The organism is Geodermatophilus sp. SYSU D00779, from assembly GCF_054050595.1.
In genome coordinates this window covers 1-56,982 of record NZ_JBJGZQ010000015.1, presented here as the reverse complement: position 1 = coordinate 56,982, position 56,982 = coordinate 1, and the positions used below count along the sequence as shown (strand labels likewise).

The following is a 56,982-nucleotide window of genomic DNA, read 5'->3' as shown; positions in this document are numbered from 1 at the left end:
AGCACCCCGGGCGCCGCACCGTCGACACCCACCACCCCCGGCGCCACGCCGTCCGTACCCACCACCCCGGGTGCCACGCCGGCCCCCGGCACGGTGCCGACGTCGAGCGCCCCCGCCGCGCCGAGCCCGAGCACGCAGGTCCAGATCCCGATCCCCGCGGGCTCCACGGTCTTCCTCGGCGGCGCCGGCGGCCCGACGGTCGAGCTGGCCGACCTCTCCGAGGAGCTGACCTCCGGTCAGCGCGTCGAGGTCACCCTCACCTTCCAGCGCGCCGGTGAGGTCACCGTCCCGGCCGTGGTCGCCACGCCCGATCGTGCGCTGCCCCGCGGGGAGCCCTTCGACTTCCACCACGAGGAGGGCGGCTCCGAGAGCCGCGACCAGGAGCAGGACACCGAGACCGAGTGACGTCACGGCGGGCACGCCGTCGTCCTCCCCGGGAACCGTCGTACCCGGCGGTTAGCGTCGGTCCGTGCCACCTGCCGGAGTGAAGTCCCGCCCTGCCCACCGCTGCACCGAGTGCGGCTACGCGTCCGCCAAGTGGGTCGGCCGGTGCCCCGAGTGCCAGGCCTGGGGCACCATCCAGGAGGTCGGCACCCCGGCGTCCCCGCTGCGCGCCGTGGCCGCCGGCCCGGTGACCGCACCGGCGGTGCCCATCGCCCAGGTGGAGCTCGCCGCCGCCCGTGCCGTGCCCACGGGCATCCAGGAGTTCGACCGCGTCCTCGGCGGCGGCCTCGTGCCCGGGGCGGTGCTGCTCGTCGCCGGCGAGCCCGGCGTGGGCAAGTCGACGCTGCTGCTCGAGGTCGCCCACCGCGTGGCCGCCACCAACGGCCCGGCCCTCGTCGTCTCCGGTGAGGAGTCCGCCGCCCAGGTACGGCTGCGGGCCGAGCGCATCGGCGCGCTGCACGACCAGCTCTACCTCGCCGCGGAGACCGAGCTGTCGGCCGTCCTCGCCCACGTCGAGGACGTCGCCCCCTCGCTGCTGGTCCTCGACAGCGTGCAGACCGTGCGCTCCCCCGCCGTCGAGGGCACCGACGGCGGCTCCACCCAGGTGCGGGCCGTGGCCAGCGCGCTGACCGCCGTCGCCAAGAGCCGCGGGATGACCACCATCCTGGTCGGCCACGTCACCAAGGACGGCGCCATCGCCGGGCCCCGCACCCTCGAGCACCTCGTCGACGTCGTCGTCTCCTTCGACGGCGAGCGCCACTCCACGCTGCGCCTGATCCGGGCGATGAAGAACCGCTTCGGCCCGGCCGACGAGATCGGCTGCTTCGAGATCGGTGACACCGGTGTGGTCGGCGTCCCCGACCCCTCCCACCTGTTCGTCTCGCGGCGCACCGCACCGGTGGCGGGCAGTTGCGTCACGGTCACCCTCGAGGGCAGCCGGCCGCTGCTGGCCGAGGTCCAGGCGCTGGTGGCCGCCAGCGGCGGAGGCGGCTCGCCCCGTCGGGCGGTCAGCGGGCTGGACTCGCAGCGGGTCGCCATGGTCAACGCGGTCGTCGAGCGGCGCGGCCGGGTCAAGCTCGCCGACGCCGACGTCTTCGCCGCCTCCGTCGGCGGGGTGCGCATCGCCGAGCCCGCGGCGGACCTCGCGCTGGCGCTGGCGATCGCGTCGGCGGCCAAGGACGTCCCGCTGCCGCGCGGCCTGGTCGCGGTCGGCGAGGTGGGGCTGTCCGGGGAGATCCGGCGGGTCGGCGGCACCGGCCGCCGGCTGGCCGAGGCAGCGCGCCAGGGCTACAAGGTGGCGCTCGTCCCCGAGGACGCCGGCAGTGCGCCCAAGGGCATGCGGCTGGTCGAGGTCCCCGACCTCGGCGCCGCCTTCGCCCGCCTCTTCTGAGGCCGGCCGGGGCCCGTGGTGGCCCCTCGCCGGTGAGCTGCCTCACCGGCGCCCGCCAGTACCGTGGGGGCCACGTAGAATCAGCCGCCACCACGTCGAACGTCAGGAGCGCTCGTGCCCCCCGCTGTGGACTCCGAGGTCGCGCTCCGCGAACTGCTCGGCCGCATCGCACCGGGCACGGCGCTCCGTGACGGCCTGGAGCGCATCCTCGCCGGCCGGACCGGCGCCCTGATCGTGCTCGGCTACGACCGCGTGGTGGAGTCCATCTGCACCGGCGGCTTCGCCCTCGACGTCGCCCTCTCCGCCACCCGGCTGCGCGAGCTGGCCAAGATGGACGGCGCGGTGATCGTCTCCTACGACGGCAGCCGCATCGTGCGGGCCGGCGTGCACCTGATGCCCGACCCGAGCGTCCCCACGGAGGAGTCGGGCACCCGGCACCGCACCGCCGAGCGGGTCGCCATCCAGACCGGCTTCCCGGTGATCTCGGTGAGCCAGTCGATGCACATCATCAGCGTCTACGTCGCCGGACGGCGGTACACGCTGGAGCACCCGACCACGATCCTGGCGCGGGCCAACCAGGCGCTGGCCGCGCTCGAGCGCTACAAGCTGCGCCTCGACGAGGTGGCCAGCACGCTGTCGGCGCTGGAGATCGAGGACCTCGTCACCGTCCGCGACGCGATGAGCGTCAGCCAGCGGCTGGAGATGGTGCGCCGGATCGCCGACGAGATCGAGGGCTTCGTCGTCGAGCTGGGCACCGACGGGCGGCTGCTCGCCCTGCAGCTCGACGAGATGCTCGCCGGGGTCGAGGAGGACCGCGCCCTGCTGGTGCGCGACTACCTGCCGTCCGGGCTGCGCCGTCCCAAGGGCATCGACGAGGTCCTGGCCGAGCTGCGCGCGCTGTCGGCCACCGAACTGCTCGACCTGTCCGCGGTGGCGCGCTGCTACGGCCTCCCGACCTCCGCCGACGCGCTCGACTCCCCCGTCAGCCCCCGCGGCTACCGCCTGCTGGCCCGCGTCCCGCGGCTGCCGTCCGGGATCATCGACCGCCTGGTCGACCACTTCGGCGGGCTGCAGAAGCTGCTCGCGGCCACCATCGAGGACCTGCTGGCCGTCGAGGGCGTCGGCGAGGCCCGTGCCCGGGGCATCCGCGAGGGGCTCTCCCGGCTGGCCGAGACCTCGATCCTCGACCGCTACAGCTGACAGGGAACCCCCTGCCCCCCACTGCTCGCGAGCTCGCGGCGGGACCCTGCAGGGCGCCGCGGCGAGTCCCCGGACGGGGCCGCCGGTGGGCCCTGCGGGGGCCGAGGACGGGGCCCGTCAGGTCAGCGTGAAGGGCACGTCCGCGCTGACCTCGGTGTCCAGCCGGCCGCGCAGCACGTACTGGCCCGGCGCGGGCGTCGTCCGCTCGGCCGTGCAGGACGGCTCACTGGTCAGGCCGCCCCAGGTGAGCGGGAAGGCCACCGACTCACCGGGCGCCAGGGTGCGGGTGTCGCTGCTGGTCTCCGGGAAGCAGTCGTTGCTGCCCCACACCCGGTTGCCGGCCGCGTCGAGCAGCAGGACCTCCTGCAGGCCGGCGTCGAGCACCCGCACGCACGGCACCGACGAGGCGTTGGTGACCACGAGCTCGAAGGTGGGTTTGCCGCCGACCGGCGCGCTGCCGGGGGCGCGGACCTCCAGCCCGATCGCGTCGTCGCTGCACGGGCCGCCCGGCGTCGGGCTCGCCGGCGCGGGCTCCGGCTCGGCGGCTGGTTCGGGGGCCGGCGTCGGCGTCTGCACGCTGGCCAGCGAGGGCACCACCTGCTCCAGGGCAGGCGGCTCGTCGGACGGGTCGGCCGCGTCGGTCGTCGCGGCTGCCGCGGACGTCGCCGTCCCGCCGTCGCCCCCGGTCAGCGCGGCGACGACCAGCCATCCCCCGCCGCCGAGCACCGCCAGCAGCAGGGCCAGGACCAGCAGCCGCCGCCGCCAGTAGACCGCCGCGGGCAGCGGGCCGACGGGGTGCAGCACGCCGGGAACGGTAGTGCGCCACGGCGCACCCACCTGCGGCGGCACGCCGACCCCCGGGGACGGCACACTGGGACCCCGTGGACAGCCCGGCCCGCGCCCTCCCCCCGTCGTCCGACCCGGTCGGCGACGTCCTCGTCGACTGGTTCGCCCGGGCCGCGCGCGACCTGCCGTGGCGCCGGCCGGACACCGACCCGTGGGCCGTGCTGGTCAGCGAGGTGATGCTGCAGCAGACACCGGTCGCCCGCGTCGAGCCGGTGTGGCGGGAGTGGATGGCCCGCTGGCCGACCCCGGCGGCGCTGGCCGCGGCGTCGCCCGCCGAGGTGATCCGCGCCTGGGGCAAGCTCGGCTACCCGCGGCGGGCGCTGCGGCTGCGCGAGACCGCCGTCGCCCTCACCGAGCGGCACGGCGGCGTCGTCCCCGCGGACGTGGCGGCCCTGGAGGCCCTGCCGGGCATCGGGACGTACACCGCCCGCGCCGTCGCCTGCTTCGGGCACGGGCAGCCGCAGCCGGTGGTCGACACCAACGTGCGGCGGGTGGTGGCCCGGCTGGTGCACGGCCGCGCGGAGGCGGCGCCGGCGCGGGCCGCCGACCTCACCGACGTCGCGGCGCTCGCCCCGGCCGACCCCGAGCGGGCGGTGCGCTTCTCGGTCGCGGTCATGGAGCTCGGGGCGCTGGTGTGCGTGGCCCGGACGCCGCGGTGCGCGGCCTGCCCGGTGCGGGGGGACTGCGCGTGGCGGCTGGCGGGCCACCCGGCGTCCGACGGTCCGCCCCGCAGGGTGCAGAGGTTCGCCGGCACGGACCGGCAGGTGCGCGGGCGGCTGCTGGACGTCCTGCGGGCCGCTGAGGGCCCTGTGGCGGCACCACAGCTGGACGCCGCGTGGGACGACGCCGCCCAGCGCTCCCGCTGCCTGGACTCGCTGCTCGCCGACGGGCTGGTCGAGCAGACCGCCGACGGCCGCTTCCGCCTCCCCGCCTGACCGCCACTCCCTGGCCGGTCACCGTCCCCCCGAGTCGGGACGGGCCACGGCCGGGTGAGCGGTTGCGGTCGCCGACACGGGCGGACCCGCCGGGATGGGCGACCACAACTGCTCAGTCGGGTGGGGCGGCGGTCGAGCGGCGATCGGGGACGGGACTCGTCGCCGTGTCGTCCGCCAGGGACGACGAAGGGGCCGCCCCCGCTCGCGATGAGCGGGGGCGGCCCCTTCGTACGGACTACCCGAGGATCACTCGGCCTGGGCGGCCGGGCCCTCCTCGTCGCCACCGGACAGCGCGACCGGCGGGGTGTCGGGGAGGTCGATCGGCTTGGCCTCGCCGCGGAACACGAACCGCTGGTCCGCGCCCTCGCCCTCGACGTCCACCACGATGATCTGACCGGCGGTCAGCTCGCCGTAGAGGATCTTCTCCGACAGCGCGTCCTCGATCTCGCGCTGGATCGTCCGGCGCAGCGGCCGGGCACCCAGCACCGGGTCGAACCCGCGGGCCGCCAGCAGCTTCTTGGCGTCCTGCGTGATCTCCAGCGACATGTCCTTGTTGGCCAGCTGGCTCTCCACGCGGGCGACCATGAGGTCGACGATCTGGATGATCTCGTCCTCGGTCAGCTGGTGGAACACGACGATGTCGTCGATGCGGTTGAGGAACTCCGGCCGGAAGTGCTGCTTGAGCTCCTCGTTGACCTTGTTCTTCATCCGCTCGTAGTTCGACTGGTTGTCGTTGCCGACCTGGAAGCCCAGCCCCACGGCCTTGGAGATGTCCCGCGTCCCGAGGTTGGTCGTGAGGATCAGGATCGTGTTCTTGAAGTCCACGATCCGGCCCTGGCCGTCGGTGAGCCGGCCGTCCTCCAGCACCTGCAGGAGCGTGTTGAACACGTCCGCGTGCGCCTTCTCGATCTCGTCGAAGAGGACCACCGAGAACGGCTTGCGCCGCACCTTCTCGGTCAGCTGGCCGCCCTCGTCGTAGCCGACGTAGCCGGGAGGGGCCCCGACGAGCCGCGACACGGTGAAGCGGTCGTGGAACTCGCCCATGTCGATCTGGATGAGGGCGTCGTCCTCACCGAACAGGAACTGGGCCAGCGCCTTGGCCAGCTCGGTCTTACCGACGCCCGAGGGGCCGGCGAAGATGAACGAGCCACCGGGGCGGCGCGGGTCCTTGAGGCCCGCCCGCGTGCGCCGGATCGCCTGGCTGACGCTCTTGATGGCCTCTTCCTGGCCGATGATCCGCTTGTGGAGCTCCTCCTCCATGCGCAGGAGGCGGGTGGTCTCCTCCTCGGTGAGCTTGAAGACGGGGATGCCGGTCCAGTTGGCCAGCACCTCGGCGATCTGCTCGTCGTCGACCTCGGCGACGACGTCCATGTCGCCGGCCTTCCACTGCTTCTCGCGCTCGGCCTTCTCGCCCAGGAGGGTCTTCTCCTTGTCGCGCAGCGACGCGGCCTTCTCGAAGTCCTGCGCGTCGATCGCGGACTCCTTCTCGCGGCGGATGGCCGCGATCCGGTCGTCGAACTCGCGCAGGTCCGGCGGGGCGGTCATCCGCTTGATCCGCATCCGGGCACCGGCCTCGTCGATCAGGTCGATCGCCTTGTCCGGCAGGAAGCGGTCGGAGATGTACCGGTCGGCCAGCGTGGCGGCGGCGACGAGCGCGCCGTCGGTGATGCTGATCCGGTGGTGCGCCTCGTACCGGTCGCGCAGCCCCTTGAGGATCTCGATCGTGTGGGTGAGCGTCGGCTCGCCCACCTGGATCGGCTGGAAGCGGCGCTCGAGCGCGGCGTCCTTCTCCAGGTGCTTGCGGTACTCGTCGAGCGTGGTGGCGCCGATGGTCTGCAGCTCACCGCGGGCCAGCATCGGCTTGAGGATGCTGGCGGCGTCGATCGCGCCCTCAGCGGCACCGGCCCCGACGAGGGTGTGGATCTCGTCGATGAACAGGATGATGTCGCCGCGGGTGCGGATCTCCTTGAGGACCTTCTTCAGCCGCTCCTCGAAGTCACCGCGGTAGCGGGAACCGGCGACGAGCGCGCCGAGGTCCAGGGTGTAGAGCTGCTTGTCCTTCAGGGTCTCGGGGACCTCGCCCTTGACGATCGCCTGGGCCAGGCCCTCCACGACGGCGGTCTTGCCGACGCCGGGCTCGCCGATGAGGACGGGGTTGTTCTTGGTCCGCCGCGACAGGACCTGCATGACCCGCTCGATCTCCTTGGCCCGCCCGATGACCGGGTCGAGCTTGGAGTCGCGCGCGGCCTGGGTCAGGTTGCGGCCGAACTGGTCGAGGACCAGCGAGGTCGACGGGGTGCCCTCGGCCGGGCCGCCGGCCGCGGCCGGCTCCTTGCCCTGGTAGCCCGAGAGCAGCTGGATGACCTGCTGGCGGACGCGGTTGAGGTCGGCGCCCAGCTTCACCAGGACCTGGGCGGCGACGCCCTCGCCCTCGCGGATCAGGCCGAGCAGGATGTGCTCGGTGCCGATGTAGTTGTGGCCGAGCTGCAGCGCCTCGCGCAGCGACAGCTCGAGCACCTTCTTGGCCCGCGGGGTGAAGGGGATGTGCCCGGACGGGGCCTGCTGGCCCTGGCCGATGATCTCCTCCACCTGCTGGCGGACACCCTCCAGCGAGATGCCCAGGGACTCGAGAGCCTTGGCGGCGACACCCTCACCCTCGTGGATCAGCCCCAGGAGGATGTGCTCGGTGCCGATGTAGTTGTGGTTGAGCATCCGGGCCTCTTCCTGGGCCAGGACGACCACGCGGCGGGCTCGGTCGGTGAACCGTTCGAACATCTGCTGCTTCTCCTCTGACCGGCTGGTCCGGCGCTGCCCTCCCCTGGTGAGGAGGAGCACCCGACGTCCGTCGGCGCGCGGTGCACCGGTCTTCCACTGTAGTCGCGGACTCCGACCCTCCGTCGGTACGCAGGCCCGCACGGAGGAGAGGAGCTGCCCGGTCCAACTGATGCTCCCGGACCGGTGTTCCGAACCGGTTACGCCCACAGCGGACGGCGCGTCGCGGGACCCCGCGCGAGGAGCTCCTGCTCAGCAGGTCAGCGCGAGGCAGACCCAGCAGAGCGGCCACTCCTCGTCGCCGTCGTCCGGCCACACCCACAGGGCCGGGTCGAGCAGCGTGACCGGAGCGAGGCAGAGGGCCCGGCCGGCGACCAGACCGGCGTCCCCGACCGCGTGCAGCCGGCTGGGCGACGTCTCGCCCCAGGGCGAGCGGGGAGCCGCCACGTCCACGCCGACGGTCCAGCGACCCTCGACCGGGACGGCCTCGGGACGACGCCCCGCGGCGGACCACGGCCCTTCGACGGTGCTCACTCGACCACCAGCCGGACGCCCTCGGCGGCCAGCGTGCCGGCGAGCCGGGCGAGCGCCTCGCGGGCGGCCTCGTCGGCGGTGGCCAGGGGCTCGAGGCGGACGGTGACCTGCTGGTGCCCCCGCCGCTGCAGGGCGACGATGCTGCCGCGGAGCAGGTCCACGGCGAGGACGTCGAGGTGTCCGCGCGTCCGGACGACGCCGTGGCGCTGGTCGAGGCTGGCGGTGAAGCTCGGGGCCTGGGGAGCGGCGTCCACCGGCCGCCGATCGGCGAGGGTCCCCGGGTCGCGCGGAACGGTTCTCTCGGCCGCGTCCTGGCTCATGCACCAACCGTCACGAATCAGTCCGGAACACCCCAGGGTCGAAAGTCCCTACCCCGGGCCGCCGGTGACGCTGGGTGCACGGACGACGGCGGCCCGGCACCCCCCTCGAGGGTGCCGGGCCGCCGCGGGTGTCACTCCTGCCCCGACCGCCAGCCTGGTGAGGAACTGGAACGGCCGCCCTTCAGGGGCCCGCGCCGAGCGTGCGAGGCGCGGGGGGAGGGTGGTCCTCCCTCAGTGCGCGGCCTCGTAGGCCTCGACGACGCTGGCCGGGATGCGCCCGCGGTCGCTGACCGCGTGGCCGTTCTTGCGGGCCCAGTCCCGGATGGCGCCGGCCTGCTCGCGGTCCATGCGGCCGCCGCCCCCGGTGGCGCGCGACCGGCCGCCCCCGGAGGCCCGGCCGCTGCCGCGCCCCACCTTGCGCGCGGCCTGCACGTAGCGGGAGAACGCGTTCCGCAACTCCTCCGCGTTCTTCTCCGACAGGTCGATCTCGTAGTTCGTGCCGTCGAGCGAGAAACTCACCGTCTCGTCCGCGGCGACGTTCTCGTCGAGGTCGTCGCTGAGGATGACCTGGACCTTGCGCGCCATTCGCCTTCTCCACTCCCACGCCGCTCCGCAGAACGGGGCCTTTCGTCCCCGGACCCGCAGCCCTTTTCTCTGTCGGACAGCACCATAGACCATTCACGGCGCGGTGAAACCCACCCCGCACAATGGAGTGAGGAGGTGCACTGCCCGGTTCAGGAGGAGAGCGGCCGCACCAACGGGAAGAGGATGGTCTCCCGGATGCCCAATCCGGTGAGCGTCATCATGAGTCGGTCCATCCCCATCCCCATGCCACCGGTCGGCGGCATCCCGTACTCGAGCGCCTCGAGGAAGTCCTCGTCGAAGGCCATCGCCTCGGGGTCCCCCTGGGCGGCGAGGCGGGACTGGGCGACGAGGCGCTCGCGCTGCGCCACCGGGTCGACCAGCTCGGAGTAGGCCGTCGCCCGCTCGACGCCGGCGATGTAGAGGTCCCACTTCTCGGCCAGGCCCGGCCGGGATCGGTGTGCGCGGGTCAGCGGCGAGGTGTCCACCGGGTAGTCCACGACGAAGGTGGGTTCCTGCAGCGTGTCCTGGACCAGGGCCTCGAACAGCTCCTCGACGACCTTCCCGGGCACCCACGCCGGGTCCACGCCGACGTCGTGCCGCTCGGCGAGGGCGCGCAGGGTCCCCATCGGCGTCTCGGGGGTGACCTCCTCGCCGACGGCCTCGGAGACCAGCGTGTGGAGCGGCACCTGCCGCCACTCCCCCGACAGGTCGATCTCGGTGCCGTCGTTGTGTCGCGCAACGTGGTCGCCGAACAACGCCTCGCAACATTCCTGTGTCAGTTCGCGGGTGAGCGTCGCCATCACCTGGTAGTCGGCATAGGCCTGGTACGCCTCGAGCATCGCGAACTCCGGCGAGTGGGTGCTGTCGGCACCCTCGTTGCGGAAGTTGCGGTTGATCTCGAAGACCCGTTCCAGCCCCCCGACGATGCACCGCTTGAGGAACAGCTCCGGCGCGATCCGCAGGTACAGGTCGAGGTCGAATGCGTTCATGTGAGTGCGGAACGGTCGTGCCGCAGCACCCCCGTGCACCGTCTGCAACATCGGCGTCTCGACCTCGAGATAACCGCGTGCGGCCAGTTCCCGACGCAGCGTCGACATCACCGTGGCCCGCTGCCGGACGGTGCGGCGGGCCTCGTCGCGGACGATGAGGTCGACGTACCGGCGGCGGACCCGCAGTTCCTCGCTCATCGGCTTGTGCGCCACCGGCAGCGGCCGCAGCGACTTGGCGGTCAGCTGCCAGGAGTCGGCGAACACCGAGAGCTCGCCGCGCCGCGACGTCCCGACCTCGCCCTCGACGAACACGTGGTCACCGAGGTCGACGTCGGCCTTCCACGCGGCCAGCGACTCCTCGCCGACCCGGTCGAGGGAGAGCATCGCCTGCAGTTCGGCGTCGCCCTCACGCAGCGTCGCGAAGCACAGCTTGCCGGTGTTGCGGACGAAGATCACCCGCCCGGTGACGCCGACCCGCTCGCCGGTCATCGTGTCCGGCTCGAGGTCGGGGTGCTTCTCGCGGACCTCCGCCAGGGTGGTCGTGCGGGCGACGGAGACCGGGTAGGGGTCGACGCCGGCCTCGCGCATCCGGTCCAGCTTCGCCCGGCGCACCCGGAGCTGTTCGGGGAGTTCGTCGTCGGGCGGCGGTACCTCGGTCACGGGTCGCCACCCTACGGGGCGGCCGATCTCCGGGTCGGTGGGTGACGGAGGCCGGCCTCGTGCCGCTCGAAGGCCAGCCGCAGCCCGTGCACGGTGAGGTCCGGTTCCCGCTCCCCGATCGAGCGGCAGCTGTCGGCCACCAACGGCGCCAGCCCGCCCGTGGCGACGACGACCGGCGGGGCGCCGAACTGTCCGACCAGCTCGGCGGCGATCCGGGCGACCAGTCCGTCGACCAGGCCGGCGAAGCCCAGCACCAGGCCCGACTGCAGCGCCGCGACGGTGTTCTTGCCGATCGCCTGCGGCGGCACGGTCAGCTCCACCGAGCGCAGCTGCGCCGCGCGGGAGGCGAGCGCCTCGAGGCTGACCTCGACGCCGGGGGCCAGCGCGCCGCCGAGGAACTGCCCGTCGGGGCCCACGGCGTCGACGTTGGTCGAGGTGCCGAAGTCGACGACGACGACCGGGCGCCCGCCCCCGTTGGGACGGCGTCCGTACAGCTCGTGCGCGGCCAGCGCGGTGACCACCCGGTCGGCGCCGACCTCGCGCGGGTTGTCCACGTGCAGCGGGACGCCGGTCCGCACGCCGGGCCCGATGAGGACGACGGGCACGTCGAGGGAGTCGAGCAGCGCGCGCAGCGCCGGCAGCAGCGCGGGCACCGTCGAGCAGGCCGACACCCCGGTGACCTCGGTGTCGCGCAGCAGCCCGCGCCAGAGCATCCGCAGCTCGTCGCTGGTGGCCCGCGGTGCCGTCGTCACCCGCCAGCAGCCGACCCGGCGCGGACCGTCGAAGGTGGCCAGGACGGTCTGGCTGTTGCCGACGTCGACGGTGAGCAGCACGGGTCAGCCCGCCCGCAGGTCGAGGGCGAGGTCGAGGATCGGCGCGGAGTGGGTGAGCGCCCCCACCGAGAGGTGGTCGACACCGGTCTCGGCGACCGCCCGGGCCACCTCGAGGGTCAGCCCGCCGGTGGCCTCGAGCTCGGCCCGCCCGCCGACCAGGGCGACGACCTCGCGCAGGACGTCGGGCGGCATGTTGTCGCAGAGCAGGAAGTCCGCGCCGGCCTCGACCGCCTCGACCGCCTGCGCGGGCACGTCGACCTCGACCTGCACCGCCACCCGTGGCGCCCGCTCGCGCACGGCCGCGACGGCGGCGGCCACCGAGCCCGCGGCGGCGACGTGGTTGTCCTTGACCATGGCGACGTCGTAGAGCCCCATGCGCTTGTTCGACCCGCCGCCGCAGCGGACGGCGTACTTCTCCAGCGGCCGCAGCCCGGGCGTGGTCTTGCGGGTGTCGAGGACGACGGCGCCGGTGCCCTCGACCGCGTCGACCCAGCGGCGGGTGAGGGTGGCGATGCCGCTGGCCCGGCCGGCGATGTTCAGCGCGCTGCGCTCGGCGGCCAGCAGGGCGCGCACCGGCCCGCGCACGGTCAGCAGCACGTCGCCCCGGGCCACCCGGTCGCCGTCGGTGGCGCCCGCGGTGAGCGTGGCGCCGGGGGCGAGCCGGGTGAACACGCGGGCGGCGACCGGCAGGCCGGCGACGACGCCGTCGGCGCGGGCCACGAGGTCCGCGGTGCCCAGCTGCCCGGCCGGCACGGTGGCGGCGCTGGTGACGTCGTGCGCGACGGCCAGGTCGGGCGCGCTGGGCAGTGGCGCGCCGCCGGTGAGGTCCTCGGCGAGGGTGCGCTCGACCAGCTCGGTCACCCACGCCTCGTCCAGCCCGGTGCCCTCCAGCGAGCGGGGGTCGGCGCTCACCACTCCTCCACCAGAGGTGTCCCCACCGGACGGTGGGTCACCTGCAGGGCGCCGTCCCCGTCCAGCCGCACGTCCAGGTGCACCCGCCAGTCCTCCTCGGTGTCGGGGTGGTCCTCGCGCCAGTGGCAGCCGCGGGTCTCCTCGCGCACGGCGGCAGCGGTCGCCAGCGCGCCGGCCACGGTGAGCAGGTCGGTGGCCTCCCAGCCGGCCACGCCGGGCGCGACGTCCGGGCCGAGCCCCGTGGCGAGCGCGGCCAGCCGGCCGGTCGCCTCGGTCAGCCCCGCGCCGCTGCGCAGTGCGCCGACCCGCGCCGACATCGTCTCGGTGACGTCCCGCCGGCCGTCGGGGTCGAGCAGCCCGGACGGCGCGGCCGCCACCGCCACGACGGGGGACGACGGCGGCACCCCCGCGGCGAGGTGCGCGCCGATGCGGGCGGCGAAGACCAGCCCCTCCAGCAGCGAGTTCGACGCCAGCCGGTTGGCCCCGTGCACGCCGGTGCAGGCCACCTCACCGCAGGCGTACAGCCCGGGCACCGTCGTCCGGCCGGCCAGGTCGGTGACCAGACCGCCCGAGGCGTAGTGCGCTGCCGGGGTGACCGGCACCAGGTCGGTGACCGGGTCGACGCCGGCCGCGCGGCAGCTGGCCACGATCGTCGGGAAGCGCCCCGCGAGGTCGGGCACCGCGCGCGCGTCGAGCCACACGTGGTCGACGCCGTCGCGCAGCTGCACCCGGGTGATGCCCTTGGCCACCACGTCGCGGGGTGCCAGCTCGGCCAGCGGGTGCACGCCGACCATGAACCGCTCCCCCGCCCCGTCGCGCAGCACCGCGCCCTCGCCCCGCAGCGCCTCGCTGACCAGCGGCTGCTGGCCGCGCGCGTCCGGGCCCAGGTAGAGGGCGGTGGGGTGGAACTGGACGAACTCCAGGTCGGTGGCGACCGCGCCGGCGCGCAGGCCGAGGGCGACGCCGTCCCCCGTGGAGACCGGCGGGTTGGTGGTGGCGGCGTAGACCTGTCCCATGCCGCCGGTGGCGAGCACGACCGCGCGGGCGCGCACCGCGCCGACGCCGTCGGCGCTGCCCTCCCCCAGCACGTGCAGGGTGACGCCCGCGGCGCGGCCGGTGGCGTCGGTGAGCAGGTCGAGCACCATCGCGTGCTCGACGAGGGTGACGCCGGGGTCGGCCCGGACGGCGTCCTGCAGCGCGCGCTGCACCTCCGAGCCGGTTGCGTCACCGCCGGCGTGCACGATCCGGTCCGCGGAGTGCCCGCCCTCGCGGGTGAGCAGCAGCCGCCCGTCGGGGTCGCGGTCGAAGGCCGCACCCCAGTCGATCAGCTGGCGCAGCCGCTCGGGGCCCTCGCGCACCAGCACGGAGACCGCGGCGGGCTCGCACAGCCCCACCCCGGCGACCTCGGTGTCGCGGGCGTGCGCCTCGGCGGTGTCGGCGGGGTCGAGCACGGCGGCGATGCCGCCCTGCGCCCAGCGGGTCGACCCGTCGTCCACCCGGACCTTGGTGACGACGGCGACCGACAGCCCGGCCGCCCGGGCGTGCAGCGCCACGCACAGCCCGGCGATGCCCGAGCCGACGACGCAGACGTCGGCGGCCAGCTCCCAGCCGGGCGCCGGCGCGGCGAGGCGCCGCGGGAGCCCGGTGACCCGCCCGGCCGCCAGGGTCGTCACCGGACCGGCACGCCCAGGTCGCCGTGCCCTTCCGGACCCCTCCCGGCTCCCGCCCCGAGCATGCGAGGGGCGGGGAGGAGGGGGTCCTCCTGCTCGTCCTGCCCTCCGCTCGTGAGCTCGCGAGGAGACCCGGGACGAGGCCGGGGACCAGTCGAGAGCGGGCTCCGCCGATGGTCCCGGGCGCCGGGGACCGGGGCCGACGGGTCGCCGCCGAGCTCGACGACGCGGTTGGCGCCGTCGACGTGCACGACCCTCGGGGTGTGGGACCCGGCCTCGGTCTCGTCCATCAGGCCGTAGCTGATCAGGATGACCAGGTCGCCGGGGTGCACCAGGTGCGCCGCGGCGCCGTTGATGCCGATGACGCCGCTGCCCCGCTCGCCGGGGATGACGTAGGTCTCCAGCCGCGCGCCGTTGGTGACGTCGACGATGGCGACCTGCTCGCCGGGGATGAGGTCGGCGGCGTCGAGGAGGTCCTCGTCGATCGTCACCGAGCCCACGTAGTGCAGGTCGGCCTGGGTGACCGTCGCGCGGTGGATCTTGGACTTGAGCATCGTGCGCATCATCGCGCGCCTCCCAGCGTCAGAGGGGTGTTGTCGATGAGCCGGGTGCTGCCGGCGCGGGCGGCGGCGAGCAGCCGGGCCGGGCCGGCGGGCGGCGGGGGGCCGAGGTCGGGATCGGTCAGCTCCAAGTAGTCCTGGAGCAGGCCGGGCGCCTCGGCGAGGACGGCGCGGGCGGCGCCCAGGGCGGCGTCGGCGCCCCGCGGACCGGCCGCGGCCCCCGCGCGCAGCGCCCGGGAGATCGTGGCGGCGGTGACCCGCTGCTCCGGCGAGAGGTAGCGGTTCCGGGAGGACAGCGCCATCCCGTCGTCCTCCCGGACGGTCGGCACGCCGACGACCTCGACGCCCAGTGCCAGCTCGCGGGCCATCGCCCGCACGAGCGTGAGCTGCTGGTAGTCCTTCTCGCCGAAGACGGCGAGGTCGGGCCGCACCAGCCCGAAGAGCTTGGCCACGACGGTCAGCACGCCGGTGAAGTGGCCGGGGCGGACGGCGCCCTCGAGGACGTCGCCCAGCGGGCCGGGGTGGACGGTCACGCCCACCGCGCCCGGCGGGTAGACCTCGTCGACCGACGGGTGGAAGACGGCGTCGGCGCCCTCCTCGGCCAGCGCGGCGAGGTCGGCGTCCCAGGTGCGCGGGTAGCGGTCGAAGTCCTCACCGGGGCCGAACTGGGTCGGGTTGACGAACACCGAGACGACGACGCTGCCGGCCCGCTCCCGGGCGGCGCGCACGAGGGTGCGGTGGCCCTCGTGCAGGGCGCCCATCGTGGGCACCAGCGCGACCGGGCCGGGCAGCCCGGCGACGAGCCCGCGCAGCTCGACGACGGTCTCCGCGACAGCGGGGGTGGTCACCGGGGACCCGCCGGTGGGAGGACCACGGTCAGCCCTCCGCTCGCACGCTAGCCAGGGGACCCGGACCGTGGCCATCGAGCAGTTCGACCAGCGGTACGCCCTCGTGCCGCCTGAGCCGGCCGGTCGCCAGCGCGCGCTCGGTGGTGCGCCGGGCCAGCGCGACGTACGCCGCCACCGAGTCCGGCGCCCGCTCGGCGAGGGTGTCCAGGTGCCGGCGCACGGTGCCGACGTCCCCGCGGCTGACCGGGCCGGTGAGCCCGCGGTCGCCGCGGCGCAGGCCGTTGTCGAGCGCGGCGGTGAGCAGCGGGGCGAGCACCCGGCCGGGCTCGGCGACGCCCGCGGTGCGCAGCAGGTCCGCGGCCTCGGCGACCAGCGTGACCAGGTGGTTGGCGCCGGTGACCAGCGCGGCGTGGTACAGCCCGCGGTCGGCCTCGGCGACGAAGAACGGCTCGCCGCCCATCTCCAGGACCAGCGTCTCGGCCACCGGCCGGTGCTCCGGGGCGCTGGTGACGCCGAAGGGCGCGCCGGCGAGGCGGTCGGCGTCCTCGGGGGCGCCGGTGAAGGTCATGGCCGGGTGCAGCGCCAGCGGCAGGACGCCGGCCCGTGCGGCCGGGGCGAGGACCGCCAGGCCGTGCGCGCCGGAGGTGTGGAAGGCCAGCTGGCCGGCCCGCCAGACGCCGGTCTCGGCCAGGCCGGAGACGAGACCGGCCAGGCTGTCGTCGGGGACGGCGAGCACCACGAGGTCGGCGGCGGCCACGACCTCGTCGGTGGGCAGCAGCGGCACGCCGGGCAGCAGCCGGGCGGCGCGCTCGGCGGAGGCGGTGGAGAGGCCGGCGGCGGCGACCACGTCGTGGCCGGCGGCGGTGAGGGCGGCGCCCAGGACGGCGCCGACGCGCCCGGCGCCGACGATGCCGACGCGGAGACGGGCGGGGGCGGCGTCCGCCGGGCTGAGACCGGCAGCGCGGAGCGTCCTGCGGGCAGCAGGCATCGGTGCACCTCTCGTTCCAGTCCCTCGCGGGTACCGGACTCGGTGGTCGCGGGCTCCTCCGGTGGAGCCCGTCGCGTGTTGCGGTCCTGCGGTGGTGCCGGCGCGGGAGCCCGCTGCGACCGGAGGTGTCACGCGGGTGTCACGCCGAAGGCGAGTGTGTGACCGGTTCGGGGCGGGTGCAACGCCTCCCCCCTGTGGCGTGGATCACCTCGCGGGCCACCTACGGTGTCCGGCGGCGACGCAGACGCACGGCGGGAGGATCCGGGTGGGCAGCCTCGAGGGACGGACGGCGCTGGTCACCGGCGGGAGCCGGGGCATCGGCCTGGCGATCGCGCAGAGCCTGGTGGCGCGCGGGGCGCGGGTCGTCGTGACCGGCCGCAAGCCGGACGCGCTGGCCGAGGCGGTGTCGGCACTGGGCGGCCCGGAGGTGGCGGTGGGCGTCGCCGGCAACGCGGGGGACGCCGAGCACCGGGCCGAGGCCGTGCGCACCGCCGTCGACACCTTGGGCAGCCTGGAGATGCTGGTCGGCAACGTCGGCATCAACCCGGTCTACGGACCGCTGGTCGACCTCTCGCTGGACGGCTTCCGCAAGATCCTCGACACCAACGTCGTCGGCACCCTCGGCCTGGTCCAGGAGGCGTGGCGGGCCTGGATGGCCGAGCACGGCGGCTCGGTGCTGGTCGTGGCCTCGGTGGCCGGCCTCAAGGCCTCCCCGATGATCGGCGGCTACGGCGTGAGCAAGGCGGCGCTGGTCAACCTCGTCACCCAGCTCGCCGTCGAGCTCGGCCCGACGGTGCGGGTCAACGCGGTCGCGCCGGCGGTGGTGAGGACCCGCTTCGCCGGGGCGCTCTACGAGGGCCGGGAGGCCGAGGTCGCGGCGCAGTACCCGGTGGGCCGGCTGGGCGTGCCCGAGGACGTCGGCGAGGCGGCGGCCTACCTGCTCGGCGACGGCGCGGGCTGGGTGACCGGCCAGACGCTGGTGCTCGACGGCGGTGCGCTCTCCCGTGGTCCGTCCTGAGACCGGTCGGCGAACGGCTCAGCTGCGGCCGAGCACCCGCGCCAGGACGTCGTCGCTCTCGCCGTCCTCCCGGTAGCGGCGCCGGCGGCGGCCGCCGGACGGCGGGGTGAGGCCACTCCCGGCCGGCAGCTGCGCGAGCCGCCGACCGGGGGCCTCGTCCGCCTGGGCGGGTGCCTCGGTCGTCGGCACGGCCGCCCCGGGGACCGGCGGGCGCTCCCGCTGGGCGACCGGGCGCTCGGGGGTCAGCGCCGCGTCCGGCCGGAGCGCAGCGGGGGGCGTCGGTGCGTCGGTGCGGCGCCGGCGCGGCTCGGCGCGGACCTCGTCCAGCTGGCGGGTGCCCGCAGGCGGCTCGTCGGCACGCACGGCCGGCCAGGCTGCGGTCAGCTCCGGCGCCGGCGAGGTCCAGCTGTCGGCCTCCACCGTCCGCGGCGCGCTGGGCTCGGGTGCGGACCGGGTGGACGGGGTGCGCAGCATGACGCGCTCGACGAGCACCTCGCCGGAGAGCTGCTCGCGCAGCTCGGTGCGCAGGCGGCCGACGTCGGTGCGCAGCTCGGCCAGGGCGGTGGGGTCGAGGCCGGCCAGGGCGGTGCGCAGCTCGGCGAGCCCGGCCAGGTCCCGGCGCAGCGCGGCGACCTCGGCCACCTCCCGGCGCAGCTCGGCCACCTGGGCCATCTCCCGTCGCAGCTCGCCGAGCGCGGCCAGCTCCACGCGCAGCGCCTCCAGCTCGGCGCGCATCGACTGCTCGGCCGTGCGCCGCAGGTCGTGCTCCACCCGCAGCTCGTGCTCCCGGCGCGCGGCGACCGCACGCTCCAGTTCCCGTTCGTGGGCCAGCCGCAGCTCGGCCTCGCGCTCGGCCGCCGCCCGCCCAGGGTCGGCGCGCTCGGCGGCAGCCGGTTGCCCCTGGGCCGGCGAGGACACGTCAGCGGCCGGGCGGGACCTGACCAGCGAGGCGAGGACGAACGCCCAGGCCGCACCGACGACGGCGAGCCGCAGGAGCCGCGGATCATCGGTCAGGAGGACGACGGCGGTGGCGGCGACCGCGAGGCAGGAGCCCCCGGCCAGCCCCGCCGTCCGCAGGGCCGGGGACGCCCGACCGGCGGACCGGGCGTAGCGGCGCACCGGTGCGTCGTCCTGGTCCTCCCGCATGGTGATCAGGGTAACGGTCCGCAGGCTCCCGACCACGGAGAGCATCGAGCGGCGACGCAGCGGACCTCCGGGCCCTCGAGACCCGAACGCTCAGAAGCTGGCACCCCAGTGGATGGCGACGTCCTCCGGCGTCAGCTCCCGGTCGTACACCGACGCCTCGTCCAGCCGGCCGGAGAAGAAGTCCGCGCCCGGCCGGGTGGGGAAGGCGCTGTAGTCGCCGCCACCACCCCAGCGCCAGAAGCCCGTCAGCGCCCCGGTCGTCGTGGACGACGTGTCCTCCTGCACGAGAGCGCCGTCGACGTACAGGCGCATGCGCCCGCCGGCGCTCATCGTGGCGGTGACCAGGTGCCAGGTGCTGTCGCGGTGGTCCCGCGGGGAGACGACGGTCCGCTGGGGGGTGCGGATGGTGAACGCCAGGCTCCCGTTCCCGGTGAGGTAGACGGCCCCGTACGGAGCCGTCGCGGTACCCGTCTGGGTGGAGCCGAAGCTGACCAGCGGACCCGTGCCGCCGGAGGACCTGAACCACACCTCGGTGGAGAACGCGGCCGGCGTGGTGCGGCTGGCGCCGGTGGAGATGTCGTTGACGCCGCTGAGTCTGACCGCCGTCCCGGCGGTCGTCGTCCCGGTGGGCGCCCCGGCCACTCCCAGGTCGGGGTGGACGTGGAACGTGCCGCCGCGGTCGTTGGCGGAGGCGTCGGCCACGGTGAGCGCCCCGGGCGCCGGCTGCTCCTCCAGCTGCCAGTACAGGTGGAGGTTCGGGAACGCCTTCACCGACGTCGCGTAGTTGCCGGCGACCGTGCCCCTGCCCATGTCGTAGCGCTTCTTGACCTCGGTGGCGTTCAGCACCCCGGCGTAGACGGCGACCTCGTCGATGTCGCCGGTCCAGGTGTCCGGCGCCGGGCCCTCCGCGTCGGCGGCCGGGTCCGCGGTGGTGATGACGTCGGTCGGGATCGGGGCGGTACCGACCCGCCAGCGCCCCGCCACGGTCTGCGGCCAGGTGCCGCACAACCCGCGGTCGTAGGCCACGGCGCCGTCGACGTAGACGATCACCTGCGTGCCGTCCGAGCCGCAAGGCACGCTGCCGGGCTGGCCACTGGGGTCGATCACCGCGACGAGGTGGTGCCAGGCCGGGCTGGCCTGGTCGGTGGAGGTCCACGCCTTCGGGTCGGCGGCGTCGTACCCGCACACCTCCTGGAGGGTGGTCACGGGGTCCAGGGTCAGGCCGACGCAGGCCTGACCCCGCTCGTTGACGTACAGCTGGGTCCTGCCCGGGGTCGCGGAGGAGCCCTCGGGGAGCAGGCTCACCACCGCTCCGCCGTGGCCGGTCCGCACCCAGGCCTCCAGGGTCAGCTTTACCGGGCCCGTGCCGGCGCCGGTGACGGCGCCGGTGAGCGAGGTGGTGCCGCTGGCCGCGGCGTGGGCGTTCTGGGAGAAGTGCACGGCGCGCCGGGGCCCGCCCGCGCTCGCCGCGATCGCCCCCGAGGCGACGGAGGAGACCGCCCCGGCACCGTTGTACGTGCCGGTGGTGCCCACGAGGGCCGCGGCGGTGGAGCTGCCGTAGGGGTCGTCGAAGGGGTGGTACACCACGGGGCCGCTGTCCTGGACGGCGGTGCGGTAGTCGGGGAAGACGGCCGCGGTCGCCAGCTCGTTGCCCGTGCTGACCGTGGTGCCGGTGAAGGCCGCCCAGGCCCCGTCGGGGCCAGCGGTGGCGAGGGCAGCGGTGAGCAGGGCAGCGCAGCCGGCCAGCACGGCGCGGGGCGTCGGCCGGCTCAGCCGGGCGCGCCCCGCCCGGACCCGGTGGGCGTGGCCCTCACCCATGACCGGCCGTGCCTCCCCCGCGCAGCGGGGACGGCCGCCTGCCGGCGCTCCGCCCGACGTCGTCCCCACGCCGGGACGGCCGCGACGGGGGTCGCGGCGCGCTACGAGCGGCGGGTGCTCCCGACGTCGAGCGGTGCTGCGGCATCGGTTCCTCGTCTCCTGGTGCTGACGGCCGCGGTCACTACCCCATCGGCCGATGGGGTGACGTCCTTGAGCCGGCGTGCGACCTCAGTCGACGGCGGTGTCGACCTCCCCGGTGCAGGTGGCGGTGGTGCGCACGTACCCGGAGCTGCCGGGCACAGCGGCCGCGAGGACGGTCAGCCGCCTCCGCGCACGGGTGACGCTGCTGGTGTGCCGGCTCAACCCTGCTGCGCGAGCGCGCCGTCGGAGCTGAAGACCAGGCCGATGGAGATCTCGCCCTGCTGCAACGCGGCCTTGGTCAGCGGGCCGCCGGCGTCCAGCTCGCGGAAGTCGGCGAACTGCAGGCCGTAGGTCTCCTCCAGGCCGGGCTGGCAGAACGGCCGCTCCGGGCACTCCGTGGGACCACCCAGGACCAGCGACCCGTCGCCGCACGCGTCGGCCAGCTCGGACAGGGTGGAGACGCCGAGCCCCTCGGCGAAGGCCTGGGTCACGGCGAAGGCGTTCTGGTCGGCAGCCTCCGACGGCTCGCCGAAGACCAGGCCGGCCTGCTCGGCGAGCGGCTGCAGCGCGTTCACCGTCTCCTGGACGTCACCGCTGGCGACCGGCTCGGCGCTCGGGCCGTTGGCCTGCCGGTTGAGGAACTCGGTCACCGTCGACAGGTACTCCGGGAAGACCTGGATCTCCGAGCCGGAGATGAGCGCGGGCAGGTAGAGCTCCCGGTTGCCGACCTCGCGCACCGACGCGTCGAAGCCGGCGCCGTCGAGGACGTCGGCGTAGACGTTGGCCAGGATCGTCGACTCGGTGAAGTTCGAGCCACCCACCGCGATCGGGCCGCTGCCCTGCTCGAGGGCGGCGGTGTCGACGTTCTCCTCGACCCAGGCAGCAGCGACGTCCTCGGCGCTCTGCCGCTCGAGGTCGACGGCGGCGTTGAGGTCGATCAGCTCCTCGGTGGTCAGCGCCTCGGACACCGCGTCGAGCGCGGGCAGCAGCGCCGGGTTGGCCTGCGCGGTGGCCATGTTGACCGCCGGGACGATGTTGTCGGCGTTCTGCAGCTGCTGGTCGTCCTCGAGCACGACGAGCTGCTCGCCGGCCACGGGGGCGCAGGCGTCGCCGGACGCGCCGCCGCTGGCCTCGGCGCCGCCGGTGCCCGAGGAGCCGGACTCGCCGCAGGCGGTGAGCAGCAGCCCGGTGAGGGTCAGGGGGACGAGGATCCGTGCACGGCTGCGCATGTGGCCCGCCTTCTGTGTCCCGCGCGGCCACGGGGCCGCGGCGCGTGTCTGGCGGGGAGGAGCCCCGCGCAGGCCATGCAACTCCTGACCACCCGGCGCAGCCACGCGCACCGGCCAGGTGTTGCCCGGTTGTTACGAAGACACGCCGGTCAGAGCGGCACGCCCGACGACGTCGGCTCCGGCTCGCCCGCTCGGGGCGCCCGCACCGGCCGCAGCGGCCACCGGCGCGGGCCGGGCGTCACCGCCGTCGAGAGCAGCACGAGCAGGAGCTCGGTGAGCAGCGCCAGGGTGGCCACCAGCACGGCGCCGGCCAGGATCACGCCGGTGTCCTGCTGGCCGAAGCCGAGGTTGATGATCCGCCCGAGCCCTCCCCCGCCGACCAGCGCGGCCAGGGTCGCGGTCGCCACGACCTGCACCGCCGCCGTCCGCACGCCGGTCGCGACCAGCGGCAGGGCGAGCGGGAACTCGACCCGGGTCAGCATCTGGCCGCGGCTCATGCCCATCGCCCGAGCGGCCTCGCGCACGTCGCGGTCGACCTCGCGGAAGCCGACGTGGGTGTTGGTGAGCATCGGCGGGACGGCGAAGGCGGCCAGCGCCAGGACGGTGCCGGTCTCGCTGAATCCCAGCGGGGTGACCGCCAGGACGGTGAGCAGGGCGAGGGTGGGCACCGCCCGGCTCACGTTGGAGACGACGACGACCGCTCCGGCGCCGCGGCCGCTGCGGCCCAGCAGCACCCCGGTAGGGACGGCGAGGACGGCGGCGAGCAGCACGGCCAGCGCGGAGATCCGCAGGTGCTGGACCAGCAGGTCGAGGATGCCGCCGGTCCGGGTCCAGTTGAACGGGTCGTTGAGGTAGACGAACGCCTCGCCGAACGCACTCACCGCACGGCCCTCGTCCACGGGGTGAGCAGCCGCTCCAGCCCGGCCATCAGCACATCGGCGACCAGCGCCAGCAGCACGCAGCCGACGGCGCCGGTCACGATCTCGGCCCGGTAGAAGTTGGAGTTCAGACCGCCGATGATCAGCTGCCCCAGCCCGCCGTTGCCGGTGATGACCCCGACGGTGACCAGGGCGACGGTGGAGACCGTGGCGATCCGCAGGCCGGCCATGAAGGCCGGCAGGGCCAGCGGCAGGTCGACCCGGAGGAACAGCCGCGCGGAGCCGTAACCCATGCCGCGGGCGGCCTCGCGCACGTCCGCGGGCACGCCCTGCAGCCCCGCGAGGAAGTTCCGCACCAGGACCACCAGGGTGTACAGCGTCAGCCCGATCAGCACCGTGGTCGCCGACAGCGGGCCGGTGAACGGCGCGAGGAAGGCGAACATCGCCAGCGACGGGATGGTGTAGACGACCGAGCTCAGGCCGAGGACCGGGCCGGCCAGGAACCGGGTGCGCCGGGCGAGCAGCGCGAGCGGCAGCGCGACCAGCGCGCCGAGCAGCACGGCGCCCACGGTCAGCCTGACGTGCTGGCCGAGGTACCCCACAATGGTGTCCCAGTTGTCGGTCACGTAGGACGGGTCGAACCAGGGGTTCGGTGCCTCGTCCGCGGCGAGCACCGGGGCCGCCGGGCCGCTCGTCGCGCTCAGCGCACCCAGGGAGGCCACCCCGTGGACGCTACTGCCGCCGCCTCGCCGCTGCGCCGGGCGGACCCCGCGGCCGGCGACGCCCCCGAGATCCGGCTCGAGGGGGTCAGCAAGGTCTACCCCGACGGCACCGTGGGCGTGGCCCAGCTCGACCTCACCTTCGCCGCCGGAGAGCTGTCGGTCCTGGTCGGCCCGTCGGGCTGCGGCAAGACGACGACGATGAAGATGGTCAACCGGATCATCGAGCCGACGACCGGCCGCATCCTGCTCGGCGGCGAGGACGTCACCCGGGTCGACGCCGACCGGCTGCGCCGCCGCATCGGCTACGTCATCCAGAGCGTCGGGCTCTTCCCCCACCAGACGGTGCGGGCCAACGTCGCGACCGTCCCCCGGCTGCTGGGCTGGGACCGCCGCGAGATCCGCGACCGGGTCGAGGAACTGCTCACCCTGGTCGGCCTCGACCCCGCCGTCCACGGCGACCGCTACCCCGCCCAGCTCTCCGGCGGGCAGCGGCAGCGGGCCGGCGTGGCCCGAGCGCTGGCCGCCGACCCCGGCGTCCTGCTGATGGACGAGCCGTTCTCCGCCGTCGACCCGGTGGTGCGCGAGCGGCTGCAGTCGGAGTTCCTGCGGCTGCAGGAGACGGTGCGCAAGACGATCGTCTTCGTCACCCACGACATCGAGGAGGCGGTGCGGCTCGGCGACCGCATCGCGGTGATGAGCACCGGCGGGCACGTCGAGCAGTTCGCCCCGCCCGCCGAGCTGCTGGGCCGGCCGGCCAACCGGACGGTGGCCGACTTCGTCGGCGCCGACCGGGGGCTCAAGCGTCTCGCCGTGACCCCGGTCGAGCCCGCCGACCTCGAGCACCCGCCGGTGGTGGCGCTGACCGACGGGCTCGCGGAGGCCGGCGCGGCGCTCGACCGCACCGGCGCCGGCTGGGCGGTGGTGCTCGACGTCGCCGGCCGCCCGGCCGGGTGGTTGCCCGCCGACCGCGCCGCGGGCGCGGGGACGGTCGCCTCGGCCGTGGTCCCCTCGAACGGCGCGGTGCCGGTGCAGGCTTCGCTGCGGACGGCGCTGGCCGCGATCCTGCAGACCGACGCCGGGTGGGTGCCGGTGCTCGACGGCGACCGCTACCTCGGCGTCCTCACCCCGGCCGCCGTGCACGCCACGCTGCGCCGGTCGGTCACCTCGTCGGCCTCCCGGCCGACACCGCGGCCAGGTGCCGTCCCCGAGCGCCGCTGAGCCGCTGCCCGTGCCCCGGTCGGACGAAGGACCCCGTCCTGCCCACCCGTCGCAGGCTCGGGGCGGGCCCCCGGACGGGGCCACCGGGCTCCCGGGACCGGCCCACCCCGGCGGTGATCAACCGCGGACGGCGCCCGGCGGCCGCTCGTCGTCGGGGCCCGGCGGGATGCGGCAGACCGACTCCAGCCACAGCGCGGCGGCGACCAGGGCCGCGGAGCAGACCACCCCGACGACCCCGGTGACGGCGTCGGACCCGGCGGTCTGCAGCCGCGGGACCGCCGGCCCCACGTAGAGCAGCACGCCCACCCAGGTGCCGACGAACGCCGCGCCGACGTACGCGCTGGCCTGCGCCAGGACCGCGAGCCGGGCCACGAGCAGGGGCTCGACCGGCCGGACCGGCGCACTGCCCCGCTCGGCGGGGGGACGGCGGTCCCGCTGGGCGGCCAGCCGGGCGCGCAGGGTGCGGGCGCCGAGCGCCTCGGCCAGGGCCAGCACGCCGAGCGGCACCGGGAGCCACCAGCGCAGCGCGGGCAGCGAGCCGTAGCCGGCCCGCACCACCAGCCAGGTGGCGACGGCCAGACCGGCGGCGAGGACCAGCAGGTCGCGCCGGTTCACCGGCCTCAATGCAGGTGCTCCCAGCGCACGACGGCGGCGACGTCCTCCGGCGGCAGCGCGGCCAGCAGCTCGCTCACCCGGCCGCGGCCCGGCAGCACCGCGGTGGGGTCGAGGCCGGCCCACGGCACGAGCACGAAGGCCCGCTCGTGCGCCCGGGGGTGCGGCAGCGTGAGCGCCGGGTCGTCGGAGAGGACCGGCCGGCCGTCGTCCCCGGTGACCGTGACGACGTCGACGTCGAGGGTGCGCGGGCCCCAGCGCACGTCGCGGGTGCGCCCGGCTGCCTGCTCCAGCTCGTGCGCGCGGGCCAGCCAGCCGGCGGCGTCCCGGTCGCCACGGACGACGACCACCGCGTTGAGGTACGGCGGCTGCTCGACCGGTCCCCACGGCGGGGTCTCGTACAGCGTCGAGCGGGCCACCAGCACGCCGTCGTCCTTGAGTGCGGTGATCGCGGTGCGCAGCGCGGCGGCGCGGTCCCCCAGGTTCGCGCCCAGCGACAGGACCGCGCGACTCACCGGGTCGCCTCGCCGGCGCTCGTCGACCCGCTCCGCCGCCCGGCTGCTGCGCTCCTGCGTGAACGCGCGGGCTCGCTCACGTCCGCTCCCGCCGGATGCTGACCGTGACGTCGTCGAAGGGGACGCCGAGGTCGGCCTCCGGCTTGTGCACGGTGATCTCGACGGCGTCGACCAGCGGGTCGTCCAGGCAGGCGTCGGCCAGCCGCTGGGCGAGGGTCTCCAGCAGGTCGACCGGCTCCCCCGTCAGGACGCTGTGCAGCGCGCGGGCCAGCTCGGCGTAGTTGACCGTGCGCTCGAGGTCGTCGTCGGCGGCGGCCGGCGCGGTGTCGAGCTCCAGGACGGCGTCGACGCGGAAGGTCTGCCCCAGCCGGCGCTCGGCCTCGTACACGCCGTGGAAGGCGTGCGCGGTCAGGCCCCGGACGGCGATGCGGTCGAGGCGGGGTGGGTGGGTGTCAGCCACGGCGCTCACCCTCGCGACGGGCCGCCTGGACGGCGGCGACGGTGCGGACGGCGTCGACCGAGGCCGCGGCGTCGTGCACGCGCACCCCCCAGGCGCCGGCCTCCGCGGCGAGCACGGTGGTGGCCAGCGTGGCGGCGTCCCGCTGCTCGGCCGGCCGCAGCGTGCCGTCGGCGTCGGCGAGCAGCCGGCCGAGGAAGGACTTGCGGGAGGCGCCGACGAGCACCGGCAGACCCAGGCCGACGACGCGGTCGAGGCCGGCCAGCAGCCGCCAGTTGTGCTCGGCGCGCTTGGCGAAGCCCAGGCCGGGGTCGAGCACCAGCTGTTCGGGGGCGACGCCCGCGGCGACGACGTCCTCGACCCGGGCGGTGAGCTCGGCGCAGACCTCGGTGACGACGTCCCCGTACCGGGCCGCGGCGTACATCTCGCGGCTGTGTCCGCGCCAGTGCATGAGCACCCAGGGGACGCCGGCCTCGGCGACCAGCTCGGCCATGTTCTTGTCGGCCAGGCCGCCGCTCACGTCGTTGACGAGCACCGCCCCCGCCTCGAGGGCCGCCTCGGCCACCTCGGCGCGGGTGGTGTCGACGCTGGCGCGCACCCCGGCGGCGGACAGCTCACGGATCACGGGGACGACCCGGCGGCACTCCTCCTCGGCGTCCACCCGGTCCGCACCGGGCCGGGTGGACTCCCCGCCGACGTCGACGTAGTCGGCGCCGGCGGCGTGCATCGCCAGGCCGTGGGCGACGGCCGCGCCGGCGTCGGCGAAGCAGCCGCCGTCGGAGAAGGAGTCGGGCGTGACGTTGAGGACCCCCATGACCACGCAGTGGTCGGGGCGCGGGAGGGGGAGGAGGTTCACCGTCGTCCCTGTCCGGCTCCGCGCTGGCTCCGCTCCTCGCTGGCAGAGCTCATGCGGTGCTCACTCGCTGTCGCCTTCACCGACCCAGCACGAGGCTCATCGCCTCGCTGCGGGTCGCCGCGTTCTCCCGGAAGATGCCGCGCACGGCCGAGGTGACCGTGGACGAGCCGGGCTTGCGGATGCCGCGCATGGCCATGCACAGGTGCTCGGCCTCGATCACCACGAGCACGCCGCGCGGCTTGAGGACGTCGGCCAGCGCGTCGGCGATCTGGCTGGTCATCCGCTCCTGCACCTGCGGGCGCCGGGCGTAGACCTCCACCAGCCGGGCCAGCTTGGACAGCCCGGTGACGCGCCCGTCCTCGCCCGGGATGTAGCCGACGTGCGCGACCCCGTGGAAGGGCACCAGGTGGTGCTCGCAGGTCGAGTACATCGGGATGTCCTTGACCAGGACCATCTCGTCGTGGTCCTCGTCGAAGGTCGTCGCCAGGACCTCGGCCGGGTCCTGCCACAGCCCGGCGAAGGTCTCGGCGTAGGCGCGGGCGACCCGGTCGGGGGTGGCCTGCAGGCCGGGACGGTCGGGGTCCTCGCCAACGGCCAGCAGCAGCTCGCGCACGGCGGCCGCGGCACGGGCGTGGTCGACGCCCGGCCGCGGCCGCTCCAGCAGCAGGTCCTCCGGTTCGGCCGGGATCTGGCTCATCTCTGCGCCGGGGCGCCGACGTCTCCCACGGCCGTGCTCCCGTGGCCGACGTGGCCGTTGCCGTTCTGCGCGGCCCGCTCGGCCGGGGTCAGCACCGGCGGCTGGTCCGACGGCGTGCGCTTCCCGAAGCCGTTGTACGGGGCCAGCGACGGACGCTTGGTGACCGGCGCGCAGATGCGGGCCATGTCCTCCTTGGAGAGGGTCTCCTTCTCCATCAGCTCGAGCACGAGCTGGTCGAGGACCCCCCGGTACTCGACCAGGATCTCCCACGCCTCGTCGTGCGCGGCCTCGATCAGGGCGCGGATCTCCGCGTCGATGTCGGCGGCGACGGCCTCGGAGTAGTCCGGCCGGGTGCCCATGTCGCGGCCGAGGAACGGCTCGGACTCGTTGCTGCCGTACTTCACCGCACCGAGCTTGGCGCTCATGCCGTACTGGGTGACCATCGCCCGCGCCATGCCGGTCGCCTTCTCGATGTCGTTGCCGGCGCCGGTGGTGGGCTCGTGGAAGACGAGCTCCTCGGCCGCCCGGCCACCCAGGGCGTAGGCGAGGGTGTCGATCATCTCCGACCGGGTCTGCGTGTACTTGTCCTCGGTCGGCAGCACCAGCGTGTGCCCGAGCGAGCGGCCGCGCGGCAGGATCGTCACCTTGTGCACCGGGTCCAGGTTGGGCAGTGCGTGCGCCACCAGGGCGTGGCCGCCCTCGTGGTAGGCGGTGACCTTCTTCTCCTTCTCGCTCATCGCCCGCGTCTTGCGCTCGGGGCCGGCGATGACGCGGTCGATCGCCTCCTCGAGGACGTCGTCGGTGATCACCGTGCCGTTGTTGCGGGCGGTGAGCAGCGCGCCCTCGTTGAGCACGTTGGCCAGGTCGGCGCCGGTGAAGCCCGGCGTGCGGCGCGCCACGGTCTCCAGGTCGACGTCCGGGGCGAGCGGCTTGCCCTTGGCGTGCACCTCGAGGATCCGCTTGCGGCCCTCGAGGTCGGGGCGGTCGACGGCGATCTGCCGGTCGAAGCGGCCCGGGCGCAGCAGCGCCGGGTCGAGGATGTCCGGCCGGTTGGTGGCGGCGATCATGATGACGCCGCCCTTGACGTCGAAGCCGTCCATCTCGACGAGCATCTGGTTGAGCGTCTGCTCGCGCTCGTCGTGGCCGCCGCCCATGCCGGCGCCGCGGTGCCGGCCGACGGCGTCGATCTCGTCGACGAAGATGATCGCCGGCGCGTTCTGCTTGGCCTGCTCGAACAGGTCGCGGACCCGGCTGGCGCCGACACCGACGAACATCTCGACGAAGTCGGAGCCGGAGATGGAGAAGAACGGCACCCCGGCCTCGCCGGCGACGGCGCGGGCCAGCAGCGTCTTGCCGGTCCCGGGAGGGCCGAAGAGCAGCACGCCCTTGGGGATCTTGGCGCCGACGGCCTGGAACTTCACCGGGTTGGCCAGGAAGTCCTTGATCTCGTGGAGCTCCTCGATGGCCTCGTCGGCACCCGCGACGTCGGCGAAGGTCGTCTTCGGGCTGTCCTTGGTGATCTGCTTGGCCTTGGACTTGCCGAAGGCCATGACCCCGCGGCCGCCGCCCTGCATGGAGTTGAACAGCCAGAACAGCAGGAGCAGGAGGATCACGAACGGCAGGAAGCTGATCAGCAGGCTGACCAGGACGCTGTCCTGCGTGACGTTGGTGTTGAAGTCGACACCCTCGCCGTCACCCAGGCCGGAGACCAGGTCGAAGACGTCGTCGGCGGCACCGAGCGGGTAGGACGCGGTGATCTGGTCGCTGCCCTCGACCGGGTTGGTCAGCTCCAGGTCGAGCGTCTGTTCCTTGTCGTTGATCGTGACCTGGCGGGCGTTGCCGTTCTCGATCTGCTCCAGCGCGGTCGCGGTGCTGACCTCCTGGAAGCCGCCGTTGCCGCGGAACAGCGAGGAGAACACCAACGCCAGGAGGACGACGAGGACGACCCAGAACCACACGGAGCGGAAGATCTTCTTGCGTTCCATACACCGATGCCGGGCGGCCGGGTGCTCCGGCCTGTCCCGTCCACCCTCCTGATCGTCCGGGGGACGCTCCCTGCGGCCCGGGCGGGCACCCTGGCGCTACGGCGCAGCGTCGTTGGATCGACGGTACACCGGCGAGCCTGTGCATCCGCTGTGCGACAGCGGGAGCCTGGCCGACAACCCCCTGGCGGGTGGGCTGCGACATCGCGGTCCTCCCGGACCGCACCGCGGTCACGTGCCGCCCTCTGCGTCGACGACCAGCTCAGCTGGTCATCGCGGAGCCGACCGACGATCAGCTCGAGTACACCTCGGGCTTGAGCGTCGCGATGTAGGGCAGGTCGCGGTAGCGCTCGGCGTAGTCCAGTCCGTAGCCGACGACGAACTCGTTGGGGATGTCGAAGCCGACGTAGCGCACCGGGACGTCGACCTTCACCGCGTCGGGCTTGCGCAGCAGGGCGCAGACCTCGAGCGAGGCCGGACGCCGCCCGCCGAGGTTCTTCAGCAGCCAGGACAGCGTCAGCCCGGAGTCGATGATGTCCTCGATCACCAGCACGTGCTTGTCGCTGATGTCGCGGTCGAGGTCCTTGAGGATGCGGACGACACCGGAGGAGCTGGTGGCCGAGCCGTAGGAGGAGACCGCCATGAACTCCATCTGGGTGGGCAGCCGCAGCGCCCGGGCGAAGTCGCTCATGAACAGCACCGCGCCCTTGAGGACGCCGACCAGCAGAACCTCGCGCCCGGCGTAGTCGCCGGCGACCTGGTCGGCCAGCTCGGCGATCTTGGCCTGGATCTGCTCCTCGCTGAGCAGCACGTGGTCGATGTCCGGGCCGTAGCCGTGGTCGTTGCCGAGCTCTGCTGGAGCGGTGGCGGGCTCGCTCACGGGCGGGACTCCTCGCGGGTGGGGGGTGCGTCCTCGGGACGGGGGCCCCGCACGACGGGGGGCGACAGCACCAGCCTGCCAGACGTCCGGAGGGCTCCCGCACCGCCGGGTAGGTCCACCCGGCCCTGTCCCCGCCAGTGCGTGACGAGCGCCTCCACCGCACGCAGGTGGACCGCCTGGACGTCGGGGACACCGGCGCCGCGCAGCCAGCCACGGAGCACCCGCCGGCGCAGCGCCGCGGGCAGCGCGGCCAGCTCGCGGGCGGGCAGGCCGCCGTCGACCGCCTCCCCGGCGAGCCGGGCCAGCTGCGTCGCGGCCAGCTCGTCGAGGGCGTCGAGGTCCTCCCGGAGCAGGTCGGCGGTGCGGGCCAGGGCGGGGGCGACGCCGCCGCCGAGCACCTCCTCCATCAGCGGCAGGACCTCGCCGCGCAGCCGGGCGCGGGTGTAGGCGGGGTCGGCGTTCCAGGGGTCGTCCCACACCGGCAGGCCCTGGTCCGCGCACGCCTCGCGGGCGGTGGCGCGGCGGACGCCGAGGAGCGGGCGCCACCAGAGGACGCCGCCGCTCGTCCGTTCGGCGACCATGCCGGCCACCGAGCGCGGGCCCGAGCCGCGGCCCAGCCCGAGCAGCACCGTCTCGGCCTGGTCGTCCAGGGTGTGCCCGAGCGCGACGCGGGCGCCGAGGTCGGTGGCCGCGGCGGCGAGTGCTGCGTACCGCGCCGTGCGGGCGGCTCCCTCGGGTCCGCCGTCCGCGCCGACCGCCACGCGGCGGACGAGCACGGGGTCCAGGCCGAGTCCGCGGAGCAGCTCCGCCGTCCGCTCGGCCCGCTCCCCGGAGCCGGGCTGCAGGCCGTGGTCGACGGTCACCGCGCCGACGCGGACCCCGGCGGACCGGGCCTCGAAGGCCAGGGCCGCGGCCAGGGCGAGGGAGTCCGCTCCCCCGCTGACCGCGGCGAGCACCGGCTGCCCGCTCCCCCGCAGACCCGGCCGTACGGCGGTCCGCAGGACCGCGACGGCCCGCGGCGGGCCGGACACCGCCCTCAGGCGGGGATGGCGGGGCGGCCGTGCACCCGCTCGACCCAGCGCGCGGGGTCGGTGAGCTCCTCGATGCGGGGCAGGTTCTCCGGCCCCTCCCACACCCGGTTGAAGCCCTCCATGCCGACGAGGTCGACGACCCCGCCCACGAACACGCGGCCCTCGGCGTACTGCCGCATCTTCTGCTCGAGGCCGAGCAGCCGGCGCAGCACGCGGTCGATCGGGCCGCGGCCCTTGCGGCGCTGCGCGAACCGCTTGCGCAGCGTCCGGACCGACGGGACGACGTCCGGACCGACGCCGTCCATCACGAACTCGGCGTGCCCCTCGACCAGGCTCATCACGGCGGTGACCCGGTCGAGGACGGCGCGCTGCGCGGGGTCCTGCACCAGCGCCATCAGCCCGGCGTCGTCCCCGCCCTCGCCGCGGGCGGCGTCGAGGACGCTGTGCAGCACGTCGCGCACCCGGTCGCGGAGCACGTCGGGGTCCAGGTCGGTGGCCTCGACGAACTCGGCCATCTGCGCCTCGAGGTGGTCCTTGAGCCACGGGACGGCGGTGAACTGCAACTGGTGGGTCACCTCGTGCAGGCACACCCACAGCCGGAAGTCGCTGGGGTCGACGCCCAGCCGGCGCTCGGCGTCGACGATGTTGGGGGCGACCAGCAGCAGCCGGCCGCCGGTGCCGAAGACCTCGTACTGGCCGAGCACGCGGGAGGAGAGGAAGGCGAGCACGCCGCCGGCCTGCACGCCGGTGGCGCGGGAGCCGATGGCGGTGGCCAGCGGTCCGGGCCGGGACTGCTGCCGGGCGGCGAGCGCGTCGACCAGCGGGTCGAGCAGCGCGGACATCCCCTGCGTGTTGGCGTCCACCCAGCCGGGCCGGTCGACGACGGCGACCTCGGGCACCGGTCCGCCCGGGACGGGGTGCAGGCCGGTGAGGCCCTCGACGTGCGCGACGGCGGTCGCGGCGGCCTCGTGCAGCTCACGGACGACCGCGGCGGCCTCCGCCCGCGTCGTCTGCGGGCCGGGGCCGACCAGGCGGCGGGCGGTGCGTCCGGCGAGGTCCCAGTCCACCATCCGTGCGGGGCTGCTCATCGGCCTCACGGTACGCGGAGGGAGGCTCCCCTGCCCCTACCTGGCGCCGTCCGGAGGCTCGCCGCGCGACCCCGTCCCGGGTCCCGCCCCGAGCTCGCGAGGGGTGGGGAGGACGGGGTCCTCCACCGGTGAGGAGGACGGGGTCCTCCCTGCCTGCAGGCGGCCGTTCCGGGTCGCTAGCGGCAGCCGCAGGCGGCCAGCGCCGAGGCGACGTCGTCCAGCGCGGCCTCGGCGGCCAGCCCGTTGGCCGGCGCGCCGTCGGCGAGGACGGCGAAGACCAGCAGCCGGCCCTCCGCGGTGACCACCGTGCCGGCCAGGCCGTGCACGCCCAGCAGCGTGCCGGTCTTCGCGCGCACCGAGCCCGGGGCGGTCCCCGGGTCGTCGTCGCCCCGCTCGGCGAGCGTGCCGTCGTAGCCGGCGACGGGCAGCCCGGAGAGGACGGCGGAGGCGTCGGCCAGCGTGCCGTCGGCGGCACCGGTGAGCAGGTCCGCGAGCAGTGCGACCGGGACCCGGTCGGTGGTGGACAGGCCGCTGCCGTCGGCCAGCGAGAGGCCCGTGACGTCGAGGCCGAGGCCGGACAGGGCGTCGGTGACCGCCTCGGCGGCCCCGTCGAAGGTGGCCGGCCGGCCGCCGGCGAGGGCGACGTGGCGGGCCAGCGACTCGGTCAGCAGGTTGTCCGACTGGGACAGCGCCTGCTCGACCAGCCGGGCCACCGGCGCCGACCGCACGGTGCCGAGGGTCGGCGCGCCCTGCGGGGCGTCGCCCAGGGCGACGGTCGCGCCGGGCGCGCCGAGCGCGACGGCCAGCGCGGTGCCGGCGTCGGTGCCCGGGGCGGCGCTGCGCTGCAGCTCGCTGGGGCTCACCCGGGCACCGTCGACGGCGGTCGCGGTGACCGGGGCGGCGTAGGTGGACGGCGCGTCGCCGGGGCCCCAGCCGCCGGCGGTGAGCGGGCCCTCGAACAGCGAGTTGTCGACGACGACGCGGGTGACCTGGGTGCCCGCGGGGAGGCCGCTGCGCACCTGGGCGGCGAGGTCGGCGACGGTGGGCGCCCCCGGGTAGGTCAGCGAGGGCACGGTCCGCGACAGCGTCGGGTCGCCGCCGCCGACGAGCACCACCTCGCCGGGCGTGGCGCCCGCCACCACGGTGGTCTCCAGGGTGGCGTCGGGGCCGAGGGTGGTCAGCGCCGCCACGGCCGTGAGCAGCTTGGCGGTCGACGCCGGCGTGGACGGGGTGTCCCCGTCCTGGTCGAACAGCACCTCCCCCGAGGCGACGTCGACGACCTGGGCCGCGACACCGGGGCCCAGGGCGGGCGAGGCCAGCAGCGGGGTGAGCTCACCGGCGAGCACGGTGGCGTCCGGGGCGGGCGCCTGCGACGACGCAACCGCGAGCACCGGGGCGGCCGGCTCCACGTCGGGCAGCCGGGCCTCGGCGGCGGCGACCTCGGTGGCGGTGCCGTCCGCCCGCGGGGTGAGGACGAACCAGACGCCGGCGGCCACCGCGAGGACCAGCACGAGGACGCCCAGCAGGAGGCGGCGACGGAACCGGGAGTACTTCGGCGTGACGGTCGCCGACCCGCTGGACGCGATGGTGCCCACCCCCCGAAACCGACCTCCGGCGGTCCTCCGGGGTCCGATCCGCCACACTACGTCCCGTGCAGTTCGACGTGACGATCGAAATCCCGAAGGGCCAGCGGAACAAGTACGAGCTGGACCACACCACCGGACGCATCCGCCTGGACCGGATGCTCTTCACCTCCACCCGCTACCCGGCCGACTACGGGTACATCGAGAACACCCTCGGCCAGGACGACGACCCGCTCGACGCCCTGGTCCTCCTGGAGGAGCCGACCTTCCCCGGCTGCCTCATCACCTGCCGTGCCATCGGCATGTTCCGCATGACCGACGAGAAGGGCGGCGACGACAAGGTCCTCTGCGTGCCGGCCACCGACCCGCGGATGGCCCACCTGACCGACATCGGCGACGTCTCGGAGTTCGACCGGCTGGAGATCCAGCACTTCTTCGAGACCTACAAGGACCTCGAGCCGGGCAAGTCGGTCGAGGGCGCCGAGTGGACCGGCCGCGAGGAGGCCGAGGCGGAGATCAACGCCTCGCTCCGACGGGCCGAGGAAGCAGAACCGCACCACTGAGACAGGACCCTCCTGCCCCTGGCCCCTCACCGAGCGGCCGCCGAGCGCACGACGGACGCCGACGGCGGCGCACCTGCCCGGGTGCGCCGCCGTCGGCGTCCCGTGGGGAGCTCAGCCGACGGGCAGCCCTGCAACCTCCCGCAACGGTTGTGGGCCGGCTCCCGCGGTTGGTTGCCTGCGGGCTCCCCCGGGCCTCCCACCAGCCGGCCCGGACCGACGAGGGGGTCAGGAATGGCACCGGACCAGCACCCGCAGGCAGCGCGTCCGACGGAGGCCGAGGCGTGAGCGCCGCGCTCGTCACCGGCGCCGGACGCGGCATCGGCCGCGCGATCGCGCTCCGCCTGGCCCGGGACGGCCACGCGGTGGCGGTGAACGACGTGGACGGCGGAGGCGCCGAGGCGGTGGCCGAGGAGATCGGTGCCGCCGGCGGTCGGTCGGTCGCGGTGCCCGCGGACGTCACCGACCGGGACGCCGTGTCCGCGATGGTCGACCGGGCGGCCGACGCCCTGGGCAGCGTCGACGTGATGGTGGCCAACGCCGGGGTGGCCCAGGTCAAGACGCTGCTGGAGGTCACCCCGGAGGACCTGCGCCGGGTGTTCGACGTCAACGTGTTCGGGGTCCTCTACTGCATCCAGGCCGCCGCCCAACGGATGATCGCGCAGGGGGGCGGCGGGAAGATCATGAGTGCGTCGTCCATCGCGGGGCACTCCGGCTTCGACCGCCTGGGCCACTACAGCGCCACCAAGTTCGCCGTGCGGGGGCTCACCCAGGCCGCCGCGAAGGAGCTCGCCCCACACGGGATCACCGTGAACGCCTACTGCCCCGGGATCGTCGACACCGCCATGTGGGAGCTGATCGACGAGCGGCTCGGCGAGGCGCTCGACCTGGGGAAGGGCGAGGCCATGGCCAAGTACTCCGAGCTCATCGCGCTGGGCCGGGTGCAGACGCCGGAGGACGTCGCCGGGTTCGTCTCCTACCTCGCCGGGCCGGACTCGGACTACATGACCGGGCAGTCGGTGATGATCGACGGCGGGATCGTCATGGTCTGACCGCGAGGCACGAGCACGTCGGGGACGCACACGTCCGGGACGGACCCCCGTACCGGACGCGGCACGCCCCCTGCATCGACGCGGTCGCGCGCACCCGGTGCCCGGCCCGGTCGCAGTCACCCCCTGGGTCTACGGCCGGTCCGGCACCAGCTCGGCGAGCAGCGCGCGGACGCGGGCGTCGACGTCGTCGACGATGCGCCGCACCGTGTCGAGGTCCTGGCCGGCCGGGTCGTCGACGGGCCAGTCCTCGTAGCGCTTGCCGGGGAGGACCGGGCACGTCTCGCCGCAGCCCATGGTGACCACCACGTCGGCGGCCCGCAGGAGGTCGGCGTCGAGCCGGGTCGGGACGTGGCCGGTGACCGGCAGCCCCCGCTCCGCGAGCACCTGCGCGACCACCGGGTTCACGCCGGCGCCCGGCTCGGACCCGGCCGAGCGGACCTCGACGGCGTCGCCGCCGAGGTGCCGGGTGAGCGCCTGCGCGGCGACGGAGCGCCCGGAGTTGTGGATGCAGGCGAACAGGACGCTCGGCCTGCCGCTCATCGGACCTCCTCGGTGGGAACGGGAGCGCATCAGCAGCAGTCCGGGTCGAGAACGCGGCACAACGCACCGAGGGAGTCCCGGCGGGCCCGGTACCAGACGTTCATCCCGCGCCGCTCGCCGTCGCTGATGAGCCCGGCCCGGCGCAGCACCGAGAGGTGGTGGCTGACGGTGGCCTCGGTGAGCCCGACCGCCGGCGCGAGGTCGCAGGTGCATACCTCGTCGGCGGCCAGCAGCAGCGACATCAGCCGCACCCGGACCGGATCGGCCAGCGCCTTGAGCCGCACCGCGACCTCGAGCGCCGCGTCGGCGTCCATGGGAGCGGCCGCCACCGGGGCGCAGCGGACGGGGGTGCTGGTGTCGATGACCGGCAGGGCCTTGGGCACGGGACCATCGTGCCAACCCCGTTGACATTCGTCAAAGACGTCGGCACGCTCCCTGCCACGGGGATTCGATGAACGTCTAACCCTCGGAGGTGCTCCGTGTCCCGCATCCAGCTCGCCCTCAACGTCGACGACGTCGAGGCCGCCACCGCCTTCTACGCCACGCTGTTCGGCACCGAGCCGGCCAAGGCCCGGCCCGGGTACGCCAACTTCGCCATCGCCGACCCGCCGCTGAAGCTGGTCCTGCTGGAGAACCCCGGGCAGGGCGGCACGCTCAACCACCTTGGCGTCGAGGTCGGCTCCGTCGAGGAGGTCGACGCCGAGCAGACCCGCCTCGCCGCCCAGGGCCTGGCGTCGGTCGACGAGCGCGGCACGACCTGCTGCTACGCGAAGCAGGAGAAGTTCTGGGTGGAGAACACCCCCGGCGGAGAGCGGTGGGAGGTCTACACGGTGCTGGCCGACAGCCCGACCTTCGGCGGCGACCCCGGCGACGGCCCGGCCTGCTGCGGCGACGCACTTGGGACCGCCGAGCCGGCTGCGGCGACGCGCTGCTGCTGAGCGCGACCGGCTCCCGAACCGACACAGCGGCCCCGTCCGGGTGGACGGGGCCGCTGCGGGTGGAGCCGCCTGTCGGAATCGAACCGACGACCTTCTCATTACGAGTGAGATGCTCTACCGACTGAGCTAAGGCGGCGGACGTGCGCCACCAGCTTACGTGACCGCCCCGCCGGCCCCGTCCAGGGGCCCACCCCGAGCCTGCGAGAGGTGGCGAGGACGGGGCCCTCCCTCACGACGGGAGTCGCAGCGCCACGGTCAGCGCCTCGACGGCGACCTGCGGCTTCACGTTCTGCTCCAGCGCCGTCCGGCAGTCCAGGACGGCGTCGATGCGGCGCAGCGCACCCTCCGGGCCGATCCGCCGGGCCAGCTCCTCCGCGTCGGCACGGCGGTCGGGGTGGGCCAGGTGCGGCGCGTCACCCCCGGTCGTGGCCAGCACCAGCGCGTCGCGGTACAGCGCGGCGAGGTCGACCAGCGCCCGGTCCAGCGAGTCGCGTCCCAGCCGGGTGGCGCGCGACTTCTGCCGCTTCTCCAGCTCCTTGAGCTGCCCGGCCCCGCGGCTGGCGGCGGCCACGCCGGGACCGCGGGCGCCGACCCCGAGGCTCTGCTTGACCGCCTCGGTCTCGGCGCCGTCGAGCTCGGCCGTCGCCCGGTCGGATTCCTCCTTGGCGGCGCTGACCAGGTCGTCGGCGGCGTTGAGGCAGGCGGCGAGCGAGACCAGCGACAGGGGCACGTCGAGGACCGCCTTGCGGGCCAGCCGGGCGTCCTCGTCGCGGGCCAGGTGTCGCGCGCGTCCGACGTGCCCGCCGGCGGCCGCGGCCGACCAGGCGGCCAGCGCGGGGTCGACGCCGTCCCGGCGGACCAGGACGTCGGCGACCGCGTCGACCGGGGGCTGCCGCAGGCCGACGACCCGGCAGCGGGAGCGGATGGTCACCGGCACGTCGTCGGGGTGCAGGCTCGGCGCGCACAGCAGGAAGACCGTCCGCGCCGGCGGCTCCTCGAGCATCTTCAGGACCGTGTTGGACGCCTGCTCGGTCATCCGGTCGGCGTCCTCGACGAGCACCACCTGCCAGCGCCCCTGCGACGGCGCCCGCCCGGCGATGCGGACCAGCTCGCGCACCTCGGCCACGCCGATGGACAGCCCCTCCGGGACGACGGTCTGCACGTCGGCGTGGGTGCCGGCGAGCACCGTGCGGCAGGCGTGGCAGGTGCCGTCGCCGCCGTCGGGGCACTGCAGCGCGGCGGCGAAGGCGCGGGCGGCGACCGACCGCCCCGACCCCGGCGGGCCGGTGAACAGCCAGGCGTGGGTCATCGCGGTCGGGTCGGCCACCGCGGCCTGCAGCTCGGCGACGACCGCGGGCTGGCCGATGACCTGCTCCCACACCCCGCTCATGCCACCTCCTCGCTGGCGCTCGTCGGCCGCGTTCGCGGTGCTGCCGTGCCCATCGGTGCGCTGGCGAGCTCGCTCACGAGTGCACCTCCAGCAGCGCGCCGACCCGCTCGCGGACGTCGGCGGCGAGCTCCTCGACACCGCGGGTGGCGTCGAGCACCAGGTAGCGCCCGGGCTCTGCTGCGGCGAGGGCGCGGAAGGTGTCGCGGACCCGGTGGTGGAACTCCAGCGACTCCGACTCGAGCCGGTCGGCGACCGCCCGGCCGCGGGCGCGGGCGAGCCCGGTCTCCGGCGGCAGGTCGAGCAGCACGGTGAGGTCCGGGCGCAGCCCCTGGGTGGCCCAGCGGGAGATCGCCGCGACCTCGTCCAGGCCGATGGTGCGCCCGGCGCCCTGGTAGGCCAGCGAGCTGTCGACGTACCGGTCGGTCACCACCACCTCACCGGCCGCCAGCGCGGGGCGCAGGACGGCGTGCGCGTGCTGGGCGCGGTCGGCGGCGTACAGCAGCGCCTCGGCGCGCGGGGACAGGCCGGTGTGCGCGCGGTCGAGCACGATCGCCCGGACGGCGGCGCCGGCGGGGGTGCCGCCGGGCTCGAAGGTGGCCCGTGCCGTCCGCCCCTGCGTGCTCAGCCACTCGCAGAGCAGCCGGACCTGGGTGGACTTGCCGGCGCCCTCGCCGCCCTCGAACGCGATGAACAGCCCGCCGGGTCGGCCGGCGGCCTCGACGCGGAGGGCGGGCGGACCGTCGTCGGACACGGGGCTCCCGGGTGGGTGGCTGGCGGCTGGGCGGCAGCCACGGTACCGGCCGGGACCGACGGTCCCCGGCTCCCGGGCCCTAGGGTCGGGACGTGACGAGCACCGCCTCCTGGGACCCCGCCGGCTACCTGCGCTTCGGAGACGAGCGGGCGCGGCCGTTCACCGACCTGCTGGCCCGCGTCGGCGCCCGGGAGCCGCGGACCGTCGTCGACCTGGGCTGCGGCGAGGGCGCGCTGACCGCGTCGCTGGCGCAGCGGTGGCCGGGCGCGCGGGTCACCGGCGTCGACTCCTCACCGGAGATGCTGGCCGCGGCCGCCGCGCACGCCGTCCCCGGCCGGGTGACCTTCACCCAGGGCGACGTGCAGGGGTGGCAGCCCGACGAGCCGGTCGACGTCCTGGTCACCAACGCCGTCCTGCACTGGGTCCCCGGGCACGCCGACCTGCTGCGCCGGTGGGCCGGGCAGCTGGCGCCCGGCGGCTGGCTGGCGCTGCAGGTGCCCGGCAACTGGCGGGCGCCGACCCACGCGCTGCTGGCCGGTCTCTGCCGCGCGCCGCGCTGGGCCGGGCTCGTGGGGGACGCGGCCCCCGCGGAGGACGCGGTGCTCGACCCGGCCGGCTACCTGGAGGTGCTCGACGGCGCGGGGCTGACCACCGACGCGTGGGAGACGACCTACCTGCACGTGCTGCGTGGGGACGACCCGGTGCTCGGCTGGGTGCGCTCGACCGTGCTGCGCCCGGTGCTCGGCCGGCTCGGCGAGGACGACGCCGCCGAGCTGACCGCGGAGTACGCCGCGGCGCTGCGCGCCGCGTACCCGCGCCGGCCGGACGGGACGACGCTGCTGCCCTTCCGGCGGGTGTTCGCCGTCGGGCACGCCGGGTGAGCCGTCAGACGACCACGTTCGGGAGGCAGGAGCGGACTCCGCCGTCGGCGCCCCGCTCGAAGGCGTCGATGCGCTCCTGCGCGGTGCCGTGCGTCTCGGTCTGCTGCTCGCCGTTCTCGTCGATGTAGACCGTGCCCCACGCGTTCTCGCTGGCGACGGCGGTCAACGCGGCGGTGAACTCCTGTTGGTCCCCCTCCTCCAGGCGCAGCAGCCCGTCGTCGACGGCACCCTGCAGCGTGGCCCCCGCCAGGCAGTCGGCCTGCAGTTCGTAGGCCTCCGCCACCAGCGCCGGGTCGAGGTGGGAGACGACCGAGTGTGCCCACTCGTGCGCGACGACCAGGTAGACGAAGCCGTCGCCGAGGTCCTGCGAGAGCAGCATCAGGTCGACCTCGAAGGCGAGGAAGTCCCCGATCGGGCAGTGGTAGGCGTTGCCCTCGGGGAGCAGCAGGTCGCCGCAGTACACCTGCTCGGCCGGGGCGTCGTAGAGACCGGGGGCGCGGGCGGCCGGCGCGAGCCCCGGCGCGGTGTAGCTGCCGGCGAAGTAGTCGTCCCAGTGGGTTCGCCACCAGGCGTCCACGGCGTCCAGCGCCATGGCGTAGTCGGCGTCGAGGTCGTCGGTGGCGGCGGCACCGGACCCGGTGACCGGGATCGACTGCGACGCGTAGGCCGCCGGCTGCGACGCGTAGGCCGCCGGCTCCGGGCTGTCGGCCGCGGCCGGGGTGGCCGTGCCGAGGAGCACGGCGGTCACGAGTGCGGTCAGCAGTCGGACTGCGCGCGTCGCCATGGTGTGGATCCCTCCGTCGCGGACGCCGCGGAGGCTAGGGGCGGGCCCCGGAGGGCCCGCAAGGTGCGCCGGGTCGCCGCGGCCCGCCGTGGGTGCGTTCGTGACCCGCGGTGGCCGCGAGGGGCCGGTGCGTCGTCAACGACCCGCTCCCCCGGCCGGGATCAGGCGGGCGTCAGCCGGTAGGCGTCGGTCCGGTAGGGCAGGTCGAGGAGGGCGCGGCCGCGGGTGTCGGGATGGGTGTCGAGCACCGTCCGCACCTCTCGCAGGAACTGCGCCCGCCGGCCGTCGTCCATCGTGGCGACGTAGCTGCGGGTGGCGATGCCGGCGACCACCTGCTCCGGACTGAGCCGTTGCACGGTGCCGGACCGGTGGTGCTCGACCCGCGCGCCGAGCGCCCGGGCGAAGGCGTCGACGACGCCCCGGTCGGCCTCGTGGCCGCGCGCCTCGGCGGCCAGTGCCCGGCCGAGCGCGGCCACCCACGGGACCTCCTCGTCGCGGGTGTTCCACACCAGGCCGACCACGCCGCCGGGACGCAGCACCCGCCGCAGCTGCACCGCTGTGGGCTCCGGGTCGAACCAGTGCGCGGCCTGCCCGGCGACCACGGCGTCGACGCTGTGGTCGGGCAGCGGTACCGCCTCCGCGCCGCCGACGTGCGTGGCCACCTGCGGGTACCTCGCGCGCAGCTCCGCCAGCATCGGCTCGGCCGGGTCGACCGCCACGACCTCGTGCCCGGCCGCCAGCAGGACACCGGTGAGCAGGCCGGTGCCGGCGCCGAGGTCGAGCACGCGCCGCGGGCGCTCCCCCACCAGGGAGGTCACCGCGTCGGCCGGGTAGTCCGGCCGGTGGGCGGCGTAGCCGGCGGCGACGGAGCCGAACGAGGTCCGCCGCTGCCGCCAGGCCTCGGCGCCGGCTCCGCCGTGCGGCACGGGGACGGTCAGCTCGCGGGGACGGCGTCGCTGTCCGCCGTCGCCTTCCTGGCGGTCGTCTTCTTCGCGGCCGCGGTCTTGGCCGTCGCCTTGGCCGTCGTCCTGGTGGCGGTCGTCTTCTTGGCGGCGGCCTTCTTCTTGGTGGCCTTCTTCCTGGTGCTCGGGTTGGCGCGCCGGTCGGCCAGCAGCTCGGCGGCGCGCGCGAGGGTGATGCTCTCGACGTCGTCACCCTTGCGCAGGCTGGCGTTGGTCTCGCCATCGGTCACGTACGGCCCGAACCGGCCCTCGCGGACGGTGATCGCACCCTGGGTGACCGGGTCGGCACCCAGCTCCTTGAGCGGCGCCGCGGCGGCCCGGCGCCCCCGCTGCTTGGGCTGGGCGAAGATCGCCAGCGCCTCGTCGAGGGTGACGGTGAACAACCGGTCCTCGGACTCCAGCGAGCGCGAGTCGGTGCCCTTCTTCAGGTAGGGCCCGTAGCGGCCGTTGAGCGCCTGGATCCCCTCGCCGTCCGGCGCGGTGCCGACCGTGCGCGGCAGGGTCAGCAGCTTGAGGGCGTCGTCGAGGGTCACCGTCTCCGGGGACATCGAGGACAACAGGCTCGCCGTCCGCGGGCTCTCCTTGCTGCCCTCGGGCACGACGGTGGTGACGTAGGGGCCGTACCGGCCGGCCTTGACCACGACCGGCAGCCCGGACTCCGGGTCGGTGCCGAGCTCGCGGTCGCCCGACGGCGCGGCCAGCAGCTCCTCGACCTTCTCCTGGGTCAGCTCGTCGGGGGCGAGGTCCTCCGGGAGGCTGACCCGGGGACCGTCCTCGCCGCCGACCTGCAGGTAGGGCCCGTAGCGCCCGACCCGGACGACGACCGGCTCGCCGTTCGGCCCGGTGGCCCGCAGCGGGATCGAGTTGACCCCGCGGGCGTCGATCTCCTCCAGCTGCTGGCCGATGACCGACTTGAGGCCGCCGGAGGCGGCGATCCCGCCGGCGTGCCGGCCCTCGCCGCCGAAGTAGAACTCCGTCAGCCAGTCCACCCGGCCCAGGTCCCCGGCGGCGATCTCGTCGAGCTCGTTCTCCAGCGAGGCGGTGAAGTCGTAGTCGACGAGCTGGGCGAAGTGCTGCTCCAGCAGGTTCACCACGGCGAAGGCCACGAAGGTGGGCACCAGCGCGGAGCCCTTCTTCCAGACGTACCCGCGGTCCTGGATGGTCTGCATGATCGACGCATAGGTGGAGGGGCGACCGATGCCCAGCTCCTCCAGGCGCGCGACCAGGCTGGGCTCGGTGTAGCGGGACGGCGGGGTCGTCGTGTGGCCCTTGGCCTCGAGCCCGCGGGTGTCGAGCTGCTGGCCGCGCTCGACCCGCGGCAGGCGGCGCTCGGCGTCGTCGCTGCCGTGGTCGTCGTCCCCGGCGGCGCCCTCGTCGCGCGACTCGACGTAGGCGCGGAGGAAGCCGGGGAAGGTGATGGTGCGCCCGCTGGCGGTGAACTCGACCGCCTCGTCGGTGCTGCTGCGCCCGGCCAGCCGAATGCTCACGCTCTGGCCCACGGCGTCGGCCATCTGCGAGGCGATCGTGCGCTGCCAGATCAGCTCGTAGAGCCGGAACTCGTCGCGGGCCAGCTGGCCGGCGAGCTGACCGGGGGTGCGGAAGCTGTCCCCGGCGGGCCGGATCGCCTCGTGCGCCTCCTGCGCGCCCTTGGCCTTCTTCGCGTAGCGGCGGGCCTCGGCCGGGACGTAGGCGTCGCCGTACAGCTCGCGGGCCTGGGTGCGGGCTGCGTTGACCGCCTCGTTGGAGAGGTTGGTCGAGTCGGTCCGCATGTAGGTGATGTGGCCGTTCTCGTACAGCCGCTGCGCCACCCGCATGACCTGCGCGGAGGACCAGCCGAGCTTGCGGCCGGCCTCCATCTGCAGCGTCGAGGTGGTGAACGGCGCGTACGGACGCCGCCGGTAGGGCTTCTCGTCGACCCGGCTGACGGTGACCTGCCGACCCTCGAGCCGGGCGGCCAGACCCCGGGCGCCGGCCTCGTCGAGGTGCACGACCTCGCCGGTGACCCGGCCGGTGGCGGGGTCGAAGTCGCGGCCGGTCGCGACCCGGCTGTCGTCGACGCTGACCAGGCGGGCGCGCAGGGTCGTCGGCTCCCCCTCGTCGGCGCCGGCCCGGCGGTCGGGAACCGCGAAGGTGCCCTCCAGCGACCAGTAGTCGGCCGAGCGGAAGGCCATCCGCTCGCGCTCGCGCTCGACGACGATCCGGGTGGCCACCGACTGCACGCGGCCGGCCGAGAGCTTGGGGAGCACCTTCTTCCACAGCACGGGGCTGACCTCGTAGCCGTAGAGCCGGTCGAGGATGCGGCGGGTCTCCTGCGCGTCGACCAGCGCGGTGTCCAGCTCGCGCGGGTTGGCCACCGCACGGGCGATCGCCTCGGGGGTGATCTCGTGGAAGACCATGCGGCGCACCGGCACGCGTGGCTTGAGCGTGTCGACCAGGTGCCAGGCGATGGCCTCGCCCTCGCGGTCCTCATCGGTGGCGAGGTAGACCTCGCTGGCGTCCTTCACCAGCTGCTTGAGGCGGCTGACCTGCTGCTTGCGGTCGGGACTGACCACGTAGAGCGGCTCGAAGGCATTGTCGACGTCGACGCCCAGCCGCGCCCAGGACGCACCCTTGTGCTCGGCCGGCACGTCCGCGGCGTTGCGCGGCAGGTCGCGGATGTGCCCGACGCTGGCCTCGACGACGTAGCCGTTGCCCAGGTACCCGGCGATCTTCCCGGCCTTGGTCGGGGACTCCACGATGACCAGCGGCCGCCCACCGCCGGCGGCGGTCCGCCGGCGGGCAGGGGTGCTCGTGCCCCCGGAGGTCGCCGCGGCGGCCCGGGTGCCGGTGTTCGTGGTCTTCGTGGGTGCCACGGTGCTCCTGTCGGTGGTGCTCGGTGCGGGCGCCGGTGGTCCGGCGCCGGACGACGCGGTCGCTGTCCGCGCGCCCTCGGCGACGCCACGGTAGGCCACGGGGCCGACCGGGAGCCCAGTGGCGACCCACCGTGGGCGTGCCGTCACCCGATCCAATGGCCGGGGGTCGCGCCGTGTTCCCGGGCGCTGCGGGTCATGCCGGCTCCCGGACGCCGGCCACCACCTCGCCCACAGCGGCCAGCGTCGGGAAGTCCTCGCTGTAGTACTCCCAGTGCATCATCACCGGACCGGTGGGGAGCTCGACGGCGCCGAGGGAGTCCTCCCACGTCTGCTCCCCGTGGAACTCGGCCCAGGTGATCGGGTCGGCCGGTGCCGAGGCCTCGTGCACCCGCTCGGCCTCGAGCTCGGCAGCCGCGTTGTCCATCCCCGGACTGCCGAGCAGCACCACGTCGTCGGCAGCCAGGGGACCCGGTGCGTCCGCCGCTCGGTCGACGACGAGGGTGCCGTAGCTGTGCCCGATGACGGTGGTGTGCGGACGTCCTCCCGGTGTGCCGGCCCGCGCGGCCGCCATCCCGTCCAGAGTTGCGTCCAGCGCTCGGCCGCCAGGCCAGGAGTAGTGCGGGCTCGGCGCCTTGGCCAGGTTCGACGGCGCCCGGTAGCCCATCCACGCGATGGTCGCCACGGCGGCCGCCGGAGCCGCCGCCACGGTGGCGTCCGCGACGGCACCCACGTCGTCGACGAGGTCGTCGAGACCACCCACCGGGTCGTTGCCGGTGCCGGGCACGAGCACCGCCACGTGGTCCGCGGTGTCCAGGTCCCCGACCGCCAGGGCGACCAGCCCCTCCTCCGGTTGGAACCGGTGCAGCTGCACCTCCTCGCCTGCCGCCTCCCCCCGCGCGATCTCCCCCGCCACCGAGACCGCGACCGCGTGCCCGGGCGACGTCGGGTCGGCGAGCACCTGCTCGAGGTGCGACCGGTTCGCCTCGTCCCGGGCCCACGCGGGGAGGCCCTCGAGACCCCCGATGAGGTACGGGGTCCGGGCCATCGCCTCCGCCCTGGCGGCCACGGACAGCCCCGCCCACCACTGAGCCACCTCAGGTGGCGGGTCCCCGACGTGCGGCACGGCGGAGCTGCGCACGTCGGGGACCGACGCGGCCAGGTCACCGAAGGAGAGGGGGACGAGCCCCCTCCCTGCGCCGAGCACGGTCAGCTCGTCCGCCATCCCCGAGGCAGCGTGGCCGGCGCGCGCCGCGGCGGCCAGGGCGTCCTCGGCCAGCTCCTGCGCCTGCAGCGCGGCGGCCGTCTGGTCGACGTCGAGGCCGGGCCGGCCGAGGACCGGCACGGCCGACAGGGAGACCAGCCGCCCGGCCCCGTCGAGCACGACGGGGACCGACGCGGCGGCGCCCAGCGCCCGCTCGGCGAGCTCCTGCGCGGCCTCGGCCTCGGCCAGCAGGCGCTGCGCGTGCTCGAGGGACTCGTCGAGGGCCGCGGTGACCGCGGTGGCGACCGTCGAGACCTCCACGAGCGCGGCGGCAGCGGACTGCGCGGCCGGCCCGTACCAGCAGGAGGTGTCTTCCAGCGAGCGACCGACGGCCTCCATCCGGGCCCGCCAGGCCGGCAGCCCACCGGCGACCGAGTCGAGGGTCCAGACCGCCCCGCGCAGCAGCGGGACCTCCCACCCGGCGACCTCGGTGAGGGTGGGGGCGCTCACCGGGCTGCCGGGGTGGAGCGCCTGGCGAGCACCCGGTCGGCCAGCGCCGCGTCGGCCGCCCGGTAGGAGTCGACGGCCGCGGACAGGGTCGCGGCGAGCGCCCCGGTCTGCTGGCCCAGGAGCTCCAGGGCGGTGCCCCAGCCCGAGCCCGCGGCGCCGGCGCTCTCCCCGGCCCCCCCGCTGACGGCCGTCCCCAGGGAGACCGCGGTGGACCGGCACAGCCGCGCCTCGCCGGCGAGCTCGGCGGCGAGGCCGGCCAGCTCGGTGGCCAGCGCGTCGATGGCGTCGAACTCCGCGGCGATCGTTCCGGACACGTGAGGACCTCCCGGCGTCTGTCCGGGCCCACGGCGGGTCCGGTGCGGCGGGACGCTAGGTCGGCCGGGTGCCGTCCTCGGGCTGTCCGTCCACAGCACGGGTGACCGTCCACAGACCGGGCACGGGCGCGCCGGTCGGCGCGCCCGTGCCGCAGGGTGCGGTGCGTGCGGTCAGGGAGCGGTGGTGGTCAGCGAGGTGGGGGCGTCGGTGGGGGCACCGCCCACGACGACCGAGCGACGCTTGGACACGACCACGGCGCCGACGATGACCAGCGCCGCGACCACCGCGATCGCGATGCGGGCGGCGGTGTTCTGCCCCTCGCCGACCGACATGCCGACCACGGCCGGCGCGATGAGCAGCGCCACCAGGTTCATCACCTTGATCAGCGGGTTGATCGCCGGGCCCGCGGTGTCCTTGAACGGGTCGCCGACGGTGTCGCCGATGACCGTGGCCGCGTGGGCCTCGCTGCCCTTCCCGCCGTAGGCGCCGTCCTCGACCATCTTCTTGGCGTTGTCCCACGCGCCTCCGGAGTTGGCGAGGAAGACGGCCATGAGCGTGCCGGCCGCGATCGCACCGACCAGGTAGGCAGCGAGAGGCCCGAAGCCGAGCCCGAAGCCGACGGCCACGGGGGCGAGGACGGCGAGCAGACCCGGGGTGGCCAGCTCGCGCAGCGAGTCCTTGGTGCAGATGTCGACGACACGGCTGTAGTCCGGGCGCTCGGTGCGGTCCATGATCCCGGGGTGGGTGCGGAACTGCTCCCGCACCTCGAACACCACCCGCCCGGCCGCACGGGAGACCGCGCTGATCGCCAGGCCGGAGAAGAAGAATACCACGGAGGCGCCGAGCACCGCGCCGACGACGTTGCTCGGGTCGACGAGGCTGAACGCCTGCCCCAGGTCCACGCCCTCGAGGGCGACGCGCACCTGCTCGTTGTAGGAGCCGAACAGCGCCGTCGCGGCGAGGACGGCGGTGGCGATCGCGATGCCCTTGGTGATGGCCTTGGTGGTGTTGCCGACCGCGTCGAGGTCGGTGAGCACGCGGGCCCCCTCCTCGTCGATGTCGCCGGACATCTCGGCGATGCCCTGCGCGTTGTCGCTGACCGGGCCGAAGGTGTCCATCGAGACGATCACGCCGGCCGTCGTCAGCAGGCCGCAGCCGGCGAGCGCGACCGCGTACAGCGCGGCACCGCCGCCGACCAGGAAGGCGCCGTAGACCGCGCCGCCGATCAGCAGCGCCGCGTACACCGCGGACTCCAGGCCCAGCGAGATGCCGGAGAGGATGACCGTCGCCGGGCCGGTCAGCGAGCTGCGCCCGACCTCCTGCACCGGCTTGCGGCTGGTCTCGGTGAAGTAGCCGGTGAGCTGCTGGATCGCCGCCGCCAGCACGATGCCGACGAGCACCGAGACGAAGCCGAGCACCTGCGGGCTGACGACGCTGTCGGGGATGTCGGCCACGTCGGGCAGCACGGTGAACGAGGCCGCCGCGACGAGGACCAGGGAGACGACCGCGGAGGTGAAGTAGCCCCTGTTGATCGGCGCCAGGCCGCTCGCGTCGCTCTTGCCGGGGTTGCTGGCCAGGATGCCGACGACCGAGGCGATGACCCCGATGGCGGCGACGGTGAGCGGGAAGACCATGCCGACCGCGCCGAAGAAGACCTGGCCGAGGATGAGGGCGGCGACCAGGGTGACGGCGTAGGACTCGAACAGGTCGGCGGCCATGCCCGCGCAGTCCCCGACGTTGTCGCCCACGTTGTCGGCGATGGTCGCCGCGTTGCGCGGGTCGTCCTCGGGGATGCCGGCCTCGACCTTGCCCACGAGGTCGGCGCCGACGTCCGCGGCCTTGGTGAAGATGCCGCCGCCGACGCGCATGAACATCGCCAGCAGGGCCCCGCCGAAGCCGAAGCCCTCGAGCACCACGGGGGCGGTCTCGTCGAACAGCAGCAGCGCGAGGGCCGCTCCGAACAGACCCAGGCCGACGGTGATCATCCCGCAGACGCCGCCGGTGCGGTACGCGATGCGGAAGGCCGGCCGGTAGCCGCCCGTGCGGGCGGCGGCGGCCACGCGCACGTTGCCGCGGGTGGCCAGGGTCATCCCGATGAAGCCGACCGTCGCCGAGAAGAGCGCGCCGACCAGGAAGAACAACGCCCGGCCGACGCGGGTCCCCCAGCCGCCGTCGTGCACGGGGAGGACCAGCAGGAGGAGGAAGACGATGACCGCGAAGACGCCGAGGGTCTTGAACTGTCTGCGCAGGTACGCCGCCGCACCCTCCTGCACCGCCTGCGCGATCTCGCGCATCGTCGGAGTGCCCTGGTCGGCGGCCATGACGGCGCGGACCAGGTAGGCCGCGAAGGCGAGAGCAGCGAGCGAGACGGCGAGGACGATCGCGACCAGCACGACGTCCCCGCCGGAGAGTGCACTGTCCGGCATGTGTTTCCTCCCAGCGGTCGGCTGCCCCCGGGGCAGACTTCGCTCCGGTCGGCGGAGGTACGTGTCCAGCACGCACGGGCCTGCACGGCTGGTGCCGCCGGAGTGTAAGGGAGATCACACCCCGTACCGGTAGTCCCGCAGCCGGTCCCGTTCGGGCGCCGGGGGCCAGCGCGACGTCACCCGCAGGTGTGACAGTTGGGGTGTGACCGCGCTACACCCGGTCCGGTCGGCTCCCCCTCCCGGCACGGACCCTCTTCCCCAGGGTGGGTCGCCCTCCCCCGCCGGCGCGCCGCTGCCGGGTGCCGACCTGCTGGACGCCGTCCTCTCCGGGACACCGGAGGAGGAGCAGCCGGTCACCCACGTGCACCGGATGCCGGTGCGGGACAGCCGCACCCTGCCGTGGCCCGCGTGGGTGAGCCCGGAGCTGCGCGCGCGGCTCGAGGCCCAGGGCGTGTCGGCACCGTGGCGGCACCAGGTGGAGGCCGCGCAGCTGGCCCGCGACGGCTCGCACGTGGTCGTGGCCACCGGGACGGCGTCGGGCAAGTCGCTGGCCTACCAGGTGCCGGCGCTGACCCGGCTGGCCGAGGACCCCCGCGCCTGCGTCCTCTACCTCGCGCCGACCAAGGCCCTCGCCCGCGACCAGCTGGCGTCGGTGGCCGGGCTGGCCGACCCGTCGGTGCGCCCCGCGGCGTACGACGGCGACACCCCGATGGAGGAGCGGGAGTGGGTCCGGCGGCACTCGCGCTGGATCGTCACCAACCCCGACATGCTCCACCGCGGCGTGCTGCCCGCCCACCAGAAGTGGTCGAGCACCCTGCGCCGGCTGGCCTACGTCGTCGTCGACGAGTGCCACGCCTACCGCGGCGTCTTCGGCTCGCACGTCGGCCACGTGCTGCGCCGGCTGCGGCGGATCTGCCGCCGCTACGGCGCCGAGCCGGTGTTCCTGCTGGCCTCCGCGACGGTGGCCGAGCCGGCCGCCGCGGCCACCCGCCTGGTCGGCGCCCCGGTCGTCGCCGTGACCGAGGACGGCTCGCCGCGGCCCGGTGCGACCTTCGCCCTGTGGGAGCCGCCGCTGACCGAGCGCACCGGCGAGCACGGCGCCCCGCTGCGCCGCTCGGCGGCCGCCGACGCCGCCACCCTGCTGGCCGACCTGGTCGAGCGCGGCGCCCGGACGCTGGCGTTCGTCCGGTCGCGACGCAGCGCGGAGTCGGTCGCCGAGCAGGCCCGGCACGTGCTGCGCGACCGCGGCCGCGCCGACCTCGCCCGCCGGGTCGACTCCTACCGCGGTGGCTACCTGCCCGAGGAACGGCGGGAGCTGGAGCGGGCCCTGTCGGCCGGCGACCTGCTCGGCGTGGCCACCACCAACGCCCTCGAGCTGGGCATCGACATCGCCGGCCTGGACGCGGTCGTGCTCGCCGGCTACCCCGGGACGCTGGCCTCGCTGTGGCAGCAGGCCGGCCGGGCGGGGCGGGCGCAGCGGGAGTCCCTGGTGGTCTTCGTGGCCCGCGACGACCCCCTGGACCACTACCTCGCCCACCACCCGCGCGCGGTGTTCGGCCGACCGGTGGAGGCCACGGTCACCGACCCCACCAACCCCTACGTGCTGGGGCCGCAGTTGTGCTGCGCGGCCGCCGAGCTGCCGCTGGTCCCCGAGGACCTGGCCGACTTCGGGGGCGCGGCGGCCGAGGCGCGGGTCGAGGAGCTCGTCGCCGAGGGCGCGCTGCGCCGTCGTCCCACCGGCTGGTACTGGGCCGGGAGGGGCCGGCCGGACGTCGACATCCGCGGCAGCGGTCTGGCGCCGGTGACGATCATCGAGGGCGACACCGGCCGGCTGCTCGGCACCGTGGACGGCGACGCCGCGCACGCGACCGTGCACACCGGCGCGGTCTACGTGCACCGCGGCGACACCTACGTCGTCGACGAATTCGACGTGGACGAGGCCGTCGCGGTCGTGCACCCGGAGAGCCCCGAGTGGACGACGGTGGCGCGCGACGTCACCGACCTCGCCATCGTGTCTCCCGACCGGTCGCGGTCGCTGGGCACGGTCACCGCGCACACCGGCGTCGTCGACGTGACCAACCAGGTGGTGGCCTACCAGCGCCGCCGGCTGGGGACCGGTGAGGTGCTCGCCGAGTTCCCCCTGGACCTGCCGGCCCGCCAGCTGCGCACCCGCGCGGTGTGGCTGACCCTCGACGAGCGGGCCATCGGCCGGGCCGAGGTGGACGACGCCGAACTCCCCGGCTCGCTGCACGCCGCCGAGCACGCCGCCATCGGCATCCTGCCGCTGCTGGCCACCTGCGACCGGTGGGACCTCGGCGGGGTCTCGACCGCCCTGCACCCGGACACCGGCGCGGCCACGATCGTCGTCTACGACGGGCACCCCGGCGGCGCGGGCTTCGCCGAGCGCGGGTTCGCCGAGCTGCGGCGCTGGCTGCAGGCGACCCGGGCGACGGTGGCCAGCTGCGAGTGCGAGAACGGCTGCCCCTCCTGCGTGCAGTCGCCGAAGTGCGGCAACGGCAACGAACCGCTGGACAAGGCCGGGGCGGTGCGGGTGCTCGACGTCGTCCTCGACGAGCTGGCCACCGCCGAGGCGGCCGACGGGGACCCCGCCGACGGGGACCCCGCTGACGAGGACCCCGCTGACGAGGACCCCGCTGACGAGGACCCGGCGGACGAGGACCCGGCGGACGAGGACCCGGCGGACGAGGACCCGGCGGACCGGACCGGCACCGGCGACGACACCGCGCAGGAGGAGCCCGGACCGGTCGAGGACGACCTCGTCTTCTGACCCGGCCGACCAGGGTGCACCGGCCCGGCTGACAGACTGGGCGCCGACCGCTCGACCGACGGTCGAGGGGTGCGTGCTGGAGGTGGCGTGGCCGAGGAGTCCGAGGAACGGCGCGTCGCCGTCGTGACCGGCGCCGCCAGCGGCCTCGGGGCGGCCGTCGCCCGTGCCCTGAGCGACGCCGGCTGGCAGGTCGCCGGCCTCGACCTGCGGCCCAGCCGGGAGACCGCGCTCGGCGTCGAGGTCGACGTGACCGACGCGGACGCGGTGGGGTCGGCCGTCGACCGGGTCGAGCGGGAGCTGGGACCCGTGACCGCACTGGTCACCGCGGCGGGCGTCTACGAGATGCTCCCCCTCGAGGACGTCGACGACGCGCGCTGGCGCCGGATGATGGCGGTCAACCTCTCCGGGACCGCGACCACCTGCGCCGCCGTCGTCCCCCGGATGGTGGCCCGGGGCCGGGGCTCCGTCGTGACGATCTCCTCGGACCTGGGGGTCGGCGGGAGCCAGGGCGACGTCCACTACGCGGCGAGCAAGGGCGCGATCGTCGGCTTCACCCGGGCGCTGGCCACCGAGGTCGAGGGCACCGGCGTCGCCGTCAACACGGTCGCGCCCGGCGCGGCGGACACCCCCATGCTCGAGACCGACTCCCCGTGGCGGTCCGGCGACTTCCTCGCCACCCTGCCGGTGCAGCGGCTGGTCCGTCCGGAGGAGATCGCCGCGGCTGCGCTGTTCCTGCTCGAGACGGGGGCGGCGGTCTCCGGGCAGGTGCTCTCCCCCAACGCGGGAGCGACGATCTGATGGCCGACCGGAACGCCCTCGTCCGCTGTGACGACGCCGAGGTCGCCGCGGCCGTCGCCGGCCGGCTGACCGCGGACGGCGTGCGCGTCACCGCCGTCCCCACCACGGCCGCACCGGACGGCGCCGTCGCGGAGGCCGTCGGGGGCTCCGGCGTGCTGGACCTCCTGGTGTGCGCCGTCGGGCAGCCGGACCCGGCGCCGTTCGTCGGCGCCGACCCGGCGCGGTGGTACGCCGACGTGATGGCCCACCTCACCCCCGCCTTCGCGCTCGCCCGCGCCGCCGCACCGGCCCTGCGCCGGTCGGGGGCCGGGCGGCTGGTGTTCCTGGGCAGCGGCTGGACGGCGGCCGACCGTCCGTGCTCGACGGCCGCCGCCGCGGTGCAGGGGGCACTCGTGGCGCTCACCAAGACCCTCGCCCGCGACCTCGGGCCGGACGCCGTCACGGTCAACGAGCTGGTCGCCGACCCCGCGTCCCCGCCGTCCCCCGACGTGGTCGCCGCCGCGGTGTCCTACCTGTGCAGCGATCCGGCCGGCGCCGTCGTCGGGCAGCTGCTCACCCTGGGCCGGGGCGGGTCGCTGCGGCCCTGAGCCTCAGCGACCGAGGCCGAACGCCACCGCGCGCACGGGGGCGCCGTCGGCACCGGCCAGACGCAGCGGCAGGACGCTGACCACCGGGTCGACCTGCGGGACGGCACCCAGGTTGCGCAGGTTCTCCACGATCACGCCGCCCGCGCCGAGCACCTCGAGGTGGGCGGCGAACCCGTCCGCAGGCGTGCCGCCGACGACGGTCTCGTCGAGGCTCAGCGCGTCGAGCCCGACCGTGCGGACCCCCGCGGCCACCACCCGCGCCGCGGCGTCCCCGGTCAGGTACGGGTGGTCGAAGTAGGCGTCGGTCCCCCAGTGCTCGTCCCAGCCGGTCCGGAGCAGCAGGATCCGGCCCGGGGCGAGCAGGTGCGCGCACGGCTGCAGGTCCGCCCACTCGATCCGCCCCTGGGGCGGCTTGCCGCGGACGTCGGCGACGACGGCCGGCCCGAGGAAGTACTCGAGCGGGAGCTCGTCGATGCGCGCGCCGTCGTCGAGGAAGTGGTACGGGGCGTCGACGTGGGTGCCGGTCTGGGAGCCCATCCGCACGTGCAGGACGTTGTAGCCGTCGGCCGCGACCGTGGCGGCCGGCGTGAACCGGGCGACCGGGTCGCCGGGGTACACCGGGGTGTCGTCGTCCAGCGGGTGCGAGAGGTCGACCACCTCGCGGACGGGCTGGGCTGCGGAGCCGGTCACCTGGCCTCCTCGTCGGTCGTGGTGCGGTGAGGGCCCACAGGACCTCACCGGTCCCGGTCGTCGTGGGCTGCGTGGCGCCCGGCACCGTCCCCCAGCACTGCCACGGGGTCGCGTCGGTCGTCAGGACACCCACCAGGGCCCCGCATGACGTCCTCGGTCCCATCTCAGCACGCGGAGTGACATCAGAAAACATTGGTTGCCTACTACGCAACTCGTGTCTAGCCTCTGCGCACCGCGGTGGTGTGTCCACCGCTTCACCAGGAGGGTGCACATGAGCGGAGCGGAGGTCGCCGGGCCGGCGGCCGAGCAGCGGCGGCCGCGGGCCACCGAGGTCGAGCAGCACGGCATCGACACGATCCCCGACGCCGAGCGCACGTCGCGGCCGTTCGACCTGTTCCGCATCCAGTTCGGCGGGGCGAACACCTTCGCCACCGTCATCCTGGGCACCTTCCCGGTGCTGCTGGGCCTCGACCTCGTGGAGGCCGTGGCCGCCACCGTCGTGGGCGTGGTCGTCGGCGCGCTGATCCTCATGCCGATGGGCCTGTTCGGCCCGCGGACCGGCACGAACAACGCCGTCTCCTCCGGCGCCCACTTCGGCGTCCGCGGTCGCGTGCTCGGCTCGTTCCTGTCGCTGCTGACCGCGCTCTCGTTCTACTCGATCTCGGTGTGGGTCAGCGGGGACGCCCTCGTCGGCGCGGCCACCCGGCTCTTCGGCACGGGGGACTCCGACCTGCTCCGCGGGATCGTCTACGCGGTGCTCGGCGCCCTGGTGATCGTCGTCGTCATCTACGGCTACCAGCTGATGCTGCTGGTCAACAAGGTCGTGGTGCTGGCCAACACGACGCTGATGCTGCTCGGCCTGGTGGCCTACGCGACGCTCTTCGACCCCTCCTACGACCCGGGCCCCGACGCCTACGCGCTGGGCGGCTTCTGGCCGACCTTCGTGCTCTCCGCCCTGATCGTCATGGGCAACCCGGTCAGCTTCGGCGCCTTCCTCGGCGACTGGTCCCGCTACATCCCGGCGGGCACCCGCCCGTCGCGGCTGCTCGCCGCCACGTTCCTGGGCCAGCTGGCCACCCTCGTGCCGTTCCTGTTCGGCGTGGGGACGGCGACGCTGGTGGCCGGCGAGGCCGACTACGTGTTCGCGCTGATCCAAGTCTCGCCGCTCTGGTACGCCGTCCTGCTCATGGTGGTGGCCTTCCTCGGCGGGATGTCGACCGGCGTCACCTCGTTGTACGGCACCGGACTGGACTTCTCCTCGGTCTTCCCCCGCCTCAACCGGGTGCAGGCGTCGCTGTTCATCGGCACGCTGTCGTTCGTCTTCATCCTGGTCGGGCGGCTGGTCTTTGACCTGCTGTCCAGCGTCAACGCCTTCATCGGCGCCATCGTCATCTGCACCACGCCGTGGATGGTGATCATGATGATCGGCTACTGGGTGCGCCGCGGGTACTACGCGCCCGAGGACGTGCAGGTCTTCAACCAGGGCCGGCTGGGTGGCCGCTACTGGTTCGCCGGCGGCGTGAACTGGCGCGGGATGGTGGCCTGGGTCCCGGCCGCCATCGTCGGGCTGCTGTTCGCCAACTACCCGCCGCTGATCGCGGGCCCGCTGCGCAACGCGGCCGGCGGGGTGGACGTCAGCCTGCCGGTGTCCCTCGGCCTCGCCGCGGTGGTCTACCTGGCGCTGCTGTTCGCCTTCCCCGAGCCCCGGTACGCCTTCGGCCCGGCGGGCCCGCGGCTGGTGCCCGCCAAGGAGGCCGAGGCGCCGCCGGTGACCGACGACCCGCGGGCGTCGGTGCACCGCGCCGGCCGTCGCTCCCCCGCCCCGGCCGCCGCGGAGCCGGCCGACCGGTGAGCGAGCCCGCCGACGAGGTACACCAGGCGGCCGCCGCCCTCGTGGCCGCCTTCGGGAGCGATGACCTGGACCGGTACCTCGCCTGCTTCCGCGAGGACGCCACCTTCCTGTTCCACACCACCGACCGGCTGCTGGCCTCCCGCGAGGAGTACCGGCGGGAGTGGACCTCGTGGGTCCGGCAGGACGACTTCCGGGTGCTCGGCTGCGAGACCTCCGGCACGGTCGTCCAGGTGATCGGGGACACCGCCGTCCTGACCCACGCCGTGCACACCACGGTGTCGACCCGGGCCGGGCGGGAGGAGCTCCGCGAGCGGGAGACGATCGTCTTCCACCGCGAGCCCTCCGGGCAGTGGCTGGCCGTGCACGAGCACCTGTCGCCGGCTCCCCCGGTGGCCGGGTAGCTCACTGCACCACCGGGCCGGCCCGTGCACGGGCGCCGGCCCGGTTGACGCCCAGCGGGCCGAGCCGGACCGGCACGGCCACGGCGACCTCGACCACCGCCCCGTCGCCGACCGTGCAGGCGGTCAGCCGGGCGCCGTTGGCTCCGGCCACCTCGCCGACCACGGCACACGCTCCGGGGTCGCCGCGGACGGCGCGCTCGGCACCGGCGAGGGCGGCGAGGTCGGCGGGGGGGGGGGGGGGGGGGGGGGGCCCCCCCCCCCCCCCCCCCCCCCCCCCCCCCCCCCCCCCCCCCCCCCCCCCCCCCCCCCCCCCCCCCCCCCCCCCCCCCCCCCCCCCCCCCCCCCCC

Annotated in this window: 55 protein-coding genes and 1 tRNA gene (1 of these 56 only partly in view); 15 read left to right on the top strand and 41 right to left on the bottom strand. The window is 75.2% G+C overall.

Annotation, left to right across the window (positions count from 1 at the left end):
• The 3 genes from ACI79G_RS13750 to disA form a co-directional block, all read left to right on the top strand.
• Positions 1-405 carry the 3' portion of a hypothetical protein gene (locus ACI79G_RS13750; RefSeq protein ID WP_456881682.1) on the top strand. Its footprint begins 360 nt before the window's first position, so 405 of the gene's 765 nt are visible here — the last part of the coding sequence; the start codon falls outside the window, past its left edge; the stop codon is at positions 403-405.
• A 64-nt stretch (positions 406-469) separates the two neighbouring features.
• Positions 470-1,834 carry a DNA repair protein RadA gene (radA, locus tag ACI79G_RS13745; protein WP_456881681.1) on the top strand — a complete coding sequence of 455 codons (1,365 nt, stop codon included), beginning with the start codon at positions 470-472 and terminating at the stop codon, positions 1,832-1,834.
• A 114-nt stretch (positions 1,835-1,948) separates the two neighbouring features.
• Positions 1,949-3,034: a DNA integrity scanning diadenylate cyclase DisA gene (disA, locus tag ACI79G_RS13740; RefSeq protein WP_456881680.1), complete on the top strand. Its 1,086-nt coding sequence runs from the start codon at positions 1,949-1,951 to the stop codon at positions 3,032-3,034.
• Between the two features lie 117 nt (positions 3,035-3,151).
• Here disA and ACI79G_RS13735 read toward each other — a convergent pair whose 3' ends face one another.
• A complete protein-coding gene (locus ACI79G_RS13735; protein WP_456881679.1) occupies positions 3,152-3,838 on the bottom strand; it encodes a MucR family transcriptional regulator in 687 nt (228 codons plus the stop codon).
• A 77-nt stretch (positions 3,839-3,915) separates the two neighbouring features.
• On the opposite strand from ACI79G_RS13735, the gene ACI79G_RS13730 reads away from it, so the two are divergent.
• Positions 3,916-4,815, top strand: a complete 900-nt coding sequence (locus ACI79G_RS13730) for an A/G-specific adenine glycosylase (RefSeq protein WP_456881678.1) — start codon at positions 3,916-3,918, stop codon at positions 4,813-4,815.
• 246 nt (positions 4,816-5,061) lie between these two features.
• Here the strand turns inward: ACI79G_RS13730 and ACI79G_RS13725 are convergent, their stop codons facing one another.
• The 11 genes from ACI79G_RS13725 to ACI79G_RS13675 all read right to left on the bottom strand — a co-directional run bounded on the left by ACI79G_RS13725 (position 5,062) and on the right by ACI79G_RS13675 (position 16,486).
• Positions 5,062-7,590, bottom strand: a complete 2,529-nt coding sequence (locus ACI79G_RS13725; protein ID WP_091218645.1) for an ATP-dependent Clp protease ATP-binding subunit — start codon at positions 7,588-7,590, stop codon at positions 5,062-5,064.
• Between the two features lie 249 nt (positions 7,591-7,839).
• The gene (locus ACI79G_RS13720) at positions 7,840-8,121 is read right to left on the bottom strand and encodes a hypothetical protein (protein ID WP_456881677.1); all 282 of its coding nucleotides are present in this window, start codon (positions 8,119-8,121) and stop codon (positions 7,840-7,842) included.
• A complete protein-coding gene (locus ACI79G_RS13715) occupies positions 8,118-8,441 on the bottom strand; it encodes a hypothetical protein (protein ID WP_456881676.1) in 324 nt (107 codons plus the stop codon). The genes ACI79G_RS13720 and ACI79G_RS13715 overlap by 4 nt, the downstream gene beginning before the upstream one ends.
• A gap of 231 nt (positions 8,442-8,672) precedes the next feature.
• Positions 8,673-9,026 (bottom strand): histone-like nucleoid-structuring protein Lsr2, encoded by a 354-nt coding sequence (locus ACI79G_RS13710; RefSeq protein WP_091218653.1) that lies wholly within the window; start codon positions 9,024-9,026, stop codon positions 8,673-8,675.
• Positions 9,027-9,175: 149 nt separating this feature from the next.
• Positions 9,176-10,675: a lysine--tRNA ligase gene (gene lysS / locus ACI79G_RS13705; RefSeq protein WP_456881675.1), complete on the bottom strand. Its 1,500-nt coding sequence runs from the start codon at positions 10,673-10,675 to the stop codon at positions 9,176-9,178.
• Positions 10,676-10,686: 11 nt separating this feature from the next.
• Positions 10,687-11,508 (bottom strand): type III pantothenate kinase, encoded by an 822-nt coding sequence (locus tag ACI79G_RS13700; RefSeq protein WP_456881674.1) that lies wholly within the window; start codon positions 11,506-11,508, stop codon positions 10,687-10,689.
• A 3-nt stretch (positions 11,509-11,511) separates the two neighbouring features.
• Positions 11,512-12,420: a carboxylating nicotinate-nucleotide diphosphorylase gene (nadC, locus tag ACI79G_RS13695; protein WP_456881673.1), complete on the bottom strand. Its 909-nt coding sequence runs from the start codon at positions 12,418-12,420 to the stop codon at positions 11,512-11,514.
• Positions 12,417-14,093 (bottom strand): L-aspartate oxidase, encoded by a 1,677-nt coding sequence (locus tag ACI79G_RS13690; protein ID WP_456881672.1) that lies wholly within the window; start codon positions 14,091-14,093, stop codon positions 12,417-12,419. Before ACI79G_RS13690 ends, nadC begins: the two co-directional genes overlap by 4 nt.
• The gene (panD, locus tag ACI79G_RS13685) at positions 14,090-14,656 is read right to left on the bottom strand and encodes an aspartate 1-decarboxylase (protein WP_456881671.1); all 567 of its coding nucleotides are present in this window, start codon (positions 14,654-14,656) and stop codon (positions 14,090-14,092) included. The genes ACI79G_RS13690 and panD overlap by 4 nt, the downstream gene beginning before the upstream one ends.
• Complete coding sequence (panC, locus tag ACI79G_RS13680) at positions 14,653-15,498, bottom strand: pantoate--beta-alanine ligase (RefSeq protein ID WP_456881670.1); 846 nt, start codon at positions 15,496-15,498, stop codon at positions 14,653-14,655. Before panC ends, panD begins: the two co-directional genes overlap by 4 nt.
• Before the next feature lie 28 nt (positions 15,499-15,526).
• On the bottom strand, positions 15,527-16,486 hold the full coding sequence (locus ACI79G_RS13675; protein WP_456881669.1) for a Rossmann-like and DUF2520 domain-containing protein: 960 nt from the start codon (positions 16,484-16,486) through the stop codon (positions 15,527-15,529).
• A gap of 265 nt (positions 16,487-16,751) precedes the next feature.
• Here ACI79G_RS13675 and ACI79G_RS13670 point away from each other — a divergent pair, with 265 nt between their 5' ends.
• The gene (locus tag ACI79G_RS13670; RefSeq protein WP_456881668.1) at positions 16,752-17,504 is read left to right on the top strand and encodes an SDR family oxidoreductase; all 753 of its coding nucleotides are present in this window, start codon (positions 16,752-16,754) and stop codon (positions 17,502-17,504) included.
• A gap of 18 nt (positions 17,505-17,522) precedes the next feature.
• On the opposite strand, the gene ACI79G_RS13665 is transcribed toward ACI79G_RS13670, so the two are convergent.
• From ACI79G_RS13665 to ACI79G_RS13640, 6 genes are all read right to left on the bottom strand, one after another.
• Positions 17,523-18,650 (bottom strand): hypothetical protein, encoded by a 1,128-nt coding sequence (locus ACI79G_RS13665; RefSeq protein WP_456881667.1) that lies wholly within the window; start codon positions 18,648-18,650, stop codon positions 17,523-17,525.
• Positions 18,651-18,740: 90 nt separating this feature from the next.
• Entirely contained in the window at positions 18,741-20,468 is a 1,728-nt protein-coding gene (locus ACI79G_RS13660) for a LamG-like jellyroll fold domain-containing protein (RefSeq protein ID WP_456881666.1), read from the bottom strand.
• A 228-nt stretch (positions 20,469-20,696) separates the two neighbouring features.
• Positions 20,697-20,831 carry a hypothetical protein gene (locus ACI79G_RS13655; RefSeq protein WP_456881665.1) on the bottom strand — a complete coding sequence of 45 codons (135 nt, stop codon included), beginning with the start codon at positions 20,829-20,831 and terminating at the stop codon, positions 20,697-20,699.
• The gene (locus ACI79G_RS13650; RefSeq protein WP_456881664.1) at positions 20,828-21,838 is read right to left on the bottom strand and encodes a glycine betaine ABC transporter substrate-binding protein; all 1,011 of its coding nucleotides are present in this window, start codon (positions 21,836-21,838) and stop codon (positions 20,828-20,830) included. Before ACI79G_RS13650 ends, ACI79G_RS13655 begins: the two co-directional genes overlap by 4 nt.
• Before the next feature lie 149 nt (positions 21,839-21,987).
• Positions 21,988-22,719 carry an ABC transporter permease gene (locus ACI79G_RS13645; RefSeq protein ID WP_456881663.1) on the bottom strand — a complete coding sequence of 244 codons (732 nt, stop codon included), beginning with the start codon at positions 22,717-22,719 and terminating at the stop codon, positions 21,988-21,990.
• Positions 22,716-23,438 (bottom strand): ABC transporter permease, encoded by a 723-nt coding sequence (locus tag ACI79G_RS13640; protein ID WP_456881662.1) that lies wholly within the window; start codon positions 23,436-23,438, stop codon positions 22,716-22,718. Before ACI79G_RS13640 ends, ACI79G_RS13645 begins: the two co-directional genes overlap by 4 nt.
• 3 nt (positions 23,439-23,441) lie before the next feature.
• On the opposite strand from ACI79G_RS13640, the gene ACI79G_RS13635 reads away from it, so the two are divergent.
• Positions 23,442-24,656, top strand: a complete 1,215-nt coding sequence (locus ACI79G_RS13635) for an ABC transporter ATP-binding protein (protein WP_456881661.1) — start codon at positions 23,442-23,444, stop codon at positions 24,654-24,656.
• A 117-nt stretch (positions 24,657-24,773) separates the two neighbouring features.
• Here the strand turns inward: ACI79G_RS13635 and ACI79G_RS13630 are convergent, their stop codons facing one another.
• From ACI79G_RS13630 to dacB, 10 genes are all read right to left on the bottom strand, one after another.
• A complete protein-coding gene (locus ACI79G_RS13630; protein WP_456881660.1) occupies positions 24,774-25,271 on the bottom strand; it encodes a DUF3180 domain-containing protein in 498 nt (165 codons plus the stop codon).
• A gap of 5 nt (positions 25,272-25,276) precedes the next feature.
• Positions 25,277-25,783, bottom strand: a complete 507-nt coding sequence (folK, locus tag ACI79G_RS13625) for a 2-amino-4-hydroxy-6-hydroxymethyldihydropteridine diphosphokinase (RefSeq protein ID WP_456881659.1) — start codon at positions 25,781-25,783, stop codon at positions 25,277-25,279.
• Between the two features lie 76 nt (positions 25,784-25,859).
• A complete protein-coding gene (gene folB, locus ACI79G_RS13620) occupies positions 25,860-26,243 on the bottom strand; it encodes a dihydroneopterin aldolase (RefSeq protein WP_456881658.1) in 384 nt (127 codons plus the stop codon).
• A complete protein-coding gene (gene folP / locus ACI79G_RS13615; protein WP_456881657.1) occupies positions 26,236-27,096 on the bottom strand; it encodes a dihydropteroate synthase in 861 nt (286 codons plus the stop codon). The genes folB and folP overlap by 8 nt, the downstream gene beginning before the upstream one ends.
• 76 nt (positions 27,097-27,172) lie before the next feature.
• On the bottom strand, positions 27,173-27,793 hold the full coding sequence (folE, locus tag ACI79G_RS13610) for a GTP cyclohydrolase I FolE (RefSeq protein WP_456881656.1): 621 nt from the start codon (positions 27,791-27,793) through the stop codon (positions 27,173-27,175).
• A complete protein-coding gene (gene ftsH / locus ACI79G_RS13605; protein ID WP_456881655.1) occupies positions 27,790-29,778 on the bottom strand; it encodes an ATP-dependent zinc metalloprotease FtsH in 1,989 nt (662 codons plus the stop codon). The genes folE and ftsH overlap by 4 nt, the downstream gene beginning before the upstream one ends.
• 289 nt (positions 29,779-30,067) lie before the next feature.
• Positions 30,068-30,655 carry a hypoxanthine phosphoribosyltransferase gene (hpt, locus tag ACI79G_RS13600; protein WP_456881654.1) on the bottom strand — a complete coding sequence of 196 codons (588 nt, stop codon included), beginning with the start codon at positions 30,653-30,655 and terminating at the stop codon, positions 30,068-30,070.
• Positions 30,652-31,686 carry a tRNA lysidine(34) synthetase TilS gene (tilS, locus tag ACI79G_RS13595; RefSeq protein ID WP_456881653.1) on the bottom strand — a complete coding sequence of 345 codons (1,035 nt, stop codon included), beginning with the start codon at positions 31,684-31,686 and terminating at the stop codon, positions 30,652-30,654. The genes hpt and tilS overlap by 4 nt, the downstream gene beginning before the upstream one ends.
• A gap of 5 nt (positions 31,687-31,691) precedes the next feature.
• Positions 31,692-32,774, bottom strand: a complete 1,083-nt coding sequence (locus ACI79G_RS13590; protein ID WP_456881652.1) for a zinc-dependent metalloprotease — start codon at positions 32,772-32,774, stop codon at positions 31,692-31,694.
• Positions 32,775-32,950: 176 nt separating this feature from the next.
• Complete coding sequence (gene dacB, locus ACI79G_RS13585) at positions 32,951-34,369, bottom strand: D-alanyl-D-alanine carboxypeptidase/D-alanyl-D-alanine endopeptidase (RefSeq protein ID WP_456881651.1); 1,419 nt, start codon at positions 34,367-34,369, stop codon at positions 32,951-32,953.
• Positions 34,370-34,425: 56 nt separating this feature from the next.
• Here dacB and ACI79G_RS13580 point away from each other — a divergent pair, with 56 nt between their 5' ends.
• The gene (locus ACI79G_RS13580; RefSeq protein WP_091218704.1) at positions 34,426-34,920 is read left to right on the top strand and encodes an inorganic diphosphatase; all 495 of its coding nucleotides are present in this window, start codon (positions 34,426-34,428) and stop codon (positions 34,918-34,920) included.
• A 281-nt stretch (positions 34,921-35,201) separates the two neighbouring features.
• Positions 35,202-35,969 (top strand): acetoin reductase, encoded by a 768-nt coding sequence (locus ACI79G_RS13575; RefSeq protein ID WP_456881650.1) that lies wholly within the window; start codon positions 35,202-35,204, stop codon positions 35,967-35,969.
• A gap of 129 nt (positions 35,970-36,098) precedes the next feature.
• On the opposite strand, the gene ACI79G_RS13570 is transcribed toward ACI79G_RS13575, so the two are convergent.
• Entirely contained in the window at positions 36,099-36,509 is a 411-nt protein-coding gene (locus ACI79G_RS13570; protein ID WP_456881649.1) for an arsenate reductase ArsC, read from the bottom strand.
• 29 nt (positions 36,510-36,538) lie between these two features.
• Positions 36,539-36,892: an Rv2640c family ArsR-like transcriptional regulator gene (locus tag ACI79G_RS13565; RefSeq protein WP_091218712.1), complete on the bottom strand. Its 354-nt coding sequence runs from the start codon at positions 36,890-36,892 to the stop codon at positions 36,539-36,541.
• A 96-nt stretch (positions 36,893-36,988) separates the two neighbouring features.
• Between ACI79G_RS13565 and ACI79G_RS13560 the strand changes: the two genes are divergently transcribed.
• Positions 36,989-37,447 carry an ArsI/CadI family heavy metal resistance metalloenzyme gene (locus ACI79G_RS13560; protein WP_456881648.1) on the top strand — a complete coding sequence of 153 codons (459 nt, stop codon included), beginning with the start codon at positions 36,989-36,991 and terminating at the stop codon, positions 37,445-37,447.
• Between the two features lie 60 nt (positions 37,448-37,507).
• On the opposite strand, the gene ACI79G_RS13555 is transcribed toward ACI79G_RS13560, so the two are convergent.
• The 3 genes from ACI79G_RS13555 to tmk form a co-directional block, all read right to left on the bottom strand.
• A tRNA-Thr gene (locus tag ACI79G_RS13555) sits at positions 37,508-37,583 on the bottom strand.
• Between the two features lie 93 nt (positions 37,584-37,676).
• Positions 37,677-38,837: a DNA polymerase III subunit delta' gene (locus ACI79G_RS13550; protein WP_456881647.1), complete on the bottom strand. Its 1,161-nt coding sequence runs from the start codon at positions 38,835-38,837 to the stop codon at positions 37,677-37,679.
• Positions 38,838-38,910: 73 nt separating this feature from the next.
• Positions 38,911-39,588, bottom strand: coding sequence for a dTMP kinase (gene tmk, locus ACI79G_RS13545; protein WP_456881646.1), 678 nt, complete (start codon positions 39,586-39,588; stop codon positions 38,911-38,913).
• Positions 39,589-39,680: 92 nt separating this feature from the next.
• Here tmk and ACI79G_RS13540 point away from each other — a divergent pair, with 92 nt between their 5' ends.
• The gene (locus ACI79G_RS13540) at positions 39,681-40,469 is read left to right on the top strand and encodes a trans-aconitate 2-methyltransferase (RefSeq protein ID WP_456881645.1); all 789 of its coding nucleotides are present in this window, start codon (positions 39,681-39,683) and stop codon (positions 40,467-40,469) included.
• A gap of 4 nt (positions 40,470-40,473) precedes the next feature.
• Here ACI79G_RS13540 and ACI79G_RS13535 read toward each other — a convergent pair whose 3' ends face one another.
• The 6 genes from ACI79G_RS13535 to ACI79G_RS13510 all read right to left on the bottom strand — a co-directional run bounded on the left by ACI79G_RS13535 (position 40,474) and on the right by ACI79G_RS13510 (position 49,519).
• Positions 40,474-41,253 carry a hypothetical protein gene (locus ACI79G_RS13535; RefSeq protein ID WP_456881644.1) on the bottom strand — a complete coding sequence of 260 codons (780 nt, stop codon included), beginning with the start codon at positions 41,251-41,253 and terminating at the stop codon, positions 40,474-40,476.
• A 161-nt stretch (positions 41,254-41,414) separates the two neighbouring features.
• Positions 41,415-42,179: a class I SAM-dependent methyltransferase gene (locus ACI79G_RS13530; protein ID WP_456881643.1), complete on the bottom strand. Its 765-nt coding sequence runs from the start codon at positions 42,177-42,179 to the stop codon at positions 41,415-41,417.
• Between the two features lie 8 nt (positions 42,180-42,187).
• A complete protein-coding gene (topA, locus tag ACI79G_RS13525; protein WP_456881642.1) occupies positions 42,188-45,067 on the bottom strand; it encodes a type I DNA topoisomerase in 2,880 nt (959 codons plus the stop codon).
• Between the two features lie 193 nt (positions 45,068-45,260).
• Positions 45,261-46,778: an alpha/beta hydrolase gene (locus tag ACI79G_RS13520; protein ID WP_456881641.1), complete on the bottom strand. Its 1,518-nt coding sequence runs from the start codon at positions 46,776-46,778 to the stop codon at positions 45,261-45,263.
• On the bottom strand, positions 46,775-47,092 hold the full coding sequence (locus ACI79G_RS13515) for a hypothetical protein (protein WP_456881640.1): 318 nt from the start codon (positions 47,090-47,092) through the stop codon (positions 46,775-46,777). Before ACI79G_RS13515 ends, ACI79G_RS13520 begins: the two co-directional genes overlap by 4 nt.
• Before the next feature lie 171 nt (positions 47,093-47,263).
• Complete coding sequence (locus ACI79G_RS13510) at positions 47,264-49,519, bottom strand: sodium-translocating pyrophosphatase (protein ID WP_456881639.1); 2,256 nt, start codon at positions 49,517-49,519, stop codon at positions 47,264-47,266.
• Between the two features lie 202 nt (positions 49,520-49,721).
• Between ACI79G_RS13510 and ACI79G_RS13505 the strand changes: the two genes are divergently transcribed.
• The 3 genes from ACI79G_RS13505 (at position 49,722) to ACI79G_RS13495 (ending at position 53,692) form a co-directional block, all read left to right on the top strand.
• Entirely contained in the window at positions 49,722-52,307 is a 2,586-nt protein-coding gene (locus ACI79G_RS13505) for a DEAD/DEAH box helicase (RefSeq protein WP_456881638.1), read from the top strand.
• 87 nt (positions 52,308-52,394) lie between these two features.
• Positions 52,395-53,105, top strand: a complete 711-nt coding sequence (locus ACI79G_RS13500; RefSeq protein WP_456881637.1) for an SDR family NAD(P)-dependent oxidoreductase — start codon at positions 52,395-52,397, stop codon at positions 53,103-53,105.
• Positions 53,105-53,692, top strand: a complete 588-nt coding sequence (locus tag ACI79G_RS13495; protein ID WP_456881636.1) for an SDR family oxidoreductase — start codon at positions 53,105-53,107, stop codon at positions 53,690-53,692. The genes ACI79G_RS13500 and ACI79G_RS13495 overlap by 1 nt, the downstream gene beginning before the upstream one ends.
• Before the next feature lie 3 nt (positions 53,693-53,695).
• Here the strand turns inward: ACI79G_RS13495 and ACI79G_RS13490 are convergent, their stop codons facing one another.
• Positions 53,696-54,382 (bottom strand): cyclase family protein, encoded by a 687-nt coding sequence (locus ACI79G_RS13490; protein WP_456881635.1) that lies wholly within the window; start codon positions 54,380-54,382, stop codon positions 53,696-53,698.
• 271 nt (positions 54,383-54,653) lie between these two features.
• Between ACI79G_RS13490 and ACI79G_RS13485 the strand changes: the two genes are divergently transcribed.
• Positions 54,654-56,234, top strand: a complete 1,581-nt coding sequence (locus tag ACI79G_RS13485) for a purine-cytosine permease family protein (RefSeq protein ID WP_456881634.1) — start codon at positions 54,654-54,656, stop codon at positions 56,232-56,234.
• Positions 56,231-56,635, top strand: a complete 405-nt coding sequence (locus tag ACI79G_RS13480; RefSeq protein WP_456881633.1) for a YybH family protein — start codon at positions 56,231-56,233, stop codon at positions 56,633-56,635. Before ACI79G_RS13485 ends, ACI79G_RS13480 begins: the two co-directional genes overlap by 4 nt.
• Before the next feature lies 1 nt (position 56,636).
• On the opposite strand, the gene ACI79G_RS13475 is transcribed toward ACI79G_RS13480, so the two are convergent.
• Positions 56,637-56,982: Rv3654c family TadE-like protein (locus ACI79G_RS13475; RefSeq protein WP_456881632.1), on the bottom strand; the 346-nt coding region annotated here is incomplete at its 5' end.

Excerpts from the sequence above, each read along its gene's own strand:
- ACI79G_RS13725 (WP_091218645.1), bottom strand. The coding sequence starts at position 7,590 with ATGTTCGAACGGTTCACCGACCGAGCCCGCCGCGTGGTCGTCCTGGCC.
- ACI79G_RS13535 (WP_456881644.1), bottom strand. The coding sequence starts at position 41,253 with ATGGCGACGCGCGCAGTCCGACTGCTGACCGCACTCGTGACCGCCGTG.
- ACI79G_RS13570 (WP_456881649.1), bottom strand. The coding sequence starts at position 36,509 with ATGAGCGGCAGGCCGAGCGTCCTGTTCGCCTGCATCCACAACTCCGGG.
- folE (WP_456881656.1), bottom strand. The coding sequence starts at position 27,793 with ATGAGCCAGATCCCGGCCGAACCGGAGGACCTGCTGCTGGAGCGGCCG.
- ACI79G_RS13550 (WP_456881647.1), bottom strand. The coding sequence starts at position 38,837 with ATGAGCGGGGTGTGGGAGCAGGTCATCGGCCAGCCCGCGGTCGTCGCC.
- ACI79G_RS13495 (WP_456881636.1), top strand. The coding sequence starts at position 53,105 with ATGGCCGACCGGAACGCCCTCGTCCGCTGTGACGACGCCGAGGTCGCC.
- ACI79G_RS13590 (WP_456881652.1), bottom strand. The coding sequence starts at position 32,774 with ATGAGCAGCCCCGCACGGATGGTGGACTGGGACCTCGCCGGACGCACC.
- ACI79G_RS13650 (WP_456881664.1), bottom strand. The coding sequence starts at position 21,838 with ATGCGCAGCCGTGCACGGATCCTCGTCCCCCTGACCCTCACCGGGCTG.
- ACI79G_RS13665 (WP_456881667.1), bottom strand. The coding sequence starts at position 18,650 with ATGCGGGAGGACCAGGACGACGCACCGGTGCGCCGCTACGCCCGGTCC.
- ACI79G_RS13710 (WP_091218653.1), bottom strand. The coding sequence starts at position 9,026 with ATGGCGCGCAAGGTCCAGGTCATCCTCAGCGACGACCTCGACGAGAAC.
- ftsH (WP_456881655.1), bottom strand. The coding sequence starts at position 29,778 with ATGGAACGCAAGAAGATCTTCCGCTCCGTGTGGTTCTGGGTCGTCCTC.
- ACI79G_RS13660 (WP_456881666.1), bottom strand. The coding sequence starts at position 20,468 with ATGGGTGAGGGCCACGCCCACCGGGTCCGGGCGGGGCGCGCCCGGCTG.
- ACI79G_RS13715 (WP_456881676.1), bottom strand. The coding sequence starts at position 8,441 with ATGAGCCAGGACGCGGCCGAGAGAACCGTTCCGCGCGACCCGGGGACC.
- ACI79G_RS13510 (WP_456881639.1), bottom strand. The coding sequence starts at position 49,519 with ATGCCGGACAGTGCACTCTCCGGCGGGGACGTCGTGCTGGTCGCGATC.
- panD (WP_456881671.1), bottom strand. The coding sequence starts at position 14,656 with ATGATGCGCACGATGCTCAAGTCCAAGATCCACCGCGCGACGGTCACC.
- ACI79G_RS13485 (WP_456881634.1), top strand. The coding sequence starts at position 54,654 with ATGAGCGGAGCGGAGGTCGCCGGGCCGGCGGCCGAGCAGCGGCGGCCG.
- ACI79G_RS13675 (WP_456881669.1), bottom strand. The coding sequence starts at position 16,486 with ATGCCTGCTGCCCGCAGGACGCTCCGCGCTGCCGGTCTCAGCCCGGCG.